The organism is Virgisporangium aliadipatigenens, from assembly GCF_016863615.1.
GTDB lineage: Bacteria > Actinomycetota > Actinomycetes > Mycobacteriales > Micromonosporaceae > Virgisporangium > Virgisporangium aliadipatigenens.
This window is the reverse complement of record NZ_BOPF01000049.1, coordinates 1-57,671: the sequence shown is the minus strand read 5'-3', so window position 1 is coordinate 57,671 and position 57,671 is coordinate 1. Positions and strand designations below refer to the sequence as shown.

Below are 57,671 nucleotides of genomic sequence, written 5' to 3'. Positions count from 1 at the left end.
ATCCGGCGCGAACGGCGACACCGCGTCATCTCCCTCGACCCCAATCCGAGGTCGACGATCTCCCCGGAGCCGGACTCCGTCCGGGCGCGGCTGTCGACGTGGCTGCCGCTCGCGGACATCGTGAAGATCGGCACCGCGGACCTGGAGTGGATCGCGCCCGGCCAGCCCTACGAACTGGTGGCCCGCCAGTGGCACCTGCGCGGCTGCGCGCTCGTGGTGGTCACGCGCGGCGGCAAGGGCGTGTACGCGCTCGGCCCCGACGGCCCGGTCGACCTTCCGGCGAACCCGGTCGAGCTGGTGGACACGGTCGGTGCCGGCGACGCCTTCATGGCCGGCCTGCTGGCGGCGCTGGACCGCGCCGAACTGCTCACCCGGGACCGCCTGTCCCGGCTCGGCACGCCCGACCTGTCGGAGTGCCTACGCTTCGCCCAGCGCGTGGCGGCCCACACCTGCGCCCGCCAGGGCGCCGAACCCCCCTGGCTCGAGGAGCTGCGCCCCTAGCCCTTGGCCCAGACCGCGATGTCGGGGGCGTCGCTGAAGACCGCGGCGATGCCCATCGCGTAGAAGCCGCGGTACATGCGGGCGGCCCGGGCCCAGCCGACCGGGTCGTCCGGGTGGGAGAGCGTCGCGGGCAGGTCCTCGTAGGGGCAGTCGGCGCCGAGCGTCCACAGGTGCACCTGCATCCCGCGGGTGCGCGCGTCGTCCACCAGCGCCGGCCCGCGCAGCCCACCGCTCGGCGCGCCGAGCAGGTCCCGGTGCACGCTCAACACCTTCGCGTACGTGGCGATCTCGTCCATCGCCGGCCCGTCGACCGGGTCCGACGGCAGCAGGTTGCGCGCCAGGCGCAGCCCCGGCAGCAGGTTGTGCAGGATCCGCAGGCTGTCCGCCTCGAACCCGGAGACGAAGACCGGGTCCTCCCGATCGGTCCAGCCCTGGGCGGTGAGCGCGGCGGCGAGGCGGTCCTCCATGGGGAGGCCGAGCTGGCGGTACCTGGCCGCGGACTTGAGTTCCAGGTAGAGGCCGACCGGGCGGGACTGGCGGTGCAGCAGCGCGACGATCTCCTCCAGCGTGGGGATCTGCTCCCCGCCGGTGCGCAGCGTCTTGATCTCGGCGAGCGTGAGCTGGTCGGCACTGGTGCGCCGGCCGAACTCGGGGCGGCTTTTGATGTCGGTGGTGACCGTCAGGTCCGGCTCGTGACGCGCCACGAGATGACCGTCGCGGGTGCTCACGAGGTCCGGTTCGATGTAGTCGGCGCCCTGGTCGATCGCCAGTTGGTAACCCGCCAGGGTGTGCTCGGGCCGGTACAGCGGCGCACCCCGGTGGCCGATCACCAGAACGGGGTACTTCGGCCGGGCCGCCACGGCGAGCGTGCTCGGGACGACCCGGGCGACGCTCTGCGCGGCCGAGGTCAGCCCGCTGACGCCCGACACGGCCACCGGCGCGAGCGCCGCCACGAGCACGAACGCCACCGCGAGCGCACACCATGCCGCGACGCGCCGTCCCCTGGGTCGGCCCACGGTCGGACGCTCACCGTACGATCTGTTCCCGTGCACGTACTCCTCATCGGTTCGGGCGGGCGTGAACACGCACTCGCGACCTCACTCGCCGCGGATCCGGCCGTTTCCGCACTGACCTGCGCGCCGGGGAATCCTGGCATGAGCGGCCTCACGCTCGCGTCGGGCGGCCCGGTCAGGCTCGCCGCCGTTCCCGCAGACGATATCGAGGGGCTGGCGGCGCTTGCCGTCGAGGGCCGGGCGGATCTGGTCATAGTGGGACCGGAGGTGCCGCTCGTCGCCGGGATCACCGACCTCGTGCGGGCCAAGGGCATCCCGGTCTTCGGGCCCACGAAGGCGGCGGCCGCGCTGGAGGGCTCGAAGGCGTTCGCCAAAGTGATCATGACGGCGGCGGGGGTGCCGACCGCGCGGTCGCGGGTGGCGACGGACGCCGAGGCGGTGGCGGCGGCGCTGGACGAGTTCGGCGCGCCGTACGTGGTGAAGGACGACGGGCTCGCCGCCGGCAAGGGCGTGGTGGTGACCGACGACCGCGCGGCGGCACTCGCCCACGCCGCCTCCTGCGAACGGGTCGTCGTCGAGGAGTACCTGTCGGGCCCCGAGGTGTCGCTGTTCGTGGTGACCGACGGGACGGCGGTGCGCCCGCTGGTGCCCGCGCAGGACTTCAAGCGGCTGAGGGACGGCGACGAGGGGCCCAACACCGGTGGGATGGGCGCCTACGCGCCACTGCCGTGGGCGCCGCCCGCGCTCGTCCCCGACGTGCTGCGGGACGTCGTCGAACCGACGCTCGCCGAGATGCGCAAGCGCGGCACCCCGTTCAGCGGCCTGCTCTACGTGGGGCTCGCGATCACGCCGGACGGCCCGCGGGTGATCGAGTTCAACTGCCGGTTCGGGGACCCGGAGACGCAGGTGGTGCTGGCCCTGCTGGAGACGCCGCTCGCCGGCCTGCTGCACGCCGCCGCCACCGGAACGCTCGCCGACCACCCGCCGCTGCTCTGGCGCGACGGGTCGGCGGTGACCGTGGTGGTGGCCTCGGCCGGCTACCCGGACAGTCCCCGCAAGGGCGACCCGATCCTCGGCGCCGACCGTGTGCCCGGGGTGCTGCACGCCGGGACCGCCCGCCGCGACGACGGCGCGCTCGTCTCGTCCGGCGGCCGGGTGCTCTGCTGCACGGCCACGGGCCCGGATCTCGCTTCCGCACGCCACGCCGCGTACGCCCTGGTCGACGGCGTCACGCTGCCCGGCGCCCAGGTCCGCCGCGACATCGCCGCCGCCGCGGCAATCGGGGCCTAGCTCCGGGAGAGGGAGCCGAGCACGCCGCCGGCGTGTTCCAGCGACGGGGCGCCGTGGCGTTCGTGCAGCCACCGCGCCGCCTGGAACGCCAGTTCCACGTACGCGTCGAAGACCAGGTCCACCTCGTCCGGCCCGTTGCTGCCCAGCGGGAGGTCCGGCACGTCCAGGATCAGGTAGGAACCCGGATCCCGGTCCTGTTCGAGCGTGCGGCGCACCAGGTTCTGCGCCGCCTCGACGAGGTCGACGTGCGGGTCCCCGCGCAGCGCGAACTGCTCCGTCACGTACGAGATCAGGCTGTCCGGCGCCCGGAGCAGCACGACGAGCGGCAGTTCCGGCCCCAACTGGCGGAACGCCTGCAGGATCGGCTTCGGCTGGTTGACCGACCACACGGTCTGCCGGGCCCGCCCGGTGGTGTCGTCGAACAGCCGCCGCGCGGCGCTGACCTGGGCGCGTTCGACCACGTCGGGGGCCGTGCCGGAGGCCAGCTCGAACTGCTCCGCCGCCAGGGCCCGCAGGTCCAGGTAACCCCAGTCAAGAAGATCGGCCAGCAGCGCGGCCACCTCCTGGCTACCCGCCCACGGGATGCCCACGACCACGATGCCCGGCGGAACGAGCAGGTTGGGCCGCAGCCCGCGGGGCCGGCTGGCGCACAGGTGCGGCACGGACAGCACCAGGTCGGGCCGCTTCGCCCAGTCCTGGCCGGCCACCCGCTCGGGCGGGAGCCAGGTGGCGGCGGTGCGCAGCATCGTGTCGATGATGAGGCGTTCGATCTCGGTGCGGTCGCGCTGGGTGTCCTCTGTGGACGGCCCCTCGACCCCGGCCGGATGGCAGCCGACCCGAACGGCGTACCGGGTGCGGTAGCGGCTGCCGCGTTCGCTGTTGCGCATCGTCACGCCCCAGCCGGCGGTGGCGTCGAGGAGGGCGCCGGCGACCTGTGCGCCGCCGCGCAGCCCGGCCGCCCGGGTGGCGCCCCGCAGCCAGCGCCGGGCCTCGCCGATCGCCTCGTTGAGCTTCTCCGTCGCCTCCAGGCGCAGCGGCGCGTCGGCCATCTCGGCGGGCAGCCAGTCGAGGAGTTCGAGCAGGTGAACGTGGCTGCGCCCGATGACGCGGGCGAGGTCGCGCATGACCCGCGGGGACGGTTCGACGTCCTGGTGCAGCCACGCCTGGAGCCGGCCGGGGGAGATGCCGACCTCTTTGGCGGCGGCGTTGATGGAGAGGCGACGCTCCGCGAGTGCCTGCAGTACCTCGCGGGCCCAGCGCTGGCGGGCCTCGATGGGTGTGGGGCCGGTCACCGCCCGAAGGCTAACGGAACTTGACGAAAATTTGAACCAACTGCAGAGAAACCTCAAGTCCAACTGAAAATCTTGAGATCTCACTGATTTTCTGTAGACAGCTATGTGGCTGACGGGAATACTTCCACCTGGAGGATCCCCTCCGAGTAGGCGAGAAGGGCGGTGCAGAGCCATGACCCAGACGTTCTACAACCACCGCGGACTTCGGATCACCGACCAGTGGGTGTCGGTCGACGGACGCCGCTACCCGCTCGCCGCGACCAGCGGCTTCCACACCACGACGGACCCGGTCAGCCGGGTCGGCATCGGCACGCTGCTGGCCGGCGGCGCGGTGCTCTTCATGGCGGTGGCCCTGAGCCCCGTCATGGCCCTTCCGACCGCGATCGGCCTGGCCGTCGTGGGTGGCGCGATCACCTTCGTCGGCGCGGTCGTCACGCGCTTCAGCCCGCGTCTGCGTCACCTCTGGCTGGGGAACGCGGTCGTGCTCAGCACCACCGACAGCACGGAGCTGGGCAAAGCGGCCCGGGCCCTGCGTCGGGCGCGGGAGCACCGCTACCTCATGGCCGCCTGACCCGGGAGCGGGGCGCCCCGCTCCCGGCCGTCAGCGGGCGACTCAACGGATGTAGTGCCCCGAGATCGCGCGCGACACGACGAGCCGCTGGATCTCGGACGTTCCCTCGAAAATGGTGTAGATCTTGGCGTCCCGGTACCAGCGCTCCACGGGATGGTCCCGGACGAACCCGGCGCCGCCGAGCAGCTGCACGGCCCGCGACGTCACGTCGACGGCCACCTCACCGGCCTTGAGCTTGCTCATCGAGCCCTGGCCGGCGTCGAACGGCTTGTTGTTGCGCCCCATCCACGCGGCCCGCCACACGAGCAGGCGCGCGGCGTCGATCTCCATGCGCATGTCGGCGAGCGTGAACGCGACGGCCTGGTTCTCGATGATCGGCCGCCCGAACTGCACCCGTTCCTTGGCGTAGTCCAGCGCGTACTCGTAGGCCGCCCGGGCCACGCCGATGGCCTGCGCGGCAACGGTCGGGCGCGTCATCTCGAACGTGCGCATCGCCGCGCTGGAGTTCGACCGCTCCTTGGCGCGGGCGCGGGCGAGCCGCTCGTCCAGCGCATCCTTGCCGCCGAGCACACACCGCCCCGGCACCCGAACCTCGTCCAGGAACACGTCGGCCGTGTGCGAGGCGCGCAGCCCGAGCTTGCGCAGCTTGCGACTGGCCTCCAGTCCCTTGGTGCCGGGCGGCACGATGAACGCCGCCTGCCCCCGGGTGCCGAGCGTTGGATCGACGGAGGCGGTCACCACGTGCACGTTGGCGATGCCGCCGTTGGTGGCGTACGCCTTCTGCCCGCTGAGCACCCACTCGTCGGTGGCCTCGTCGTACCGGGCGCGGGTCCGCATGGCGCCGACGTCGGAGCCGGCCTCCGGTTCGGTCGAACAGAACGCCGCCACGAGCGGCTCGTCGGCGGTGCCGAAGCACTGCGGGATCCACTCGAAGAGCTGATCCGGCGTGCCCGAACCGTAGATGGCGGCCACGGCGAGCGCGGTGCCCTGGATGGCCAGCCCGATGCCGGCGTCCCCCCAGAACAGCTCCTCGGTGGCCACGCACATCGACAGCCCGCTGGGATCGTTGGCCGTGTCCGCGAGGAACTCGAAGCCGTAGAGCCCGATCTTGGCGGCCTCCTGGATCACCGGCCAGGGGGTCTCCTCGCGCTCGTCCCACTCGGCGGCGGCCGGCCGCACGGTGCCCTCGGCGAAGCCGTGCACCCAGTCGCGCAGTTCTTCCTGCTCCTCGGAGAGCCCGAGCCAGAACTCCGACATGGCGGGTCAGGCCTTCGGGACGGCGAAGAGGTTCTGGACGTTCGCCGCGAGCGGCAGGTTCGTCGCTTTGATCTTCCCCGTCATGAACATCATCATCGGGTTGGCGTTGCCCGAGACGACCTTGACGAATTCGACCGGTCCGATGGTGATGGCCAGGTCCGGGTCCTCGACGGTGGGCGCGAGCGACGTCTCGCACTTGCCGTCGGCGACGCGCACCTCGTAGGTGTCGGGACCGTCCGCGCCACCGGCGATGACCCAGTGGATGACCGCTCTGGTGCTGCCGGCGCGATCCGGCCGGAACTGCTCGGGCATCCGGGTGAAGATGTTGTCGAGGATGGTCTTGCGATGCGGCCCGCTCAGGATCTGGGCCAGTTCGCGATCGGAGGTCTGCTTGACCAGCGCGGCGAACTGGGCGGGCGCGATATCGGCGTAGTCGTCGATGTTGCTGAGGTCGGGCATATCGAGCCTCCCGAATGAGTACCTACTAGTCCGTAAACTTACGCGCGAGTAAGTAGAGTAACAAGCATGTCGGTCGACCCCACGGTGAAGCGTCTTCCCCGCGCCGTTCGCGAGCAGCAGATGCTCGACGCGGCGGTGCGCGTCTTCTCCCGGCTGGGTTACCACGCGGCGTCGATGGACGAGATCGCGGAGACGGCCGGCATCTCCAAGCCCATGGTCTACGCGTACCTCGGCACCAAGGAGGAGCTCTTCATCGCCTGCCTGCACCGGGAGGGCGCGCGGCTCACCGAGGCGGTGTTCGCGGTGCTCTCCGACGACATGCCGCCCGAGCAGCAGCTGCGCCGGGCGATCGAGGAGTTCCTGCAGTTCGTCGTGAACCACCGGGACGGGTGGTCGGTGCTGCACCGGCAGGCGCGTGGGCAGGAGCCGTTCGCCGGGGAGATCGCGGAGATCCGGCGCAGCTGGATCGGCCACCTCACGACCGTGCTGGCGCGCATCACGCCCGACGTGCCGGACGTGACCCCGGGCGCCTACGCGCTCGCCGGTGCGGTGGAGTCGCTCGCGGACTGGATCGTGGAGTTCCCGGACAGGCATGTCGGGCGCGACCCGGATCTCACCGCGGCGCGCCTGACGGACCTCATCCTGAACGGCCTGCCGCGGCAGTAGCTCAGTTGAGCAGCACGCGCATCGCGGTCAGCATGGCCAGGACCAGGGCGGTGCCGATGAAGACGGTCACCTGGACGGCCGTGCGGCGATCGCGCGGCGCGTAGGCCAGGCCCGCGCCGACGATCGTGCCGACGAGCAGCCCGCCGATATGGCCGGCGATCGAGATGCCCGGGACCGCGAACGTCAGCACGAGGTTGATCACGATCACCGGCACCACGCTGGACGTGTCCCGCCCGAGCCGCTTCAACGTGATGAACAGCGCCGCGAAGAGCCCGAACACCGCACCCGAGGCTCCCGCCGTCAGGTTGTCCGGCTGGGTCAGCGCCGCCGCGACCGAACCGCCGAGCCCGGACAGCAGGTACAGCATCGCGAACCGCCACGGCCCGAGCTGCTCCTCGAGCACCCGCCCGAGCACCCACAGCGCCCACATGTTCATCAGCAGGTGCAGCGGCCCGTAATGGATGAACATGCTGGTCAGCAGCCGGTACACGGCACCGTTGTCGACGCCGGTGTAGTGCGCGGCCCCGGCGATCGCCTGGATGTACGTGTTGTTGCCCACCACCCAGATGTCCGGCCCGACGACCGAGCCGTAGTAGTGCAGCTCGCTCGCGCCGCTGAAGATCCCGCCGAACAGCGAACCGGCGCCCGACATCGCGGCGCCCACCAGCAGCACGATCACGTTGAGGGCGATGAGCGAGATCGTCACGTAGCCGGCCCGCCCCGCACGGCTCCCGCCGAACGCCGTGCGCGCCTGACGCTGCGTGCGCTGCCCCAGGGCGACACACTCCGGGCACTGGAACCCGACGGACGCCTCACGCATGCAGTCGGGGCAGATGTAACGGCCGCAGCGGGTACAGCTCACATACGTTTCGCGACCGGGGTGGCGGTAGCAAACCGGGACGGCGGGCGCGGTCATACCCAGAAGAGTACGTGGCGCGCCCACCGCCCCGGACGGCGGAAACTGTGAGTCAGCGGTGAATCTCGACCCGCTCGATGCGGATCTCGTCCACCGGCCGGTCGTTGCGGTCCGTCTGGGTGGTGGCGATGGTGTCGACCACCTTCTGCGAGTCGGGGTCGGTCACCTCGCCCCAGATGGTGTGCTTGCGGTTCAGGTGCGGCGTCGGCGTGACGGTGATGAAGAACTGCGAGCCGTTGGAGACGGGACGGCCGGTGTTGGCCATGCCCAGCAGGTACGGCCGGTCGAACTGCAGCTCCGGGTGGAACTCGTCCTCGAAGTCGTAGCCCGGCGTTCCGGTGCCGGTACCGGTCGGGTCGCCGGTCTGGATCATGAAGTTGGCGATGATGCGGTGGAACGGCACGCCGTCGTAGTACGGGCCCGAGCCGGGCGCGCCGGTACGCGGGTCCGTGTACTGCCTCGTGCCCTCGGCCAGCTCGATGAAGTTGCGCACGGTCTTCGGTGCGTGGTTGTCGAACAGTTCGAGCCGGATCGGTCCGACCGTGGTGTGCAGGGTCGCGAAGGTCACCGGGTACTCCCTCCTGTGGATTTTCCGCCGCCCACCGTAACCGACGGTGTACCTGAGCCACGTTCGCGGGCCACTGAAGAGATCCGCTCGTTTGGGCGACGACGAACCGGGCGAAAAGGCAGTATTGCGCGTAGCGGACGGCGCAGGTGTCGCCATCAGCCGGTGGGGTAAAGGCTTACGAGGCGTCCTGAGCTGGGGGGCCGCAACAGGGAGGTGGATTTGATGTTTGGACGGCGTCGCGCACAGGCGCACGGTCAGCTGGCGCGGGCCGAACTCGGCCAGGGCTTCGAGCACTTCCGCATGGCGGCCGCACACGCGGCCAGCGGAACGGCGGACTACGTCAGCCCCAAGGTCGCCACGGCCAAGAAGAAGGGCCGTAACGCCCGGAAGGCCACGGCCTCCACGTTCGGACCGATGGTGACGTCGGCCCGGGACGGCTCCCGGAACGTGGCTCGCACCGCCCGCAAGAGCGCAATCAAGGGCAAGGCGAAGCTGACAGGAAGGGAGCCTCAGGTGAGGCGCTGGCCAACGATTCTGGGTGGACTGCTCGCTGCCGGTGCGGCGATCGGCGCGACGGGAGCGATCATCGCCCGCCGCCGGGCCAACCGCAGCCAGTGGGAGGAGTACGGCACCACGCACACGACCTCCCGGAGCGACTCGATGATCGAGTCCGCCCGTTCCACGATGGAGTCCGGGAAGGACAAGGTGCAGTCGCTGGCCGAGTCCGCCAAGGAGCGGGCCTCCGACATGATGAGCAGCGGCTCGTCGCCGTCGCCCTCCTCGTCGCACTCGTCCTCCGGACACATGCCGTCCGGCCAGTCGAGTAGCACCGGCACGTCGAGCACGGGCAGCGGCTCGATCGGCTCGACCGGCGGCAGCTCGGAGTTCGGGTCGCGGGACGACATCTACGGGCGCGCCGGGAGCAGCTCCAACAACAGCCGCTCCTGAGACCGGCTCGCGGACGGGGACCGGGTTTCCGGTCCCCGTCCTCATCTAGAGCCATCCGGAACGTCTGAAGCCCCGGTACATGGTGATCGAGAAGCCCAGCATCACCGTCATGATCACGGGATAGCTGTAGCGCCACTGCAGTTCCGGCATGAAGGCGAAGTTCATCCCGTACACGCCGGCGAACGCCGTCCACACGGCCGCGATGCCCGCCCACGCCGCGATCTTGCGCATGTCGTTGTTCTGGTCGACGGTGACCTGGGCCAGGCGCGCCTGCAGGATCGAGTTCAGCGCCTCGTCGAAGTAGAGCACCTGCTCCACGGCACGGCCCAGATTGTCGTGCACGTCCCGGAAGTAGCGGCGGATCTCGTCCGGTACCTCCGCCGAGCGGCCCTCGACCAGGCCCGTGACCGGGCGCTGCAACGGTACGACCGCCCGCTTGACCTCCATCAGTTCCCGCTTGAGCTGGTAGATGCGCTGGATGCGGCCCTGGCTGTGGCGGGCGAAGGCGTGCTCCTCCACCTGCTGCACGTCGTCCTCCAGGGAGTTCACCACGTCGAGGAACCCGTCGACCACGAGGTCGTAGACGGCGTAGGCGACCGCCCAGGGCCCGTGCGTGATGAGATCCGAGCGCTGGTCCAACTGTGTGCGGATCTTGCCGAGCCGGCGGGCGTCGCCGTGGCGCACAGTGATCACGAAGTCCGGCCCGAGGAACATCATCAGGTCGCCGGTCTCGATCACCTGGCTGTACTCGGTCAGCTCCTCGTGTTCCACGTACCGGGCGGTGCGCAGCGTCATGAACGTCATCTCGCCGTAGCGCTCGACCTTCGGCCGCTGCAGCGACTTGACCGCGTCCTCGACCGCCAGTTCGTGCAGCCCGAACGTCTGCGCGATGCCGGCGAACTGCGCCGCGGTCGGCTCCTTCAGCCCGAGCCACACGAACCCGTTGTCGTGTTCGCGGGCGGCCGCCAGCGCGTCGGCGTAGTGCAGCCGGTCGGTCTGGCGCTCGCCGTTCAGGTACAGGCCGCAGTCCACGATCGCGTCCGCCTCGGCGGCGTCCGGATGCAGGCGGGGGCGTTCCACCGGGGTGGTGCCGAGCATCCGGCTGACCGCCCGCACCGGCGCCTTCCACGCCCGCGGCAACGTGCGCCCCTCATTACTCTCAGCCATAGCCCCCAACCTCCCTCGCAACACTCCGAGGGAAGGCTAGCCCGGGGCAGCGCAAGACCCCGCGTGGCGCCGCGACCCCCCGACACCCACGAGACGTGCCGCCGTCCTGGGCGGCGCGAAGCCCAATTCGCGAGATGCGAATTGCACAAAAAACGACACCGGGCGAGCCGTCCGCTGACTGGGTGGAGTGCGGACGGCCCACCCGGTGTCCTTGGGGGCGGGAGGTGACGTCTTCGGCGTTCTTGCGCCTGATTCGCAGTTTGATCTACCGCGCGCGCCTAAGGAACACCGGTGACGTCACGGTTTTGCCACGGTTACGGGCGCGTTACCGACGAATACGGTCAATGGCGGCGGCCAGACGGCGGACGCCCTCGTCGATCCGGTCGACAGTGACCGCCGAGAACGCCAGCCGCAGCGAGTGCTTCCCACCCTCCAGCAGGAAGTCGCTGCCCTTGACGACCGCGACGCCCAGCTCCTCGGCGGCCGGCGCGAGCAGGTCGACGTCCACGTCGTCCGGCAGGTCGATCCAGAGGAAGTAGCCGCCGTCCGGCTCGGTGAACCGCACGCCCGGGATGTGCTCCCGCAGCGACGCGGCGAGAACGCCGGCGCGTTCGGCCAGCGCGGCGTTGACCGTCGCGATGGAGCGGTCGATGTCCCCCACCACGCAGAACTGGTGCACGATGGCCTGCGCCGCCATGCTCGGCGAGATGTACAGGTTGGTCGCCCGCTTGGCGATGTCGGCGATCACGCCCTTCGAGCCCACCAGGTAGCCCACCCGGACGCCGGGGCAGACGGTCTTGGTGAACGAGCTGGCGTGCACCACCGTGTCGGCGGTGTCGGCCGAGAGCATCGTCGGGAGCTTGTCCCCGCGGAAGCGCACGTCCGCGTACGGGTCGTCCTCGAAGATCGTGAACCGGTACTCCGCGGCCAGCTCCAGCAGGGCGGCGCGGCGTTCGGCGCTCAGCGTGGCGCCGGCCGGGTTCTGGAAGTTGGGGATGATGTGCGCCAGCTTCGGCCGGACGCCGGACTCCAGCAGCTTGCGCAGCTCGGCGACGTCGATGCCCTCGGAGTCGAGCGTCACCTGGTGCACGTTCGCGCCGAGGTTGCGCAGGTTGAGCAGGGTCCGGTCGTACGTGGGCTTCTCCACCACCACGTCGTCGCCGGGGCGCACGAGGTACTCGAACAGCAGCGCGTCGGCCTGCAGCGAGCCGTTCGTCACCAGCACCTGCTCGACCGCCACGCCGTGCTTCTCCGCGATCCACTTCCGCAACGGCGGGTAGCCGACGGAGGTGCCGTACGCGGTGACCCCGGCCGGGTCGGTCTCGAAGGCGCGCACCGCCGCGGCCTTGAGGCCGTCGACGTCGATGATGTCCAGGCTGGGTGCGCCGCGGGCGAAGGAGATGGGCTGCTGCGGTGTCATGCCGAACAGCGTACGGGTGGCCGCGACGCGTTATACCAGCACCGCGAGGGCGTCCCGGATCCGTGGCGGGATGTCCACCTCCGGCGGGAGCCGCCCACTGACGGCCGCCACGAACTGCTCGTCCGGCAGCCGGCACTCCTCCTCGACGAGGCGGACGACCTGTGCGCCGCGGTCCGCCACGACGGAGACCTGCCCCGGTTGTGCGTTCTCCGTGACGGCCACGCGGGCGAAGCGCAACCGCCAGTCGAGCCGGTGTGACACCCGACTCTCCGGCACCGGCACGTCGGCGTCGTCGGCGTGGATGGCCCGCTCCGATGCCAGGTAGAACGCCTGCCGCCAGACGGGGTACTGCCCGACGGTGGTGTCCATCGTCTCCGTCGCCCGCGAACGCAGCGCGGCGTCGTTGCTCGCGACGAGGTCCCGCCACGCGGCGAGGAGGTCGGCGTGGGGCAGGGTGTCCCGTTGGGCGACGCCCCACGCGTTGAGGTCGTCGAGGCTGCCGCCGCCGGCGGCCCGGATCAGCTGCTGCACCTCGCCGCGCAGGCCGGCGCGCGTGTAGTCCTCGACGGCGGCGAGGTGGGCGAGCAGTGCCCGGCGGTCCCATCCGGCACACCTGGTGGGGGCGCGCCATCCGTCGGGCGGGAGCGCGGCGTAGAAGGCCTCGATCTGTCGGGCCTCCTCGGCCATCAGGTCGAACGGGTCCAGTCCGGCCAGATCGGGCTCGTCCACGGCGCCCCCTCAGTCGATCGCCCGGCGTGAGTCTTTCACGAGCGCGGCGGGCCGAGGAGGAGTTTGCGAAGAGGTCTGGGCTAAACCGTGGCGCCCTGCTGGACGTAGCTCTTGAGGATGTCGCGCACCGAGATGACACCCAGCACGTCGGTGCCGTCGAGCACCACCAGGTGCCGGAAGCCGCCGCGGACCATGGCGGCCGCCGCCTCCTCGAGGGTCCACGCGGGCGTCGCGTAGACCACGTCCCAGGTGATGTGGCCGGCGGTCCGTTCGCTGTCCGGGTCGAGGCCGGTGGCCAGTGCGTTGAGGATGTCCCGCTCGGTGATGATGCCGACGCCCTGACCGTCGGGGTCGTGAACGACCGCCGAACCCACCCGTCGACCGGCCATCAACTCAGCGGCCTGCCGCAGGGTGTGATCGGGGCCTACCTGGACAACGATCTTGCTCATGGCGTCCTGAACGCGCATGTCGCACCGCCCCTCATACCGACCGTGCAGACATCGTTACGTCCCTGCGCCGAAGACTCAAGACCTGTCCCCGGACCCGGCAATACTGGTGACCATGCGCTTTGTGCAGGGTTCGCCGCCGCCGTACGAGTTGACCTTCGATGACGTGTTCATGGTGCCGGCCCGTTCGGCGGTCGAGTCCCGCTACGACGTGGACCTGACCAGCCGGGACGGCACCGGCACCACGATCCCGCTGGTGGTGGCCAACATGACGGCCGTCGCCGGGCGGCGCATGGCCGAGACGGTCGCGCGGCGCGGCGGCATCGCCGTCATCCCGCAGGACATCCCGATCGACGTGGTGGCCGAGGTCGTCTCCTGGGTGAAGCGCCGCCACCTGGTGCACGACACGCCCATCACGTTGGGGCGCGGCGACACCGTGTCGGACGCGCTGGCGCTGCTGCCCAAGCGGGCCCACGGCGCGGTGGTCGTGGTCGACGACGGCCGTCCGGTGGGTGTGGTGACCGAGCGGGACTGCCACGACGTGGACCGGTTCACGCAGCTCGGCCAGGTGATGACGCACGACATGTTCACTCTTGCGGTGGACGTGACGCCGGAGGAGGCGTTCGACCGGCTGTCGGCGGCCCACCGGGTGTTGGCGCCCGTGGTCGACGAGGCCGGGCAGCTCGTGGGGATCCTGACCCGCAAGGCCGCCCTGCGCGCCACGCTCTACACCCCGGCCGTCGACGGCGACGGGCGCCTGCGGATCGCCGCCGCGATCGGGATCAACGGCGACGTGGCCGGCCGGGCGGACAAGCTGCTCGCGGCCGGGGTCGACGTGCTGGTGGTCGACACCGCGCACGGCCACCAGGAACGCATGGTCCGGGCGCTGCGGGCGGTGCGCGCGCTGCGGCCGGCCGTTCCGGTGGCGGCGGGCAACGTCGTGACGGCCGAGGGCGTGCGCGACCTGGTCGAGGCCGGTGCCGACATCGTGAAGGTGGGCGTGGGCCCCGGCGCGATGTGCACGACGCGGATGGCGACCGGGGTGGGCCGGCCGCAGTTCTCGGCGGTGCAGGAGTGCGCCACCCAGGCTCGTGAACTCGGCCGGCACGTCTGGGCCGACGGGGGTGTCCGGCACCCGCGCGACGTGGCGCTGGCGCTGGCCGCCGGTGCCTCGAACGTCATGGTCGGCTCGTGGCTGGCCGGCACGCACGAGTCGCCCGGCGACCCGCTGCGCGACCACGACGGGCGCATCTACAAGGAGAGCTTCGGCATGGCCTCGGCGCGTGCCGTGCACCGGCGCACCGCCGAGGACACCGCCTACGAACGGGCCCGCAAGGCGCTGTTCGAGGAGGGGATCTCCAGCGGGCGGATGTATCTCGACCCGAGACACCCGGGAGTGGAGGACATCATCGACACGATCGTGGCCGGGGTGCGCAGCGCCTGCACCTACGCCGGCGCCGCTGACCTGGACGAGTTCCACCGGCGGGCGGTCATCGGGGTGCAGAGCCGGGCCGGGTTCGACGAAGGGAAGCCACGTCCCGACGGGTGGTGAGTCTGCGGTCCGGCGGTATCCTGCGCAGGGGCCGGACCGTGAACTCGAAGGGACATCTTGGTGTCGTTGAATGTGGTGATCCTTGCCGCGGGCATGGGTACCAGGCTCGGGCGACCGCACCCGAAGCCGCTGACGCCGCTGTCCGACGGCCGGAGCATCCTGCGCCAGCAGCTCGATCACCTGCGTGACGAGTTCGGGTCCGAGGTGCACGTGACCGTCGTGGTCGGGTTCAAGATGGATCTGATCATGGAGGCCGCGGCCGCCGACGCCGCCTTCGTCTACAACGAGCTGTACGACCAGACGAACACCTCGAAGAGCCTGCTCAAGGCGTTGACCCTGGCCCCGCCCGGCGACGTCATGTGGCTCAACGGCGACGTCGTCTTCGTGCCCGGCCTGCTCGCGTCGCTGCGCGCGCACATGGCGGCGGGGCACACGTTCGTGGCGGTCAACACCGAGAGCGTCGCCGACGAGGAGATCAAGTACACGCTCGACGGCGACGGCTTCGTCAAGGACCTCTCCAAGCAGGTCGTCGGCGGGCTCGGCGAGGCCGTCGGGATCAACTTCCTGGCCGCCGCCGACCGCCCGGTCTTCATCCGGCACCTGGCCGCCTGCGAGGACCAGGACTATTTCGAACGGGGTCTGGAGACGGCCATCGCCGAGGACGGCCTGCGGGTGGCCGCGGTCGACATCAGCGAGTACGACTGCGTCGAGGTCGACTTCGAGCCCGACCTGGCCCGCGCCAACGCCCTCCATCACCGAGCCGTTTCATGAGTGCAGTGGACGCCGACCGCCTTCCGAGCGCCGCCGACTTCCTGGCGACCAACCGGGGCGGTGGGCTGTACACGATGGCCGTCAGCCAGCGGCTCGGCGCGTGGAGCGCGGTCTTCGCCCACCGGCGGGGCTACGCGCCGACCACGCTCACGCTTGGCAACCTGGTGCTCGGCCTGGCCGCGGCGGCGGTGGTGATCGCCGGCCAGGGTCGGGTCTCCTCGGTGCTCATCGGGCTGGTGGCCACCCTGTTGTGGCAGTTCGCCTACGCGCTCGACTGCGGGGACGGGCAGCTCGCCCGGGTCACCGGGCGCACCAGCGCCGCCGGTAAGCGGATCGACATCCTGTGCGACGTGGCGCTGCAGATCGCCCTCGTGGCGGCCGTCGCCACGGTGGCCGCGCGGCACACGCCCGAGCCGCCGGTGTGGCTGACGGCGGCGTTCGCGGGGACGTGGCTGGTCAACATCGTGACCTCGCTGCTCCAGCAGGGCGAGACCGCCCAGAGCCTGATCGCGAGCGGTTCACCGGTGATCCAGGTGATCAAACTGATCCGCGACTACGGGGCCGTGGTACTGGGGATCGGACTGGTCATCGCGTTCGTGCCGCAGTGGGCGATCTGGGGCATGGTCGCGTTTTCCCTGATCAACGGGGTCTTCCTGCTCGTGAGCATCGTCGCGACGGCGCAGGCGAGCAGCCGCACCACCTGAGCGTTCGCCCGGCGGTCAGCCGACATTGTTACCATCCCGGCCATGCTGGGGGCGAGGTTCAAGACGGCCCGGTGGGTCGGTGCGGGGCTCGCGGACCAGATCGTCATCGCGGTCGCCAACGCCGGCACCACCCTGCTCGGGGTGCTGCTGGTGCATCCGCGCGCGCGTGCCGACGACCTGCTGCTCGCGATCGCGATCGGGTACGCGGTGATCGGGCTCGGGCGGGCGTTCGTGGGTGAGGTGCTGCTGGCGGTCGCCGCCCGCGAGGGCGAGGAGCGGCGCCGGGAGCTGGTGCGCCACGGGCTCACCGCCGCCCTGACGATCGGCGCGGGCGCCGGGCTCCTGCTCGTGGGCGTCTGGGCGGTCTGGCCCCGCGGCTGGCGGATCGATCTCAGTGACCTCGTGTACCTGGCGGTGTTCCTGCCGGTGCTGCTGATGCACGACGCGGCCCGCTACACGTACCTGGCCGAACGCAAGCCGTCCTCGGCGCTGGTGATCAACGTGGCGTACGCGAGCACGCAGTTCGCCGCCATCGGGGTGTTGGCGGCGACCGGGCTGGTCGGCGGGCCGACGCTGATCATGGCGTGGGGGCTCGGCGCGTGTGCCGGCGTGGCGCTGTTCTGCGTGCGCACGCGGCACGTGCCGTGGGCCGGGCGGCCGCGGGTGTGGTTCCGGCAGACTCGGTTCCTGTCGGGCTGGTTCACGGCGACGGCCGTGATCGCCCAGGCGCACGGGCTCGCCACCAACTTCCTCATGGCGGGCCGGCTCACCCCGGGCGCGCTGGCCGGCTTCAAGCTGGCGCAGACGACGATGCTGCAGCCCGTTCAGAACGTGAACCAGGCGTTGATCAGCCTGCTCGTGCCGCGCATGTCACGGCTCTCCGGCGCAGCCGTGGTGCCGGCGCAGCGCACCTCCACGGAGAACGCCGCCGCGTCGGAGGACCCGTCGGCCGCCGTCGCCGTGGCGGATCCGAGCGCGACGCTGCGGCGGCAGGTGTTCCGGATGTCCGTGGCGTTCAGCGGGCTGGCGGTGCTCATGGTCGCCGTCGGTGCGCCGCTGGGGTCGTTCGTGCTGAGTCACGTGCACCGGTTCGCCGATGTGGCGCCGCTGGCCCTGCCGGTGCTGCTGCAGGGGGCGATCTACCTGGTGCAGGCGCCGTTCACGGCCGCGCTGCGCGGGATGCACCGGGCCAAGGCACATCTCGTCCAGTACGCGATCTACGCGAGCGCCAGCGTCGTGGGGCTGATCGTAGGGGCGGAGGCCGACGGGCTGACCGGCGCCGCGTGGGGCCTGGCGGTCGGCGCGGCGATCGGGTTGGTGGCGAGCGTCGCGCTCTACGCCAACGCGCTGCGCCACCTCGGAGACGCCGACGCCGAGACGTGGGTCACGGAGCCGGAGCCGGCGACGGAGCTGGTGTAGCGCCCGCCCGGAGCGCGCGTTCCGCCAGCAGGTACTGCGCGATCATCACCCCCAGGCCGAACGCCGACCCGAACGCCAGCCCCCACACCGCCGCCCGCAGGCCGCCCAGCCAGGCCCCGAGGACCAGGCCGGTCAGGCTCACCGCCGAGAAGATCAGGTACTGCACCAGCAGCGACTTCGGCCGGTGCATCCCGCGCAGCGCCGCCGTGAACGGCACCTGCAGCAGGTAGATCGTCGCCTGGATCGCGATCGGGACGGCCAGCGTCGCGGCGTCGACGTACTTCGGCAGCGCCAGTTCGAGGAACGGCCGCGCCGACAGGGCGGCGATCACGGCGATCACCACGCCGAGCGCGCCCAACCCGCCCGCCATCCGGAACGTCTGGCGGCGCAGTCCCTGGGCGTCACCGGCGGCCGCGAGTCGGGAGGCGCGCGGCACCAGCATGGAGTTCATGGCCGTCACGAGGTTCTGCACGGGCTGCAGCACACCGGTCTGGGCCAGGCGCAGGATGGCGAGCGCGACCGGGTCGAGGAAGTTCACGACGCTGGTGGCGATGACCAGCGTGTGCGTCTGCCCGACCAGCGCGGTGGCGGTGAACCACCCCGCGAGGTGCCGGGTCCGGGTGATCCAGCCGCGCGGGGTGCCGCGGAGCGGGTTGACGCGATCGCGCAGCAGCCACAGGCCCGCCGCCACCGACGCGCCGGTCCCCCACGCCAGCAGCAGGGTCGCGCCGCGTACCGCGTCCGCGACGACGAGGACCGCGATCAGCGCCGCCTGCGTGCCCACCCAGGTCGCGTCGATCACGAGGGCCCGTGCCGGCTTGCCGTCCGCGAGCGCCGTGTGCCGCCCGGTGTCCTGCAGCAGTATCAGTGGAACGGCCGGAGCGGCCCACACCAGGTCACGCAGGCTGTCGATGCCGGTGGCCCAGAGGCCCACCAGCACCAGGGACGCGAGAACGCCGTAGCAGAGCGCGGTGGCGGCGCCGTCGCGCACGAGGGTCCGGCGTTCCTCGCCGTCGAGCCGGGGCGCCAGCGTCAGCAGCACCTCGCAGACGAACGCCCGGCCCAGGCCGTTCGCGAAATAGGCGAAAACGACGGCGAACAGCATGATGCCCGCGGCCCGGCGGTCCAACAACGCCGCGGCCAGGATCGGGTTGGCCGCGTTGGCGAGGGCGATGACCGCCTGGTCGACCAGGCCGACGGAGAGCCGACGTTTCACGGGAAACTGGGTGCGGGCTCTGCGGGGGTGTCGTCCGGGGCCGCGGTCGCGGCGAGGAGCACGGCCGCCTCGGCGGCCAGGAGCAGGATCCACAGCGTGCCGCCGGTGCCGCCGAGCAGCCAGTCCGAGGTCATGATCGTCGGCAGCATCGAGATCGCCAGGATCGCGAGCCAGGCGGGTGCCGTCGGCGTGCTGACCTCCCGCCGGCGCAGCACCGCGGGTGCCTCGCGCAGCATCCGCCACACGCCGGCGTGGCGCAGCAGCAGGTAGAGCCCCACGAGGAACGCCGCCACGCCCAGCACGCCGCCCCGCCGCAGCGCGCCGACGGCCGCATTGTCGGTGGTGAGCTTGACGTCCTCGCCGCTGCTCTCGCGGTACACGGTCGCCCGGGAGTCGCGCGTGCTGCCGAACGCCTTCTCCACCACCGGGCCGTCCCGCCAGTCGGTGAAGACCTGCTTCCAGGTGTCGAGCCGGCCGCTGGTGACCCCGCCGCCGTCGTGGCGTTCCTGCATGAGGAAGCCGCCGGTGCCGCCGGAGACGGCGAAGATCAGCAGCAGCGCGATGAACGGCGTCGCCGCCGCGAGCCACGGACGCCGTTCGACCGCGAGATCGACGACCGGGCGGCGGGTCCGCCACCAGAGCAGCACGGCGTACACGACCGCGGCCGCGGCGGCGAAGATGAACGCGGTGCGCGAGTTGGTCAGGTAGATGAACCAGGCGCCGATCGCGACCGCCCCGACGCGCTGGACCTTTGAGAACGCGCCCGACGGGCCGATCCGGACGACGACGACGAGGGCGAGCATGCCGAGGGAGTTCGGGTGGTAGAGCAGCCACTCGCCGCCCCAGAAGCGGTGCTCCATGTTCTCGCCCCAGCCGGTCGACGGCACGGCGTGCAGGTCGTCGAACATCTCGCCGGAGCCGGCCATCGTCAGCGCCGCGATCGCGTACAGGAACGCGGCGACGATCCCGACCGTCAGGTCCCGGTCGCGGCGGGTGGAGGCCAGGACGGCGAGCACGGCCAGGGCGAAGACGCCCAGGTAGGCGACCCGCTGGGCGGCGATGCCGACCTTGAGCATGAGCAGCGCGCCGGCCACGCCGATGATCCAGTAGCCGATGCCGAGCCACACGCCGCCGATGCGGGGCAGCGTGCGCAGATCCCGCAGCCACGGCCAGGCGAGCACCATGAACACGATGCCCTCGGCCGCGAGGAAGCCCCACACGATCAGCTTGGTCTCGCTGAACGTCCAGCTCAGCACGCCCGCCCCGACGAAGAACCCGCCGGTGACCAGCCCCCGCCAGGTGATGCCCCGCAGCGAGAACGCCAGGGCCGCGATGCCGGCCGCGACGATCCCCGCGACCAGCGCCTCGAGGGACTCGAGCACATTGCCGGTCCGGTAGAACTCGACGGCCGACACCGCCACCGCGGCGATGATCGCGCCGGCTGCCAGGTTGGTCTTCATCGGGCCACACTTTCGTAGAGCGCCAGCAGTCGGGTGACGTTGACCTCGGGCGTGAACTCCGACTCGTACCGGCGCCGTGCGGCTTCCGCGCGGGACGGTGCCTCCTTCGCGGCGCGGGGCAACGCGTCGGCCAGTTCCGCCGGCGGCACGGCCCAGCCCGTATCGCCGATCACGAAAGGGATCCCGCCCAGGTCGGTGCCGAGCGTGGGCCGCCCGTGCGCGAGCCCCTCGATGATGCTGGTCGGCAGCACATCGGGCCAGATCGACGGAACGATCAGCGCGGCCGTGCGCCGCAGCGCCGCTTCCATCCCGGCCCGGTCGAGCTGTCCCAGGTAGACGACGTCGCCGCGGGCCGGTATCTCGCCGCGCAGCGGCCCGTCCCCGGCGATCCGCAGCGTGCCCAGGCTTCCCTCGGGATGGCTCAGCCACGCGTCGAGCAGCAGCCTGAGCCCCTTCTCCACGGTGAGGCGCCCCGCGAAGAGAAAACCGTCGCCCGGTGGGGTCGGCGGCCCGGGGTCGGGGACGCCGTTCGGCTTGACGGTGATGCGCTCCTGCGGCACCCCGAACTCCCGCAGGTGCGCCGCGATCGTCCCGGTCAGCGCGACATAGTGCGGAACGTCCAGCCAGGTGCGCCGGTGCACGCTCAGCGTCGTGGCCATGACCACGCTCTGCGCCTTCGAGCCGCGGTAGCACGAGTGCCGGACGGCCGGCGTCGGAAAGGCGCGGCCCTTGCAGTCCGTGCAGACGTGGCCGTCGCGGAAGTAGGTGCCGGCGACGCAGACCTGCCGGAAGTTGTGCACCGTGTGGACGACCGGGAGGCCGTGCCTGCGCGCCTCGGTGATCACCGCCGGGGAGATCAACGGGTACGGGTTGTGCAGGTGCAGGACGTCGGGCTTCTCCTGACGGATCAACCGGCGCAGCTCGCTCACGGCGCCCGGGTTCCGCATGGGGGAGAAGGGCAGCAGGGCCTTCTGCGCCTTCGGCAGCGAGCCGATGTCGTCCGACGAACGGATCAACGGCAGCACGGTGACGCCGGCCGCGGTGAGCTGGGCGATCTCCGCGTCGACGATGGTGTTCTCGCCGGACGGCTGCGCCGAGACGTACCGGTTGTGAGCGACCACGACCTTCATGACGCGCATGAGCCTAGCGGGGGCGCCTGTTGTTCCGGCTCCCGGCGACTCGATCCGGTTTTCGGCGACGTGATCCACAGCTGTGGATGGGCGCGGCCGGCCGTTGTCCACAGGGCCGCCCGCGCGGCGGAGGGGTCGTTCGTCCACAGGCTGTGGATAAGTCTGGGGGTTATCCACAATCGCTTGCACAAGCGTCTCCACAGGGGTAGACGGGGAGAGTGCCGGAGCTACCCGAGGTCGAAGCGCTCGCCGCGTTCCTGCGCGAACGCGCCGTCGGCCACACCATCGAGCGCATCGAGGTCTCGGCGATCAGTGCGCTGAAGACCTACGACCCGCCGGTGACGGCCGCGGCCGGGCTGGTCCTGACGGGCGCGTCGCGGCACGGGAAGTTCCTCGACATGCACCTCGGGGACGACCTGCATCTCGTCGTGCACCTCGCCCGCGCCGGTTGGCTGCACTACCGGGACGAGCTGAGCCGCACCCCGCTCAAGCCGGGGAAGGGGCCGATCGCGGTGCGGGTCCGGCTGGACGACGGGTCGGGCTTCGACCTCACCGAGGCCGGCACGCAGAAGAAGCTCGCGGCGTATCTGGTGCGGGACCCGCAGACCGTCCCGGGCGTGGCGAAGCTGGGGCCGGACGCGCTGGCGGCCGATCCGGAGACGTTCGCAGTACGGGTGCGCTCCCGGAAGGGCCAGATCAAGGGCGTGCTCACCGACCAGTCGATCCTGAGCGGGATCGGCAACGCGTACTCCGACGAGATCCTGCACGCCGCGAAGCTGTCGCCGTTCGCCATCAGCGACCGGCTCTCCGACGAGGTGATGGCCAGGCTGCACGCGGCCGTCCGGGAGACGTTGAGCAAGGCCGTGGCGAAGTCGGTCGGGCAGAAGGCGGCGACGCTCAAGTCCGAGAAGCGTTCGGGGCTGGCCGTGCACGCCCGCACCGGGCTGCCCTGTCCCGTCTGTGGTGACACCGTGCGGGAGGTGTCGTTCCACGACTCGAGCCTGCAGTACTGCCCGACGTGCCAGACGGGTGGCAAGCCGCTCGCGGATCGAAGGCTCTCCAGGCTGGTCCGCTAACCTGACCCGCGTGAATCCCCGCCGGGCCTTTCTCCTGGCGCTCGTCGGGTTCGTCCTGCTGGGGGCGGCGTGGGCGCTCGCCCTGCCGGTCAACGGCACGTACGACGAGAGCCGCCACATCATCCGTGGGTACGCCGTCGTGGACGGCCAGTGGCTGCCCGGGGGGCCGCACCGGCTGTCGTTCGACGTGCCCGGGTCGCTCCTGCCGGCCGATCCGGACTGCACGTGGAAGCCGAAGCCGCCGAAGCCGGCCAGCTGCCAGGGTCCTCAGGGCGATCCGGCGAAGGTCGCCACCGAGACGTACACCGCGCGGTACAGCCCGGTCTACTACCTGCCGGTCGGCATCCCGCTGAAGCTGTGGCCGGACCGCACCGGTGTGCTCGTCGCGCGGCTGGTGTCCGTTCTGCTGAACGCGCTGCTGCTGGCGGCGGCGGTGATGTTCGCGCTGCGGATCTCGACGCTCACGGCCGCCGGCGTGATGCTCGTGGCGACCCCGACCGTGGTGAACCTCGCCGGGTCGATCAATCCGAACGGGCTGGAGATCTCCGCGGGTGTGCTGCTGTTCGCCGCGGGGTTGTCGTATCTGCGGCACCGCACCGGGCTCCTGGCGGCCGGCGTGGCCGGTTTTCTCCTGATCACACTCCGGCACCTGGGGCCGTTGCTGTTCGCGATCGACCTGCTCGCACTCGCTGTCCTGGCGGGCCGGACGACGATCGCCGGTGAGCTGCGACGCAGGGACACCTGGGTGCGGTTCGGCCTGCCGGTGGGTATCGGGGCGGCCGTGGCGGGAGCGTGGGCGTTGGCGGCGCGGTCACCCGTGGGCGCGGGACCGGGTGCGCCCAGTGACGAGTCGGTGTTCGCCGGGTTGATCGACCATCGGTTGGCGTTCTACGTGAACCAGATCGTCGGCCAGTTCGGTTACGGGGAGACAACGATTTCGCCGGCGGCAATCCTGCTCTGGTATCTGCTGATCGGTGTGGTTCTGTGGCGGGTGATTGTGCGCGGCCCGGGGCCGGAACGCCTGGTCACAGTGGGTCTGGTGGGTGTCGGATTCGCCCTGCTGATCGCCCTGGAGTTCATTTTCGTGCCGGGCCACGGGTGGTTCTCACACGGTCGCTATGCGCTTCCTGTGCTGGTCGGGGCGGTGCTCGTGGGAGCCTCCGCGGGGTCCCGGATCCCTTGGCTGCCAACGGTTCTGGTGGCGGCGACCCTGCCCGTTCACCTGTACGCTCTCGCCCGGGTGATGACCAGGTTCCAGGTGGGCATCGCGCAAAGCTTTGCACCGTTCGGTGGGAGTTGGCTGCCGCCCGTGCCGCCGTTCCTACCGTTGGTGATCGTGCCGGTTGGAGTGTTGTTACTGACGGCGATTGTTTGGTCGCAGGGAATGCGCTCTACGTCGGACAAAAAGGGTATAAGCGTTCGACTCTCGACACGGAAAGTATTTACACACTAGGGTCGGCCAGTCGTCACCGTGATAGGTGGCGGGTCGTGTCACACTGGGGGCGCCGTGAACGGTCTGGTCGCCGTGGAGGCTCCCTGCCGCACGGGGGAGGATTCGTAGCAGTGACCACAAGCCTCCACCGGCCTGACACCTCATCCCGTCGGAGCAACAGAGTGCAACCGACTCTAGACAGCTTCGAGATCCTGCCCGACCGTCCGTTGCAGACCAACGGGGTGCCGCGCTCGGCCTGGAAGCGAACCCGCCGGACGCCCATGTGGCACCGGGTGTACGTCGTCGCGCTCGTGCTGCTCGACTTCCTCGGCGCGCTGTTCGCCGACCTCACGTCGATCACGCTCTTCGACAACAAGGCCGAGTCGGGCCTCAGTACCACCGAGCTGTTCCCGGTCATCGCGTACGTGCTGCTGCCGCTCGGCTGGGTGATAGTGCTGTGGGCGCACGGCTGCTACGACCGCCGCTACCTGGGCGTCGGCACCGACGAGTTCAAGCGGGCGCTCCGCGCGTCGTGGACGGTCGTCGCCGTGGTGGCGTTCATGGCGTTCGCGCAGAAGCGGGATCTGTCCCGTATGACCGTCGGTGTGGCGCTGCTCGGCGCGCTGACCTACATCCTGCTGCTGCGCTATCTCGCCCGTTCGATCCTGCACCTCACGCGGAACAAGACCGGGCTCGCCGTGCATCGCATGGTGCTGGTGGGCACCCTTCCCGAGACGCTCGAGGTGCACGCCGCGATCACCCGCAACCCCTCCTCCGGGCTCGTGCCCGTCGCGATCTCGCTGACCGAGGGCTATACCCGGCAGAACGGGCGGGGCGCACCCGTTCCCGTCTACGCCGGCCGGGAGATCGCGTCGCTGGTGAGCGAGCACAACGCCGACACGATCGCGGTCTGCGGCAACGCCGGTTCGCAGCCGGGCGAGCTGCGCCGGCTCGCGTGGCAGTTGGAGGGCACCGGCGTCGACCTCGTCGTGGCGCCGCAGCTGACCGACATCGCCGGCCCCCGGGTGCACATCCGCCCGGTCGAGGGCCTCCCCCTGCTCTACGTCGAAGAGCCCACGCTCTCGGGCGTCGGCTGGCTCGTGAAGAACGTTCTCGACCGGCTCGTCGCCTTCGTGGGGCTGATCGTCCTGCTGCCGGTCTTCCTGCTCATCGCGATCGCGATCCGGCTCAGCGACAAGGGGCCGGTCTTCTTCCGGCAGTCCCGCACCGGGCGCGAGGGTCAGATGTTCCGGGTCTGGAAGTTCCGGACCATGTACACCGATGCCGAGGACCGGCTCGCCGCGCTCGACGAGAGCAACGAGAGCGACGGCATGCTCTTCAAGATCCGCAACGACCCGCGGGTCTTCCCCTTCGGCAAGTTCCTCCGGGCCAGTTCCATGGATGAGCTGCCGCAGCTGATCAACGTGCTGATCGGCGAGATGTCCCTCGTGGGGCCGCGCCCGCTGCCGGCCGACGACGGCGACTTCCTCGGGGACGTTCGGCGGCGGCTGCTGGTGCGCCCCGGCATGACCGGCCTCTGGCAGGTCTCGGGTCGGTCGGACCTCTCCTGGGACGACGCCGTGCGGCTGGACCTGTACTACGTGGACAACTGGTCGCTGGTGCTGGACCTGCACATCCTCTGGCGGACCATCGGCGTGGTGCTGCGGAGCAAGGGCGCTTACTAGCCCGCGTTGCTAACTAGATGAAAGCGGGCACAACCACGCTGTGTATTGCGTGAGTGTTGCCGGCACGTGAGGATCAGGCGCGTGCGGGCCAACCTTTCTGCGGTGCTGGCGGTGGCGGCGTTACTCGCCGCACTCGTCGGCGCGGTGTACGTGGTGGTGGCGCGCCGTTCCCGCAGAGGCATCGCGACGGCCGCGCAACGGGCCACCTATGCCGTGCTGCACACCGCCGGGCTCGCCGCCGAGCCGCTGCGGGCGGGGCTCACCGAGGCTGCTGCCGCGAAGAGCGTTCGACACCTGCGGTCACTCAGCGGAGCCCCCGGCTTCGCCGTGGCGACCGGGCGGAAGCTGTTGGCGTTCGACGGAGAGGGACTGCACCACCGCGAACAGATCGTGACCGCGGCGGCCAAGGTGACCGCGACCGGAAGATCCACTGTCCTGGTCGACCGCGACCTGGCCTGCGACCGGATCGACTGCGAGATCCGCGGCGCCGTCGTCGTGCCGCTGCAGCCACCCGACGCGCCCTGCGTCGGCGCGGTGGCGGCGCTCTCCTCCGGGCCGGTCGCGCCCGGGCTCGTCCAGGCGACCATGGAGACCGCCGGATGGGTCTCCGCCCAGCTCGCCGTCGCCGAACTGGACACCTCCCGCGCCCGGCTCGCCCGGGCCGAGGTGCGGGCGCTGCGGGCCCAGATCAGCCCGCACTTCATCTACAACGCCCTCACGGCCATCGCGTCGTTCGTGCGGACCGATCCCGAACTCGCCCGCGAACTGATCGAGGAATTCGCCGAGTTCACCCGGTACTCGTTCCGGGCGCATGGTGAATTCACCACTCTTGCCGAGGAATTACGTTCCATCGACCGATATCTGACCATCGAACGGGCCCGTTTCGGGGAACGTCTCCAGGTGCGCCTCCAGATCGCTCCGGAGGTGCTGCCGGTCGGCCTGCCGTTCCTGTGCCTGCAGCCGCTGGTGGAGAACGCCGTCCGGCACGGCCTGTCCCGCAAGCCCGGCACGGGAATGGTGAGCATCAAGGCGAGCGACGCGGGGGCCGAGTGCCACCTGACCGTCGAGGACAACGGAGTGGGGATGGATCCGGCCGTGTTACTGCGCGGCGAGGCCGAAGAGGGGCACGACGCGGGACAGCACGTGGGGCTGTCCAATGTGGACGATCGTTTGCGGTCGGTGTTCGGAGAGACGTTCGGGCTGGTCGTCGAGACGGCGCCCGGTGCGGGGACGAAGGTCAGCATGCGCATTCCCAAGTTCCATCCCGCCGTACGGGTACACACATGAGCGCGCAGCGGGGCGGCGCGGCGACGAAGGAAGGCGGCGCCTTCAGCGCTGCCCCGATGCTGTGCGGGGACAGATGACGAGTGCTCCTCAGTTACGGGTGCTGGCGGTCGACGACGAGCCGCCGGCGCTGGACGAACTCGCCTACCTGCTGCGCGCCGACCCGCGCGTAGCGGTCGTGCACACCGCCAACGACCCCACCGAGGCGCTGCGGGTGCTCCGCGACACCGACATCGACGTGGTGTTCCTCGACATCCGCATGCCCGGCCTCGACGGCATGGAACTCGCCCGCCTGCTCGGGCGCTTCGCGCGGCCGCCGGCCGTGGTGTTCGTGACGGCGTACGACGACCGGGCCGCCGAGGCCTTCGACCTCGGCGTCGCCGACTACGTGCGCAAGCCGGTGCAGCGCGACCGGATCGCCGAGTCGCTGCGCCGCGTGCTGGCCGCGCGCCTCGTACCCCGGCAGGCCGACGCGTCCCGCCGCGACGACGAGCCGGCCATCCCGGTCGAACTCGCCGGAACGACGCGGCTGCTGCCCCGTTCGGCCGTGCACTGGGTGGAGGCACAGGGCGACTACGCGCGACTGCACACCGCCGACGGTTCGCATCTGGTGCGGGTGTCGCTGGCGACGCTCGCCGAACGGTGGGCCGACGCGGGATTCGTGCGCATCCACCGGTCGTTCCTGGTGCGGCTGAATCTCATCTCCGAGCTGCGGCTGACCGGTGGGGGATATGTGGTCAGCATCGACTCGCGGGAACTGCCCGTGTCGCGCCGGCACACCCGGGAGCTGAAGGACCGGCTCGTTCGGGCGGCGAAGCAGGACTGGCGGTAGCGGAAGAGACCTCTTTCGGTCACGCGCACGGAATCTTCACAGCGCACACCGAGGCTTTACACCGGTGCTCACTACGGTGCTTGGCATGAGCGGACGCTTGCGGGAGCGAATCGGCTGGCACTGCGCAGTCGTGCCTCATGGCGCCGCGGAGCGAAGCGGAGCGGTGACATGAGCGTGGGTGAGATCGGTGGGCAGCGGCGCAAGGTGCTCGTCGTCGAGGACGAGCGGGCGATCGCCGACGCGGTAGCCGCGCGGCTGCGCGCCGAGGGGTTCATCGTCGACACGGCCTACGACGGGTTGGCGGCGGTTACGACGTTCCGGGCGGCCCGGCCGGACCTGGTCGTGCTCGACATCATGCTGCCCGGGATCGACGGGCTGGAGGTGTGCCGCCGCATCCAGGCCGAACGCCCGGTGCCGGTGATCATGCTGACCGCCCGGGACGACGAGACCGACCTGCTCGTCGGGTTGGCCGTCGGCGCCGACGACTACCTCACCAAGCCGTTCTCCATGCGGGAACTGGCCGCCCGGGTGCACGCCGTCCTGCGCCGCATGGAGAAGCTCGCGCAGAGTGTGCCGGACGGGCCACCCCCGATCACCATCGGCGACCTGGAGATCAACCGGGCGGAACGCCGCATCCGCCGGGCCGGCGTCGAGGTGCACCTGACGCCGACCGAGTTCGACCTGCTCGTGCAGCTCGCCGCCCGGCCGCGCACCGTCCTGCCCCGCGAACGCCTCCTCGCCGACGTGTGGGGCTGGGCCGACGCGTCCGGCACGCGCACCGTCGACAGCCACATCAAGGCGCTGCGGCGCAAGCTCGGCCCCGACCTCATCCGGACGGTGCACGGGATCGGCTACGCACTGGAGGCACCGACATCATGAGTTTCTGGGACTCGCTGCCGCGGCCGCTGGATCCGGTGCGTTCGATCAAGCTGAAGCTGAGCATCCTGCTCGGGGTCTCCTGGGTGGCCGGGCTCGCCGTGTTCCGGTACTGGATCGGCTGGGTGCCGCCGTTCACGTCGATCACCGCCGTCGCGGTGGCGATCGCCATCGGGCAGGTGCTGGCGCACGGGATGACGTCACCGCTGCGCGAGATGACCGCCGCCGCACGGGCGATGGCGCGCGGGGACTACAGCCGGCGGGTGCGCGCCACGTCCCGCGACGAGGTGGGGCAGCTCGCGGTGGCGTTCAACAGCATGGCGGCCGAACTGGCGACGGCCGACCAGCAGCGCCGCGAGCTCATCGCCAACGTGTCCCACGAACTCCGGACGCCGATCACGGCGATCCAGGCCGTTCTCGAGAACGTGATGGACGGGGTCGCGGACCCGGACACCCTCAAGACGGCCCTGGCCAACACCGAACGCCTCGGTCGGCTCGTCACCGAACTGCTCGACCTGTCCCGCATCGACGCCGGCGTGCAGCCGCTGCACCGCGCCGAACTGCCGCTGCCCGACCTGCTCGACAGCGCCGTCGAGGAGTCGCGGGTCTCCGCCGCGGCCGCCGGGCGGGACGTACGCCTGCACGTCACCGCGCCCGACGAGACCGTCTACGCCGACCGCGAACGCCTCACCCAGGTGCTGGTCAACCTGCTGGACAACGCCGTGCGGCACAGCCCGGCCGGCGGGCGGGTCGACGTGCGGGCCTACACGAAGGCGCGGGACAGCGTCATCGAGGTGGCCGACGAGGGGCCCGGGATCCCGGTCGAGGAACGCCTGCGCGTGTTCGAACGCTTCACCCGTGGCCAGCGCGCCACCGGCGGTGGAACGGGGCTCGGCCTCGCCATCGCGTACTGGGTCGTCGAGCTGCACGGTGGCTCGATCGGCGTCGTCGACAGCGCCCGGGGCTGCGTGATCCGGGTGACGCTGCCGCCTGCTCCCCCTGCCCTTTGAGTACTCAATCCCTGAGAGGGGTTCTTCGTGGAACCGATCCAGGATCGTGTGTTTCTGCACAAGCGGGTGCCGCTCACGCGGGCCGCCCCTGAGTCGCCCGACTGGGTGCCGGCGCCGCCCGACTCGTGGGCGATGCTGTCGGCGCCGGTCAGCGGGGCGCCGGTGAGTGCGATGCCGGCGGCCGGGTCGGTCTCGGCGCCGCCGTACGCCGCGGGTGTGCCGACGTCTGCGGTGCCCGCGTCGGCGCCTCCCCTGCCGGGCGGGCCGGGGTGGGTGCGGGCGGTCGCGCCGTCCGGGGGTGTGGGGTCGGGCTCCGGATCGGATGGGGACCCGGCGCCGGACGGCGCGTCGCCCGCGGCTTCGACGACGGGCGTGGGGCCGTCGGCGGGCGGGGCCTCGTCGCTCGGGTTCGTGGCGCCGGACTCCGCGCCGGTGGAGTCTTCGGCGCCGGGCGCGGCATCGACCGGGGGTGCCGGTTCGTCCGCGCCCGCCGGGCAGCCCGCGGGCACTGCGGCCGGAGGCACGCCGTCTGGTCCCGGCCCGTCCGGCCCGTCCGGGACGGTGCGTCCCGCGTCCGCACCGGCCGGGCAGATCACCGCCGGCCCGACGCCGGTCGGTGCCGCGACAACCGCCGGGCCGGGCGGGGCAACGCCGCCCGCACCACCGGGCCCGCTCCCGCCGAAGTCCGGACCGGCTCGCCCCGGCTATCCGGCCCAGCCCGTCTCGGGCGGCATGCCGGCCTACCCCGGCCAGCCCGTCTCGGCCGGCACGCCCGCCTATCCCGGTCGCCCCGTGACGGCACCTCCCGCGCCGCCGAGGCTGATGATGCCGGCGGGGATCCGACCCGGTTTCCTGACGCGGCACTGGCCCGAACCGGCCGATCCGACCCCGACGGCGGTCGCCGGCGTGGGTCTGATCGGCGCGACCGCGGCGCTGTTCCTGCGGTTCCAGGCGGGGCCGAGTGTGGGCTGGCTGATCGTCGGGCTGGTGGCGGCCGCCTGTGTGCTGGCCAGCCGGCGGGCGGCCGTTCGGGCATCCGGCGAGAGTGGGTGGTCGCCGTCGCCGCGTGCGCTGTGGGCCGTCGCCGCCGTCGCTCTTCTTTCCGTGGGAACGGTGCGCGCGGCCGGCTGGCTGTTCGCGTTGTGCGTTCCGTTGGCGGTGGTGTGCGCGTCGGTGGCGGTGGCCGGTGGGCGCACCGCCCGCACGCTGCTCCTGACGGCGTTCAGCACGCCGTTCGCGGGATTCCGCGGCGCGCCGTGGTTCGTGCGGGGCGCCTCGCGGGAGATGGGGCGTTCGACCGGCTCGCACTCGCTGCGGATGGCCGCCGCCATCGGGGTCACGCTGGCGCTCGTGGTGGTCTTCGGCGGCCTGTTCGCGGCGGCCGACCCGGCGTTCGAGGCGCTCGTGGACAAGCTCGTGCCGGAGGTGGACCCGAGCGGGTTCTTCGGGGCGGGCTGGCGCTTCGTGATCTTCGCGTGGGGCGGACTGGGCGCGGTGTACCTGGCCAGCCGGCCACCGACGCTCGACGCCGTCGAACCCGGCGAACGCAAGCCGGTGCGCCGCGTCGAGTGGCTGCTGCCGGCCGTGGTGCTCGACGGGGTGTTCGTGACGTTCGTGGCGGTGCAGTTCGGTGCGTGGTTCGGGCGGGACGACTATGTGCGGCGCACCGCCGGGTTGACGTACGCCGAGTACGCGCGGCACGGGTTCTGGCAGCTGTCGGCCATCTCCGTGCTGACGCTCGTGGTACTGGCCGTCGCCGTGCGCAAGGCACCCCGGGAGAACCGCGGCGACCGCATCGCCATCCGCGCGGCGCTCGGCACGCTCACGGCGCTGTCGCTCGTCGTGGTCGGTTCGGCGCTGCTGCGCATGCACGTCTACGAGCAGGCGTACGGCCTGACCCGGCTGCGGCTGCTGGTCGCGGTCTGCGAGGTGGCCATCGGGATCGTGTTCGTGATGGTGCTCGTGGCCGGCATCCGGCTGAACGGTGCCTGGCTCCCGCGCGCCGTCCTGGGCACGGCGGTCGTCGCCCTGCTCTCGCTGGCGGCGCTCAACCCGGACCGCCTGATCGCCGACCGGAACATCGGCCGCTATCAGGCCCATCCGGAACGCCGGCTGGACATCTACTACCTGGGATCGCTGTCGGCCGACGCGGCGCCGGCGTTCGACCGGCTGCCGAAGGCGTACCGCGACTGCGTCCTGTCCGGCATCGAGCTGAGCCTGAGCCTCGAGCCCGACGCCTGGTACGAGTTCAACTTCGGGCGGGCCGAGGCGCGGCGGCTGGACCCGGCCGGCAACGCCGCGAACTGCTACAGCCTCAGGTGATTCAGGCGGCGCTACCGAGACTGCGCCCCAACCGTCCGAGCGCCTGGGTGGCGGCGTGCAGTGCCCTGTGCGCCGCCTCGAGGTCTACCGTGACTGCCGCGGTGAGGGCGGCGTTGCGAATGTAGGTGGACAGCGGTTGGTCGGCCGCGCGCGCGGCCGCGGCGATGTCGTCGAGTTCGCGTCGGCTGAACCGTACCGATACCACCGAACGGATCTCGGGGGCGTGCTCCACCGGCACCTCCGGGCCGTCGGGTTCCTGCCGGTGCTCGTAGAGGTCTTCGGCGATCGCCTCCATCTCGGCGACGCTGAGACCGGTCACTTCATCGATCTCCTGTGGCTTGTTCATGACCGCTCCCATGCTGTGATCGGATATGCCGATAGCTGATCGACGAAGTAGACGAAGCCACTGTCAGCTTTCGCCCCTCGTCCGTTACGCCGTGTGCGATGTGGGTGGCCGCACGCCCGCGCAGGTTCTTCCGGATCGTGGGGCCGTTGACGAAGACCTCCTCGATAGCGCTCGCCGTGTGCCCTGCGGAGGGGCATGCAACAGATCGGCCCCCTCGTGCGTCGGGAGATGGCGAGGGGGTGGCTGTGGAGGCGGACGGTTTCGAGACTTTCGTGCGGTCCCGTTCCGCCGCGCTGCTGCGCTACGGCTACGTCCTGAGCGGCAACGCCCATGACGCCGCCGACCTGACCCAGGAGGCGCTGGCCCGGCTGGGCGCCTCCTGGTCACGCGTGCGCCACAAGGCGGACCCCGAGAGTTACGTGCGAACGACCATGGCCCGCCTGCACATCAGCTGGTGGCGCCGGGCACGGCGGGAACGCATCGTGGACGACGTTCCCGAAAAGGGATATACGGATGCGGCGCTGGAGCGCGCCGACGGCGACGCGGGGCTGTGGCGCGCGCTCGGTCATCTGCCGCCGCGTCAGCGGGCGGTGCTCGTCCTGCGCTACTACGAGCAGCTCACGGACGAGGAGATCGGTGCGCTGCTCGGCGTCTCGCGGGTGACGGTGCGCAGCCAGGCGGCGCGCGGGCTGGACAAGTTGCGGCAGAACTGGATCCCGGTCGCGCGGGCGGCCCGGTCATGAACGCGGAGGACCCGGTGACGCGGGCGACGATGGACGACGAACTGGCGCGCACCCTCGGTGCGGCGGCCGAACTGGCTCCGGCTCCGGAGCCGGACTTCTACGCGGCGGTGCGCGACCGGCAGCGGCGCATCGTGCGGCGGCGCACGACGGCGACCGGGGTGTCGGCCGTGGCGGCGGTGCTGGTGCTGTCGGCGGCGGCGCTCGTCCTGCGGCCGTCCGGCGACGCGGCGTTCGACGCGCCGCCGGTCGCGAACGGCCCGGCGGCGAGCACTCCGGCCGACCGGCCGCCGCTGCCGGCCGAGCGGGCGAAGGAGGGGACCGTCGGGAACAAGCCCCTGAAGCTGCCGCCGAGTCTCGCCGGCGGGCAGCATTATCTGCCGGCCGGGACGATCAACGGCGTGGTGGTCGTTCAGCCGCTGGTCGGCAACGACCGCGGTGTGCCGATGCTGATCGACGCCGGCACGGCGGAGAAGCGGGCGACGCTCGGCGACGCCGACTCGGTGGAGAAGTTCGCCTACCAGCCGGTGGTGTGGGGCGGCGCCGGGATCGGCTGGTACGCGCACAACCGCTCCTTCGACGCGGAGCCGTACGCCCGGCTGTGGTACGCCCCGTACACCGACTTCGCCGCGGTGCAGGTGGCGGAGGTGCGGGGGGCGAAGGCGCTGATCACCGGGTTCGCGGTCGGCTCGCGTTACCTGTGGTGGAGCACCGAGTCGGGGGCGGTGTACCGGATGCCGTTGACCGCGGGTTCGGAGCCCGTCGAGGTGCCGGCGGCGCGCGGGGCCACGGTCGTCGGGCACGACTACGCGGTGCGCACCGCCGACGTGCAGAACGGCATCGCCGGCGGCACGCAGATCGTGGACCTCACCGGCACCGATCCGGACCGGCGGCTGCCGAGCGCGTTCGACAACGGGGCCGGGCCGCTGCGGTGCGGGCTGTGGCTGTGCGTGGCCAACGACGGTGCGAACGGTGCGCTCGCGAGCGACTACGAGGGCAAGCTGTATTCGCTGGGAGTTCCCCTGGAACAGGTGACGATCGTGTCGGGCGGCGTGATCGGCCGGGGGCCGGACGGCTGGCTGCTGTGGGACATCGGGGCCAACGCGTGGTTCCGCCTGTCGACCGGCGAGATCAAGGGCATGTGGAACCACCCGGAGCCGGGGAACCTGACCCGCCCGTACGTCTGGTGGACGGAGCCCGACGGTTCGCGCCGGCTCTGGGATCTGACAAAGGGCTGAACCGGGGATCTGACAAAGGGGTGGCCTCCTGCGAGGATGCCCGGCATGGCGGTCGAGCCCTCGCAGGATCCTCCCCAGCGGGTGCGGGTGGTGCTCGCCGACGCCGCGCGCGACCGGCGGGCCGGTCAGGTGCGTGCCGAGCTCCAGGAGCAGAGCGGCGTCGGTGAGGCGGTGCTGCGCGGCCTGATGCGCACCCAGTTGAGCCTGGCGCTGGGCATGGCGGCCGTGGTGGCGATCGGGCTGGGCGGGCTGCCGCTGCTGTTCGCGGTGGCGCCGTCGCTGGCGGCGGTGCGGCCGTTCGGGATCGCGCTGCCGTGGCTGCTGCTGGGCGTGCTGGCGTATCCGTTTCTCTTCGGGGTGGGCGCCACGTATGTGTGGCTGTCCGAGCGGACCGAGCACGAGTTCACGGAACTGGTGGACCGCAAACCATGACCCTGGCGGCGGTCGTGCTGGTGACGTTGGTGACCGTCGCCATCGGGGCATACGGGCTGCGCCTGGCGCGCACCACCTCCGACTTCCTGGTCGCGTCGAGGAGCGTGAGCCCGCGCTGGAACGCGGCGGCGATCTCCGGCGAGTACCTGTCGGCGGCGAGCTTCCTCGGCGTGGCCGGCCTGGTGCTGAAGAACGGCGTCGACGTGCTCTGGTACCCGGTCGGCTTCGCGGCCGGGTATCTGGCGCTGCTGCTGTTCGTGGCGGCGCCGCTGCGCCGGTCGGGGGCGTTCACGCTGCCGGATTTCTGCGAACTGCGGCTGGCCTCCCGGAAGCTGCGCAAGCTGGCGACGCTGTTCGTGATGTTCATCGGATGGCTGTACCTGGTGCCGCAGTTGCAGGGGGCGGGGCTGACCCTGGAGACGGTGACCGGTGCGCCCTACTGGCTGGGTGCCGTCGTCGTGGGCGGGGTGGTGACCGCGAACGTGGCGCTCGGCGGCATGCGGGCGATCACCTTCGTGCAGGCGTTCCAGTACTGGTTGAAGCTGACGGCGTTGGCGCTGCCGGTGATGTTCCTGCTGATGGCGTGGCAGTCGGACGGGCGGCCGGCGATCGCCGGGCACGACGCCCTGGACTGGCTGGTGCCGGGCAGCGAGAGCCTGTTCAGCACGTACTCGCTGATCCTGGCGACGTTCCTCGGGACGATGGGGCTGCCGCACGTGTTGGTGCGCTTCTACACCAACCCGGACGGGCAGGCGGCGCGCCGCACGACGCTCGTGGTGCTGGGCCTGGTGGGGCTCTTCTACCTGATGCCGACGCTGTACGGGGCGTTGGGCCGGGTGTACACGCCGGAACTGGCCGAGGGTGGGCGCACGGACACGGTGGTTTTGGTGCTGCCGGAGGCGATGCTCGGTGACGGGTTCGGCGCGCGGCTGTTGAGCGCGCTCGTGGCGGCCGGTGCGTTCGCGGCGTTCCTGTCGAGTTCCAGCGGGCTGTTGACGAGCGTGGCGGGCGTGCTGTCGACGGATGTGCTGGGTCGCGGTTCGGTGCGCGACTTCCGGCTGTCGAGCGTCGTGGCGGGGCTGGTGCCGATGGCGTTGGCGCTGCCGGTGTCGGCGCTGGACGTGTCGACGGTGGTGGGGTTGGCGTTCGCGGTGGCGGCGTCGAGTTTCTGTCCGCTGCTGGTGCTGGGGATCTGGTGGCGCGGGTTGACGGCGCCGGGCGCGGCGGCCGGGATCGTGACCGGTGGGGGCGCGGCGGTCTGCGCGGTGCTGTGGACGGTGTTGGCGGGCCCGCCGTCGGGGTGGGCGCAGCCGCTGGTGGCGCAGCCGGCGGCGTGGACGGTGCCGTTGTCGTTCCTGGTGATGGTGTTGGTGTCGCTGGCGACGCGGGACCGGGTGCCGGCGGGCGTCAACGGGATCATGCTCCGCCTGCACTCCCCAGATGCTCTCAGATTGTGACCGATAGATAACGATGAGTAGCTAATCCCATCGGATGACGCACGCTCTTGAGCATTCGCATACTTTCGGAACGTGACCGAATCCCCCGCGCTCGTGCTAAGAGGTCTGGTCAAGCGGTTCGACGGGGTGCTCGCGGTGGCCGGGGTCGATCTGGCCGTGCCGGCCGGTTCGTTCTACGGGCTGCTCGGGCCCAACGGTGCCGGTAAGACCACCACGCTCAGCATGGCCGTCGGGCTGCTGCGCCCCGACCAGGGCAGTGCGGAGGTGCTCGGTCGCGACGTGTGGCACGACCCGCTGGCCGCCAAGCGCGCGCTCGGCACGCTGCCCGACGGGGTACGGATGTTCGACCGGCTCACCGGGCCCGAGCTGCTGGAGTACACCGGCCTGCTGCGCGGGATGCCCCGCGACGTGGTCGCCGAACGCAGCCGCGACCTGCTCGACGTCCTCGACCTGGCCCGCGCCGGTCGCACGCTCGTCGTCGACTACTCGGCCGGCATGAAGAAGAAGATCGGCCTGGCCTGCGCGCTGCTGCACGCCCCGCGGATGCTGGTGCTGGACGAGCCGTTCGAGGCGGTCGATCCGGTGTCGGCGGCGCTGATCCGCGACATCCTGCACCGCTACGTCGGCGGCGGCGGCACGGTGATCTTCTCGAGCCACGTGATGGCCGTCGTCGAGAAGCTCTGCAGCCACGTCGCGATCATGGCCGAGGGCCGGATCCGCCGCGTCGGCACCGTCGAGGAGGTCTGCGCCGGCCGGCCGCTGGAGGACGTGTTCGTCGAGGTGGTCGGCGGCCGCACCGCCACGGGTGCGGAGCTGGCGTGGCTGTAGACGGATACGCCCTGCCCGGCACGGGGATGTTCGTCCGGCTGAAGCTGCGGCTGCTGCGCAACTCGTTCCGGGGCGGCGGGTGGAAGATCGCCGTCGCCGTACTCGGCATCCTGGGCGGCCTCTGGTTCTCGATCCTCGGGTTCGGATACTTCGCCGCCACGGCCGTCACCCGGGAACGCGAGGCGTTCGTGATGGCGGTGCTCGGCGGCAGTTTCCTGGTGCTCGGCTGGGTGCTCATGCCGTTGCTGGTCTTCGGGGTGGACGAGACGCTCGACCCGGCCCGGTTCGCGCTGCTGCCGCTGCCGCGCCGCGTGCTGGTGCCGGGCCTGACGGCCGCCGCGCTGGTCGGCGTTCCACCCCTGATGACCCTGTTCGCGACCCAGGGCCTGGTCCTCGCCGCCGCCGTCCGCGGCGGTCCGGGTGCGGCCCTCACCGCCTTTGTGGGAACGCTGTTGGCGCTCGCCCTGTGCGTAGCGGCCAGCCGTGCGGTCACCACCGCGCTGGCCACCGCCCTGCGCTCCCGCCGCACCAGGGACCGGGCGGTGCTCATCCTCGCCGTGCTGGCCGCCGGCCTGGGTCCCCTGCAACTGGCCGGTGCCTCGCTCGCGCAGTCACTCGGCTTCGCCCGCCTCGAACAGGTCGCCCAGGCGCTGGCCTGGACGCCGTTCGGGGCGCCGTACGCGATCGGTGCCGACGTGGCCGCCGGCGACTGGCCGGCCGCCGTGGCCCGGACCGGGATCACCGTGCTGGCCATCGGGCTGCTGCTGTTCTGGTGGGCGGTGCGGCTGCCGGGCGCCATGCTCGGCGGGGCGGGGGAGTCCGCCCGCAAGCCGCCGCCGGCCAAGGCGGCCGGTGGGCTGGTGCCACTGCCGCTGCGGTGGCTGCCGCGCGGCACGTTCGCCGGGCTGGTGGCCCGCGAGTGGCGGTACTGGGTGCGCGAGCCGCGCCGGCGTTCGAGCCTGACGGTGCTGGTGATGGTGGCCGTCGTGCTGCCGCTGGTACTGCGCATCAGCGGCGGCGGGCCGAGCCTGGCGATGGCGGTGGTCTTCTCCGGTTCGTACCTGGGTGCGGTGCTGGCCAACCAGTTCGGCTTCGACGGCTCCTCGTACGCCGCGAACGTCCTCGCGGGCGTCCCCGGCCGCACCGAGGTCGCCGCCCGGTTGACCGCCGTGGGGCTGCTCGTGCTGCCGCCGCTGCTGGTGTCGATCACGGTCATCGGCCTGCTGACGGGCGCGGCTGGGCAGGTCCTGTCCGCGCTCGGCGTGGCCGTGCTCGCCTACGGCGCCGCGAGCGCGATCGCGGTCATGCTCTCGGTCTTCCTGCCGTACGCGCTGCCGGAGAGCTCCAACCCGTTCGCCATGAGCGCCGGCACCGGCGGGATGCGCGGGCTCGCCTCGCTGGGCACAGTGGTGATCGGCGGTGCGTTGTCCGTTCCACTGCTGATGCTGAAACTGGCGGGTGCCCTGACGCTGCTCCTCGGCCTGGGGCTCGGCGGCGGCCTGCTCGTGGTGGGAACGGTGGTCGCCGGAGTCACCCTCGACGGACGCGCACCGGAGATCCTGCAGGCGGTCATCCCGCGGCGGTGACAATCAGGTCATGACGATCCACTCGACGGACCCCTTCGCCACGCCGGAGGGCGAACGCTCACCGGTGCGCCGCCTGCGCGGCCGGCTGCCGGCGGGGGTCACGCTGTGGACCGCGCCCGGTCCGGCCGGCCTGACCGTCTCCTCCACGCTCGTCGTCGACGGCGATCCGGCGCACCTGCTCGGACACCTCGACGACGAGAGCGACCTGTGGACGGCGATCGAGACGGCCGGCGTCTTCGCGGTCACCGTGCTCGAACGCGGCGACACCCAACTCGCCGACCGCTTCGCGGGCCTCATGCCGGCGCCGGGCGGCCTGTTCAAACAGGAGAACTGGCGGGAGACGCCCTACGGGCCGGTGCCGGCACGACCGGTGACCTGGGCGGGCTGCCGCCTCGCGGAGGCCCGCGCACTCGGCTGGGGCCTGCTGGTCGACGGCACCGTCGAGACGGTCGAGCCCGCCGCCCCCGGGGAGCCGCTGATCCACCACCGGGGCCGCTACCACGGCCTGCGCTGAACGGTGTGACCTGTCCCACTGGGCGCACACCTGCGTCCGCTCGGCGCACCGCCTGACCGGGACGGCTGAGGGGGTACGCACGGCTTTCCTACCGTGCGCAGGAAGTCAACCCCGCACCCCCTCACACCCGACAGGTGGTATCCATGGCTACCGACTCCGCCAATACGGTGGATCAACCGCAGGTGACCGGCCCACCCACCGCCGCCGACTACGTGGCGGTGGAGGCCAGCCCCGAGTTCGCCAAGCTGCGCAAGGCGCTGCGCGGCTTCGTCTTCCCGATGACCGCCGCCTTCTTCCTCTGGTACGCGCTCTACGTGATCCTCTCCGCGTACGCGCGCGGGTTCATGGACACCAAGATCGTGGGCCACATCAACGTCGCGCTGATCTTCGGGCTGCTGCAGTTCGTGTCGACGTTCGTCATCGCGTGGTTGTACTCCCGCTACGCCGACAAGAACCTCGACCCGACCGCTGACGCGATCCGCGCGAAGCTGGAGAACAAGGCATGAGCGCAAGAGACATCACGATCGTTCTCTTCCTGGTCTTCGTGGCGTTCACGCTCGGCATCACGATCTGGGCCAGCCGGCAGACCAAGGACGCCACGGACTTCTACGCCGGCGGCCGTTCGTTCTCCGGGTTCCAGAACGGCATGGCCATCGGCGGCGACTACATGTCGGCGGCGTCGTTCCTCGGTATCGCCGGCATCATCGCCCTGTACGGGTACGACGGCTTCCTGTACTCGATCGGGTTCCTCGTGGCGTGGCTGGTGGCGCTGCTGCTCGTCGCCGAACTCCTGCGCAACTCCGGCAAGTACACGATGGCCGACGTGCTGGCGTTCCGGATGAAGCAGAAGCCGGTCCGGACGGCCGCCGCGGTCTCCACGATCACCGTGTCGATCTTCTACCTGCTGGCCCAGATGGTGGGCGCCGGCGCGCTCGTGGCGCTGCTGCTGGGCATCAAGCCCGGGCAGACGTTCCTCGGGATGGACGCCGACACCGCCAAGATCGCCACCATCATCATGGTCGGCGCGCTGATGATCATCTACGTGACGATCGGCGGCATGAAGGGCACCACGTACGTCCAGATCGTCAAGGCGTTCCTGCTCATGACCGGCGCCGCGGTCATGACGATCATGGTCTTCGCGGCGTTCAAGTTCAACCTGTCGGACCTGCTCGGCGACGCCGCCGCGAAGTCCGGCAAGGGCGACGCCTTCCTCGAACCGGGCCAGCGCTACGGCGTCGAGAACCCGAAGGACGCGCTGGCGACCTTCTACAGCAAGATGGACCTGCTCTCGCTCGGCATCGCGCTGGTGCTCGGCACCGCCGGCCTGCCGCACATCCTGATCCGCTTCTACACCGTTCCCACCGCCAAGGCCGCCCGCAAGAGCGTGCTCTGGGCGATCGGCATCATCGGCACGTTCTACCTGATGACGCTGGCCCTCGGGTTCGGCGCCGCGGCGCTGGTGGGCGGCAAGAACATCACCGCCCTCGACAAGGCCGGCAACATCGCGGCCCCCGAGCTGGCGCGCGTCCTCGGCGAGCGCTACCTCGGTGGCGAGACCGGCGGCGCCATCATGCTCGCCGTGATCGCGGCCGTCGCGTTCGCCACCATCCTCGCGGTGGTCGCGGGCCTCACCCTCGCGTCGTCCTCGTCGCTCGCGCACGACTTCTACGCGAACGTCATCAAGGGCGGCCAGGCCTCCGAGCGTCAGGAGGTGCGGGTGGCCCGCATCTCGGCCCTGGTGATCGGCGCGGTCTCGATCGTGCTCGCCATCCGGGCGCAGACGCTGAACGTGGCGTTCCTCGTGGCGCTGGCCTTCGCGGTCGCCGCCTCGGGCAACCTGCCGGCGATCCTGTACTCGCTGTTCTGGAAGCGGTTCAACACGACGGGTGCCGTGTCGGCCATCTACGGCGGTCTGATCATGGCGGTCGTGCTGGTGTTCTTCAGCCCGGTCGTGTCGGGCAGCGCGACGGCGATGTTCCCGAAGTCGGACTGGCACTGGTTCCCGCTGTCGAACCCGGGCCTGATCTCCATCCCGTTCGGTTTCTTCTGCGGCTGGCTCGGAACGATCCTGTCGAAGACCCCGCCGGACGGCCCGGAGAAGTACGCCGAGCTGGAGGTCCGCTCCCTGACGGGCGCGGGCGCCCACTGACGTTCCACGCTGTATCGCAGGGCGCCCCTACCCGTCTCGTCGCAGGCGGGATGGGTAGGGTGCCCTCATGGCGATCGCAGAGCGCTACGGCGCGGGACACCGGATCCTCGTCACCGGCGGGGCCGGATTCGTCGGCTCGCACCTCGTCGATGCGCTGATCGCCCGCGGAGCGACCGTCGTGGCGGTCGACAACTTCGTCACCGGCAGCAAGGAAAACGTGGCGCACCTGGCCGGTGAGCCCCGGTTCACGCTCGTCGAGGCCGACGTCTCCGAGCCGCTGCCGGCACACCCCGCGCTCGCCGAACGCTTCGACGCGATCATGCACTTCGCGTCGCCGGCCAGCCCCACCGACTTCGTGCCGCTGGCGATCGACATCCTGCGGGTCGGCTCGCTCGGCACGCTCAACCTTCTCGAACGCGCCGCCGCCGACGGTGCGCGCTTCCTCATGGCCTCCACGTCGGAGGCGTACGGCGACCCGCTGGTGCACCCGCAGCCGGAGACCTACTTCGGCAACGTCAACCCGATCGGCGTGCGCAGCGTCTACGACGAGGCGAAGCGGTTCAGCGAGGCGGCCGTGATGGGCTACCGGCGCACCCGCGGCGTGGACACCGCCATCGTCCGTATTTTCAACTCGATCCTGGCCGACGAGAAGGTCCTCTACGACGACGGGCTCGAACTGCGCCACGAGACGGTGCAGGAGCTGGCCGACCGCATCGGCACCTCCGTGGAGTTGTTCGGGTACACGGTGCCGGCGTTCAACACGCACGGCGCGATGGCCCCGAGCGAGGCGTCGTTCCTGGTCGGGCACCCCACCGAGGCGCAGTGCTTCCGAGTCACCACCGGGTACGGCCGCAAGCTGGCGGTGACCGGCGACCACAGCGTGTTCCGGCGCGGTGCCGACGGCGAGCCCGAGGCGAAGCCGGTACGTGAACTCGCCGTCGGAGATCGGATCGCGATCGCCGGCCGACTCGACGTGATCGAACGCGAACGGAAGCTGGTCTCGCTCGTCGATCTGTACTCGGCTCCCGGCCATGACCGGTGGGCGGTCGCTGTCACCTGGCCCGGCCTCGGCGGCGAACTGCACGAGCGGCGCGACGAAGCGGTCGGTCTCATCACGGCCCGCTCCGGCCGCACACGTCAGTCGTCGTGGGGCACCCTGCACCGGTGGCGCGAGGACGAGTGCGTACCGCTGGCGGTCGTGCAGGAGTTGGGCATCAACGTTCCGGCCGAAGCACGGATGCGCCGTTACTCCTCGGGCGCCGGGGCCGCCCTGCCGGTCAACGTCGAGATCTCCGATCAGCTCCTGTGGCTGTTCGGCCTGTTCGTGGCCGAGGGTTGCCTGTTCGACGACCGTCCGAAGAGCAGCTTCATCAACATCAGCTGCGACGACGCGACGCTTGACATCGCCGAGCACATCATTCGGCGCGACCTCGGCCTGCACGTCGTTCGGGCGCCGGGGTCGGCCGATCGTGGTCCGGCGCTCTTCGTGCACAGCCACGTACTGGTGGACCTGTGGCGAGACCTCGGCCTCGGCGGGCCGGAGAAGGCGATCCCGGGCTGGATTTTGGGCCTGCCGCTGAGCCGGCTCAAGTGGTTCATCGAGGGATACCGGGTCGGCGACGGTGTGCACAGCGGCAAGAAGCTGGACGAGAAGGCTCGGCACGAGTTCTCGACGACATCCGAGCGGCTCAAGGACGATCTCGTGGTCGCACTTGCCCGGTTCGGTCTGGTGCCGTCGGTCGGGCGGTACACGTCGACGTTCCAGCAGCGGACCGGCGACCGCCGGTACCCGTTCTGGCGGTTGACGCTCTGTCACGTCTCGCCGTGGAGCCCGCTGGAGTGGGACGACGGGGTGGAACAGGAACTTCAGGCCCAGCGCTTCGGTGACCTGGTGTGGGCACCGATCACCGCAATCGAGCCGGTGGACGCGACACCGCTCGTCTACGACTTCGTCGTGCCCGGCAAGGAGAACTTCTGGGCCGGCACCGGTGTCATGGCACACAACACCTACGGCGAGCGCATGCGGCCCGACGACGGTAGGGCGATCCCCACCTTCGTCGACCAGGCGCTGCACGGGAAGCCGATCACCGTGCACGGCACCGGCAAGCAGACGCGTTCGATCACGTACGTCGGTGACCTGGTGCGCGGCATCCTGCTGCTGCTGGACTCCGGCCACCCGGGCCCGGTCAACTGCGGCACCGAGCACGAGATGACCATGCGTGAGCTGGCCGAACGCATCGTCAGGCTGACCGGCAGCTCCTCCGAGATCATCTACACGGAGCGTGGCGCCGACGACCCGGAGAAGCGCCGGCCGGACCTTACGCTCGCCCGTGAGCTGCTCGGATACGAGCCGCAGGTGGGTCCGGACGAGGGGCTCGGGCGGGCCATCGACTACTTCCGGGGTCGTCTCCCCGGTTAGTGCCGTCCGGATTCGCCGGACAGGCGCCGAACGGTTCTCGTTCGTACTCTTGTGACCATGTCCACGAGATCTGCTGAGGGCCGGGCCGCCGGCCGCGCCTCCGTCTCCGCCCAGCGCGGGAATTCGCAGCCGGCGTTCGGGGGCGGCCAGGTGCCGCCCGGGCGTTCCGGCCCCACCTACCGGGGTGGTCGTCCGCGGCCGCGCTGGGGTCGGATCTTCCTCGTCTCCGGCGTCGTGTTGCTGGTTCTGGCCCTGATCGGGGCCGGTGGGGCGTACACGTACTACCAGAACCTCAACAACGACGTGCGGCGCACCGACGCCTTCGCCGGGATCACGGGTGGCCGTCCGGCCAAGACCGTCGACGGTGCGCTCAACATCCTGATGCTGGGCAGCGACTCGCGTGACCCGGAGAACGCCGACAAGCCGGGCAACGCCCGCACGGACACGCTGATCGTGGCGCACATCCCGGCGAGCCACGACAAGGCGTACCTCATCTCCATGCCGCGTGACCTGTACGTGCCGATCCCGAAGGACCCGAAGTCCGGTCAGGGCGGTGGCAAGGCGAAGATCAACGCGGCGTTCGCGTGGGGCGGCATCCCGCTGGTGGTGCGCACCGTCGAGGGCTACACCGGCCTGCGGCTGGACCACGTGGTGCTGATCGACTTCGGCGGGTTCACGTCGGTCGTCGACGCGCTGGGCGGCGTGGACCTCAACATCGAGCAGGACGTGAAGTCGATCCACCAGCCGTTCCGGCAGTTCAAGAAGGGCGTCATGCACCTCGACGGCGCGGCCGCCCTGGACTACGCCCGGCAGCGCAAGCAGTTCCCCGAGGGCGACTTCGCGCGGATGCGCCACCAGCAGGAGTTGATGAAGGCGATCATGGACAAGGCAGTGAGCGGTGGCACACTGTCGAACCCGATGAAGCTCAACTCGTTCCTCAAGGCGGCCACCAAGGCCGTGACGGTGGACCAGGACCTGTCGCCGGTGGACCTCGCCCTGCAGTTCCGGAACATCCGCAGCCAGGACCTGACGTTCTCGGTCAGCCCGCACCAGGGGTCGAAGATCATTAATGGCGAGGACGTCGTGGTGCCGGACGAGACCAAGGCCAAGGGGCTCTACGAAGCGATCAAGAACGACAAGGCGGGCGAGTGGTTCGCCGCCAATCCGCCACCGGCGAAGTAGGTCAAAGTTACCGAATCGGGCAGTCGGCTGTTGAGTAAGGGGAACGGGGACTGCCCAGTTCGACGGTAGTTAGGTAACCTCGCGTTCAGGTCCGCGGTCGCGCGTCTCGTGCGCCGCGGACTTGATCCGTAAATTTCGGTGTCGGCGCATCGACTGTCCGCGGCTGAGTAGGAGATGGCATGTCGTATCCCCAGGCCCGGCGCGGTAACCCCGCCCCGGGCTCGGTAGCGACAGACCGCTCCGGTGGGGTCTACGGCACACAGCGTGACAGTTACGGAGAGCCGGCGGTGTCCTCCGGCCGGGGCGACATGGGTGACGACTGGCTGAGCGAGACGACCCGCCGGCGACAGGCCTCCCGCGCCCCCGGCGCCTCGACTCCCGGCCGCCCGGGTGCGCCCTACGCGGACGACGACTTCGAGGTGCTCAACTTCGACGAGCCGCGGCAGTCCGCCCGGGCCCGTTCCGGCGGGTCGGGCGAGCGTCCGCGTTCCGGCGGGCGTCCCCCGCGTGGCGGCGGCGACGGCCCCCGCAACGGCGGTCGCGGCGGACGGGGTCCCGGCTCCGGCGGTGCGCCCAAGAAGAAGCCGAAGCGGCGCGACCCGCTCTGGGCCCGGCTGCTGGTCATCGGCGGCGCGATGCTGATGGTGCTGAGCGGCGGCGTGATCGTCGGCGGCAAGGCGCTCATCGCGCAGCTGACCGGCGACGTCGAGGAGGCCCCGCTGCTCGGCGAGGCCGGTGTCTCCAACGCCAAGGCGCTGACCGGCCCGCTCAACATCCTCATGGTCGGCGTCGACGAACGCCCGACCAACACGACCGACCTGGTGCGGGCGGACTCGATCCTGATCCTGCACATCCCGGCGACGCACGACCGGGCCTACATCGCCTCCATCCCGCGCGACTCGTACGTCAACATCCCGGCGTACTCGAAGACGAAGTGGAAGGGCGGCAATGACAAGATCAACAGCGCCTTCGCCTACGGCTGGCAGAACGGCGGCGGCCGCCAGGGCGGCTTCGAGCTGCTCTCGCTGACCATCAGCCGCCTCTCCGGCCTGAAGTTCAACGCCGGCGCCATCGTCGACTTCAAGGGCTTCGAGAAGGTCGTGGACGCGCTCGGCGGCGTGGACATGTGCGTCGACTCGACCAAGCCGGTCAAGAGCGAGCACTGGGGCTTCGACAAGAACGGCAAGTACCTGTCGCCGCACCAGGGCGGCAAGCCGATGACGTACTACCCGGGCGAGTGTCGCCAGTTCGGCGGCTGGGAGGCGCTGGACTACGTCCGCCAGCGCAAGAGCCTGGAGGACGGTGACTACGGCCGCCAGCGCCACCAGCAGCAGTTCGTCAAGGCGCTCGCCAAGCGCGCCAAGGACCGGGAGCTCCAGAAGAACCCGCTGAAAGTGCTGGAGTTGGTGAAATCGATCGGCAGCGCGCTGACGGTCGACCTCAACGGCGCGAGCTTCGAGAGCTGGCTCTTCACGGTCAAGGGCGTCAGCGAGAACGACGTCGTCATGCTCAAGTCCAACGCCGGGAAGTTCAATCCGATCCGTTGCGGCAGCGAGGAGTGTGAGGGGCTCAGCGAGGACACCCAGGCCATGCTGAAGTCGCTCAAGTCGGACGAGATCGACGATTTCATCGCCACGCACCCGGACTTCGTCAGCAAGTAGGGCAGGGGTCCTCGCCCGGGCTGTCTATGGTGTAGCCCAGGGAGGCCGCCGGTGTCTGGACAGTCCGTCGGGGTAACGCCGCCACTCCCGCAGCCGACACCGCCGCCCCCGCGTCGCCGTGATCCGCTGTGGGCGTGGCTCGTCGTCGTGTTCGGTGTGCTGCTGGTCCTCTTCAGCGGTGCCGCGCTGGCCGGCGGTGCCGTGCTCAACAGCCGCTACGACGGCGCGGTCAACAAGGACGACCTGCTCGCCCCCGACGAGGAGCGGCAGAGCGAGATCGATCCCAACCGCCCGCTCAACATGCTGCTGGTCGGCGTCGACGAACGCCCCGGCAGCGACGAGCCGGCCCGTGGCGACTCCATCATCATGGTGCACATCCCGGCCGGCCATAAGCAGGCGTTCCTGGTGTCACTCCCACGGGACCTGATCGTCGAGATCCCCGCGTCGCCGCCCGGTCGCAAGCGGGCCACGCACGAGAAGCTCAACGGCGCGTTTCCCTACGGCGTGGAGAACTTCGGCGGGCTCGCCGGCGGGTTCCAGCTGCTGTCGCAGACCATCGAAAACCTGGTCGACATCAGGTTCGACGTCGCCGCGGTGATCAATTTTGAGGGGTTCCGGGCGGTGGTGCGGGAGTTGGGCGGCGTGCGCATGTGTCTCGACCACGACGTGCGCAGCGAACATCTCGGCACCGGGCCGGACGGGAAGTTCCTCGCGCCGGACGACGGCGGGAAGCCGTTCTTCTATCCGGCGGGGTGCCACGATCTCGGTGATCTCCAGGCGCTCGACGTCGTCCGGCAGCGCAAGAGCCTGCCCAACGGGGATTACGACCGGCAGCGCAATCAGCAGAAGTTCCTGAAAGCCGTCATGCAGAAGGCGACGAGCCAGGGAATTGTGTCGGACCCGAAGAAGCTCGACGCGATCATCCGCAAGGTGGGTGCCGCGTTGACGTTCGACAGCCAGGGAATCAGCCCCGCGGAGCTGGCATTTTCCCTACGAAACGTGCGGGACGACGATCTCGTCATGGTCCGGACGCCGGGCCACGGCGTCGGCGTCGGCGACAACTACCAGGGCGAGGAGCTGGACCCCATCGGCGCCGAATTGTTGTCGGCGCTCGGCAACGGCCAACTCGACACCTTCGTCGTTGCTCATCCTGAGCTGGTCAGTCCGGCTTGAGGCAACGTTATCCGGTGTGACCCGCGTCTAGATCTGCAGGACACCGGGGCGCAATGTCTGCCTCGTATAGTTGAGCGTCAGCCGCGGTTCGGCGTCGTCCGGACGGGTATTCCAAGGGCGTTCCGCAATGGGGAGGCGCTACGTCCAGGCTCGGGTACGACACGACAGGCATGCCGCAGACGGCTGCCGGTTCGCGGCTGCGCCGGATCCCGCGCCAGTTACGGCGCCGGCCCAAGCGGACCTACCCGGAGCTGCCGCGGAGCGGCGACGGTGCCGAGGGGGTGCGCCCCGGTGGCTCCACTCGACCGGTGTGGCGGCGCGCCGATGGGCGTTCCGTGCGCGTTCCTCTCCCGGGTCGGGACCCGATCTGGGCCCGGCTGCTGATCGTCCTCGGCGTGCTGCTGATGTTCGCCTCGGGCGGGGCGCTAGGTGCGGGCAAGGTGCTGGCCAACCGCTACGACGACAGCGTCAAGAAGGACACGCTGCTCGCCGACGACGCCCGTTCCGGGGCCGGCGTGGGGCTCAAGACCGATGAGGACATCCCCCGTACGAAGCTCACCGGCCCGCTCAACTTCCTGCTGATCGGCTCCGACGCCCGGGTCGACGACCCCGAGGGCGGGCAGCGGTCCGACTCGATCATCGTGGCGCACGTTCCGGTCACGATGGATCGCGTGTACCTGCTGTCGGTCCCGCGCGACCTGCGGGTGGAGATCCCGCCGTTCGAGAAGACCGGGTTCCGGGGCGGGCGCGACAAGATCAATGCGGCGTTCGACTACGGCGGGGGCGGCTCCGGCGGCGTGCAGCTGCTCTCGGCCACGCTGACCAACCTGATGGGAATCCGCTTCGACGGCGCGGCGATCGTCGACTTCGAGGGGTTCAAGGACGTCGTGCGGGTGCTCGGCGGCGTCGACATGTGCATCGACCACCGGGTGGTCTCCGAGCACATGGGCTTCGACGACGAGGGCAAGTTCCTGTCGCCGCACCGGGGCGGGCGCGCCGTGGTCTACGAGGCGGGGTGCCACCACTTCGACGACTGGGAGGCGCTGGACCTCGTCCGCCAGCGCTACAGCCTGCCGGACGGCGACTACGGCCGCCAGAAGAACCAGCAGCGCTTCCTGCGGGCGCTGCTCACGCAGGCGCAGAAGAAGGGCGTGCTGCAGAACCCGTTGAAGATGGACAGCATGATCCGCGCGGTGGCCGGCACGCTGACCGTCGACACCAACGGCTACTCGATCGCCGACCTGGTGTTCTCGCTGCGCGACATCCGGCCCGACTCGATCGTGGGGCTGCAGGTCCCGTCCGAGCCGGCGTGGATCGGCGGCACGTCGTACATCCTGCCGTTCCAGGAGGCGGAGGGGCTGTACAAGGCGCTGGTCGACGACACGCTCGAGGATTGGGCGGTCGCCAACCCGACCTGGTCCAACCGTCCGTAAGCTGGGCGTCGTGACCGTCCCCGCGGTGGGCCCCGCCCAGGTGCCCCAAGACGCTTTCCTGCTCGATGTCCGCGAGCCCGACGAGTGGGCCGCCGGCCGTGCGCCGGGCGCCGTCCACGTTCCCATGATGCAGATCCCGCAGCGCACCGCGGAGATCCCGACGGACCGCGAGGTGGTCGTGGTCTGCCGGGTCGGCGGGCGCTCCGGCCAGGTGGTGCACTACCTGCGTCAACAGGGCTTCGACAACGTCGTCAACCTCGACGGCGGCATGTACGCCTGGGCGGCCGCCGGCCGTCCGGTGGTCGACGGGGACGGCGGTGCCGGGACCGTCATCTGACCCGGAGCTGCCGGGATCCGGTGCGGCCCCGCTGGTGATCGCGCACCGCGGGGCTTCGGACGAGCTGCCCGAGCACACGCTCGAGGCCTATCTGCGCGCCATCGAGGACGGCGCCGACGGGGTCGAGTGCGACGTTCGGCTGTCCCGGGACGGGCACCTCGTGTGCGTGCACGACCGGCGGCTCAACCGCACCAGCAACGGCCGCGGCCTGGTCCGCCGGCGCACGCTCGCCGAACTGGAGCAGCTCGACTTCGGTTCGTGGCACGCGGCCGAACAGCCGGCCCCGGTGCTGACGCTGGAGACGCTGCTCGGTGCCGTTCGGGATGCGGGGCGGCCGCTGCGGCTGCTGGTGGAGACGAAGCATCCCACGCTCGGCGGGCGGCTGATCGAGCCCACGCTTGCCGAACTGCTGCGCAAGTTCGCGCTGGACCGTCCGGAGCCGGGCGACGCGGTGTCGGTGACGATGATGTCGTTCTCGCCGCTGGCACTGCAGCGCATGCGCGAACTGGCACCCGACGTCCCGCGGGTCTTCCTGATGGACCACCTGCCGCCCGGGGTGTATCCGCCGGCGGTCCTCCCGTACGGCGCCGCGGCCGGTGGGCCGGGGGTCTCGTTGCTGCGCGCCCGGCCGGCGATCGCGGAGCGGCTGCGGCGCAACGGCAACGAGGTGTACGTGTGGACCGTCAACGATCCGGCCGACGTCGATCTGTGTGTCCGGCTGGGAGTTCGGGCGATTATCACCGATAGGCCGGGATTTGTGCGCCGGCACCTCGCCGGTGGGCGGCGCACCGGGGATGACGGGAACGGGCCCGGCGCGGCAGACTCGGGTCCATGACCCCCGGAGATCCTCCGGCGTCCGGACTGCCGGCGCCGGATGTGCCACCCTTCGGCGAGGTGCCGCTGCTGCGCGGCCTCACCGATCTGATCTCCGGCACCACCAACGAGGGCGGGCTGGTCGGCCTGCAGCTTCTCGTCGAACTGGCCGCCGCCGCCACGGACGCCATCGGGGCGAGCTTCGTCGAGTACGGCCCGGACAGCGGGCGGGTGCTCGCCGCGTGCGGCTCGGCGCAGTTCATGCTCGGGCGGCCGATCGATCCGCAGTCGCCGGCCATCTCCGACGCCGTCGCCGCGTCCACCCCGGGGCGGGTCACGCTCGTCCAGCTCACGCCGGTGCTGCGGATGCTGCGCACCTCGGCCGTCGTCGGCGAGGTGGTGGTCGGTTCGATCCAGGTGTACCTGGGCGGCGGCGAGGGGGACCCGGTGCCCTCGGCCGCCGAGGCGTGGCTGACGCTCTTCGCCACCTGCGCGGCACAGCTGTACGTCAGCGAGAACGGCCTGCCCGCCGGGGAGAGCGGCGATCCGGTGCTCGACCCGGTGTCGCTGGCCATCGTGGTCGTCACGCCCGACGGCACCGTGCGCGCCTGGAACGGGCACGCCGAGCGGCTCACCGCCATGGCCGCCGGCGAGGTGGTCGGTCGGACGTTCCCGTTCCCGCTGCCGCGTTCGGGGCAGAGCACCGTGCACCGCCTCGCCAACGGCACCCTGGTGCGGATCCGGGCGACGCGGCTCGCCGGTACCCGTTCCCGCGTGCTCTATCTGCGGCCCGAGCCGGAGACGGACCCCCGCGACCCGTCCCGCGACGAGTCGCGGGATCTTTTCCTCGCCGTCGCCAGTCACGAGCTGCGGACACCCGTCACGGTCATCCGTGGTTACGCCGATACCCTGGTCGAACATTGGGACGCGCTCACGGAGCCCGACCGACGCGAAGCGGTGACGGTCCTGGGCCAGCGGGCCCGGGAGTTGGCGCGGCTGGTCGACCGGCTCCTCAGCGCGGCCAGCGACGCCGCCGGTGCGGTGAATGGCGCGGCACCCGTACCCTTCGATGTCATAGATGCGTTGCGAGAGGTGGAGCGCGACCTCGCACCGGAGATCCGGGCGGCGGTCGCACTCGACCTGCCGAGCGCCCTGCCGAAGGCGCTCGGCGACCGCGCCGGCATCCTCACCGTGGTGACCGAACTGGTGACCAATGCGTGTAAGTACTCGCCGGCTCGGGTAAGTGTCGACGTGACCGCCGGTGCGGACACGCAGACGGTGTGGTTCCGGGTGTCCGATCGGGGGGTCGGCATACCACCGGAGCACGTCGAGCGGGCGTTCGAGCGGTTCTGGCAATTGGAGAGCGGCGATCAGCGGAGCTTCGGCGGTGTCGGCCTCGGGCTGTACCTCGTTCGGCGCATCGTGGAACGCCAGAACGGGTGGGTGTCGTTGCGCCCACGCGATGGGGGAGGAACGGTGGCTGAGGTACGGCTGCCGCGAGCCGACGCGAGCCCCGGGGAGGTCTGACCCGTGTCGACAGCAGTCGTCGCATCCAAGGCGTGGTGCGTTGTGGTGCCGCACCAGCCGCGCGGTGCACGGGTGGCCCGGCGCCGACTGTCCACCGCGCTCGCGGGTTCGGTGAGCAGAGACCGCCTCGCCGACGCGATGGCGATCGCCGCCGAACTGGTCGGCAACGCGGTGCGGCACGCGGCGCCGCTGCCCGGTGGCGTGATCCGGGTGGCGTGGCGCCTGCTGACCGGCGGCGGCGTGCTGATCCGGGTCACCGACGGCGGTTCGGCGAAGTCCCCGCAGGTGCGCCCGCCGAGCATCGACGCCGTCGACGGGCGCGGGCTCGCCATCGTGTCCGCGCTGGCCACCAGCTGGGGCGTCGACCGCGACGGCCTCGGTCAGTGCGTCTGGGCCGAACTCAGTAGTTAGGCACGTTGTTAGAAATGTGCCGGTTGGTGCCTGTGAGCACCTAGGCTGGCCGGCATGGCAAAAAAGCCCCCCGCCAAGAGGTCGCCCCGCGAGAAGCGGGAAAAGGTCAAGGACATCTTCGTCGCGCGCCCGTTCGAGGGCCTGATCGACGAAACCGAGTGGGTGGCGCTGCGCGAGCTGGTGCCGGCCGCCTCGGCACCGCTGAAGCTGAGCCCGGAGCTGGCCGCGGAGGCCGGCGACCGTGCGGTCACGCTCGCCACGGTGCTGCCGATGGCCTGGCCCGCCATGCACCGCGCCGACGGGCACGTGTTCATCGGGCTGCAGCGGCACATCCAGTCCGGCGACGTCTCCCGGGACCTGGCCGCCGCGCTGATCGCCGCGCTGCAGACGAAGCCGGGCCAGCCGGTGGCCGTTCCGGCGCTGCCGGGGCCGGGTCCGCGGCTGCAGGACGTGCTCGCCGACGAGGGCCTCAAGGTCACGCTGCACGAGGGGTTCGACTTCTGGCTGGCGCCGGACGCCGCCGACGACCCCAACGTGAAGGCGTCGCTGGAACGGGCCAACGAGTCGATCTACCCGACCGTGCGCCTGTCCGCCGCGCCGTCGGCGTACTGGTGTCAGGTGCCGGACAAGGCACACGTGCGCTGGGTGCTGCCGGACAACGAGGACGCCGCCCTGGACGCGCTGGCCCGGCTCGCCGCGTCGGACGCGATCCGGCTCGGCGAGGGCACGAAGTTCGCCGGCATGTTCCGGGCGCACGGGCTGCTGGTGCCGGTGTGGGACCTGCCGCTCGGCCCGCCCGCGGCGGACTGGGACCAGCCGCTGGCGGAGTTCGCCAAGCGGTACAGCGAGGTGCTCGGCGCCGGTGAGTCGCTCACCGCCGCCGAACGCCGTGCGCGTCAGGGCCTGCTGGGCCGTCAGCTGACCCTGCGCTAAGCCGGCCTGCGCTAGGCCGGCCGCGACCGGGCGCCCGCCTACGCGATCGGCGCCCGGTCAACGGGGCAGGACATGCATCGGGGGCCGCCGCGGCCGGAGCCCAGTTCGGAACCGGGGATGCGGATCACCTCGATGCCGGCGCGCTCCAGTTGGGCGTTGGTCTCGACGTTGCGTTCGTAGGCGACGGCGAGCCGGGGCGCGATGGCGAGCGTGTTGTTGCCGTCGTCCCACTGCTCGCGTTCCGCGGTCACCGGGTCCAGGCCGGTGTCGATGATCCGCAGCGTGTCGATGCCCATGGCCTTGGCGGCCGCCGTGAGGAACGGCTCGGGGCCGCTGATCCGGGGCTCCCCGTCGGGGTCCTCGTCGGCCGACACCGTGTACGCCATCAGCGTGTCGGCGATGTTCGGGTACATGACCACGGCGTCGACGTCGACCATGGTGCAGACGGTGTCGAGATGCATGGTGGCCCGTTCCTGCGCGATCGGCACCGCCAGAACGGTGTGCGCCAGCCCTCTGGCGAAGCACCGGCGGGCCAGGCGTTCGGCGCCGGCGGCGCGGGTGCGTTCGCCCACGCCGACCGCGAGCACACCGGGCGCGAGGGCCAGGATGTCGCCGCCCTCCAGGTACTCCAGGTCGGGCCCGTAGAGGATCTCGATGCCGGCGAACCGGGGATGGTGCCGGTAGATGGCCCGCGTCAGCGTGGTCTCCCGGCGCCGCGCCGGCATGAACAGGCTGGTGACGGCCACCCGGTTGCCGATGCGCACCGCCGAGTCGCGGGTGAACAGCAGGTTGGGCAGCGGGTCGATGACGAAGTCGTGCCGGTCCATGAGCGCGTACACGAGGCCGGCGCCGGTGCGCAGTTCCTCGTGGGCGAGGCCGGCCATGAGAACGCCCGCGAGGCCGGTGGGCTCCAGGCCGGCGAGATGATCGCCGACCGCGGAGCGGAGCGAGTCGCCCAGACGCACATCCGACAGGACGGCGTCGGTCAGTTCGGCCCGGGCCTGTGGAATGGTGAGGACGTCGGTGAGCAACTCCGCCAGGTACAGGACCTCCACCCCGCGCCCACGCAGCGCGTCGGCGAAGGTGTCGTGCTCCTCCTGCGCACGTTGGACCCACGGAATGCCGTCAAAAAGGAGCGAATCGTTGTTCCGTGGCGTCAGCCGGGCCAGCTCCGCCCCGGGTCGATGCAGCACCACCGCCCCGAGCCGGCCAACCTCGGTGTCGACGCGAGAACCCAGACCCCCAGTCATAGGGGTCAGCGTAGTGCTGTCCGGATGCTCGCCATTTGCGAAAGCGTGCACTGGCTGAATGTGCAAATCGCCCGGATTGCTGGGTATCTGCCTTCGTGTATATGAGTGAGTTTCCACACGGAGCGCGCACGTCCGAATACGGTTACCCTTTCGGGGTTGGCGTCATCGGGCCTGCTCCGCGCCGATCTCGGGGGCGGTCCACCTGCCGCATGAACGACTCGTACTAACGGACAGCAACCAATGACCGACGGTCAGTTGTTTGGTACGATTTTGCGGTATCTGCGAAACCGGGCAGGAAGTGAATGAGGCATTCATCCCCTTCACAGGTCCTTATTCGCTTTGCAACACTGCCACTGTAGGCGCGTCGACACGTACGGTATTCAGACACACAACTGCACGTCGAGGCCGGAGGTGCGAAGTGACCGGACTTTTGCATTCCAGCGACAGCCCAGCGATCTTCCCCACGCCGCGCGCACAGAGCGGTCAGGACGACTACCTCGACCCGGCGCGACAGTCGCCGCGGGAGTGGATGCGGGCGCGTCGGGAGGCGCGGGAGCGTCGGCGTGATGCCGCGCGCCATCAGCGTGCTGCCCAGAGCCTCAACTCCCTCGGCCCGTCGTGGGAGGTCGTCGACCTGCAGCGGTTCGCCGGCACCGGACCCATGACGTTCCTCGCGATCGGCCCCGGTGGCGTCTTCGCCGTCACGGTGAAGGACCACGGCCGGACCAAGGTCGCGTTCGCCGGTGATGTCGTGCAGATCGACGGCCGCCGTCCCAAGTACGTGACCGAGGCGCGGGAAAACGCCCGCCTCGCGTCGACCGCGCTCTCCCGCGTCGCCGGGATCTCCGTGCCCGTGATGCCCGTGCTGGCGTTCGCCGGCAGCGGTGTGATCACGTTCTACGGCATGCCCAAGGGCTGCATCGTCAGCGCGTACCAGGAGCTCGGGCGCGTGCTCAACTCGCGGGGCAACCGGCTCGCCCAGCGCACCGTCAAGAAGCTCTTCGCTCTGGCCGATCACCCCGCCACGTGGTCCAACGCGGCGTTCGACCGGTACGACTGGAGCAAGGGCGAGTGAACGTCCTGTTTCCGGGACGTGGACGCTGTCATCGCAGGGCTGACCGAATCGGTGCCCTGACAAACAAGCACCGCCGCCGGTAACGTCGTGGCCGTGGTGGTAAAGGGCTCGCGTTACGGCGTGGCGGACAGCTCCGGGAGGCGTTGTGCCTCACGTTGAGTTGTCCCTCAGCGGACTGTCGGTCGATCGCGAGCGTCAACAGCCCGGCGGGGGTTCGCTCGACCCGTCCGTGCGCCGGTGGGCGGAGGCCGTCGCGACCGCCGTCGAGCCGAGCCTGGTGATCGACTCCCGGGCCCTCGTGGTCGCCATGTCGCCCTCCTGCGTGCGGCTGCTCGGCTTCAAGAAGGCACCCCTGGGCAAGAAGGCCACCGGCGGTGCCCTGCGCCTCATCGACTTCAGCACCGCCGCGGCCCCGCTCACCGACACCGAGGTCGCGAAGGTTCCGCCGCTGCTGTCGCTCTCCTCCGGGCGGCTGGCGCGGGGACTCATCCGGGTGGAGTGCCCCGACGGCGCCTGCACCCTCGACGCGGTGGCCACGCCCATCGGCGAGCAGTCCGATGTCGTCGGCTCCCTGACCTTCTTCAGTCCCGTGTAACCTCTCCCGCTGGGGAGTGGAGGTGTCATGGGGCGCCGTTCATCGATGATCATCGTCATGGTGCTGCTGCTTGCCGCCTCCGCGTGCGCCAGAGGCGAGGACAGCGCGGCGGCGCCGGTCGATCCCCCGTCGGAGACGGCCACCCCAGCGCCGGAGCTCGAGCTGCCGTCGGCCCCGGCGACGAGCGCGGTGCCGACGCGGCGGTCGACCGCCAGCGCGGTGCCCTCCGGGTTCAGCGAGATGACCGCCACGAGCTGCAACGGGCAGCCGACCGTCCAGCAGGTCGGTGCGCTGGTCAAGAACATCCTCAAGAACGTCACCCCGTCGGCGTCCAAGGGGCCGCTGTGCTCCGGCACGTGGCAGTTCACGGTGCTCACCGTTCCCGACGCCGAGCCGTTGCAGGTGGTGACCAGGGGACAGCCGACCTCGCTGGTGCTGGTGACCGCGGGGACCAACGTGTGCACGCCGGCCGTTCGGGGCGCGGCACCCCCGGGCATCCTGACCGCTACGGGCTGCTAATACCCTGGGGAAATGTCCGCCAGTTCGCCCACCCGATACGCCTACCTCGGCCCCGAGGGGACGTTCGCCGAGCAGGCGCTGATCACCATCCCGGCCGCCGAGCAGGGCGTTCGGATACCGGCGCGCAGTGTGCCCGAGGCCCTCGACGCCGTCCGGGACGGCTCCGTCGACGCCGCGCTCGTCCCCCTGGAGAACTCCATCGGCGGCCAGGTCGGCGTGACCCTGGACGAACTGGCGAGCGGCCACGAACTGGTGATCGTCCGGGAGGTCGTCATCCCGGTGCAGTTCGTGCTGGCGGCCGGCCCGGGGCTCACTCTCGGGGAGATCGACTCCGTGGTGGCGCACCCGCAGGCGTCGGCCCAGTGCCGCCGGTGGCTACGGGCACACCTGCCCGGGGCTGCCGTGATCGACGTGCTCTCCAACGGCGCGGCCGCTGCGGCGGTGGCCGCCGGCGAGAGCCCCGCCGCGATCTGCGCACCGATCGGCGCGGCCCGACACGGCCTGCCCGTGCTGGCGAAGGAGATCGCCGACCACCCCGACGCGGTGACCCGATTCGCCCTGGTGACCCGGCCGGGTCCACCGCCCGAGCCGACCGGCGACGACCTGACCACCCTCGCCGTCTACATCTCGCACGACGAGGTCGGGGCCCTGCTCGCCGTGCTGACCGAGCTGGCGGTGCGCGGCGTCAACCTGACCCGCATCGAGTCCCGCCCCACCGGCGAACGCCTCGGCCGCTACGCGTTCTTCCTCGACTGCACCGGCCACGTCGCCGAGGCAAGGGTCGGCGAGGCGCTCATGGGCCTGCGCCGCATCTGCGCCGACGTCCGCTTCCTGGGCTCCTACCCACGGGCGGCCCAGCCGGGCGAATCGCCGGTACCGCAGCCCGCCCGCACGACCGACGCCGACTTCGCCGCCGCCACCGCATGGCTGGAGAAGCTCCGCACGGGCAGGTAGAACTCCGCCCCCGGACCCGGCAAGCGGAGCCGGAGCGGCGGGGCGCGAAGCGGCCCCGCCGTGGAGCGCAGCGGGCTCGGCGGGAGC

General features: G+C 71.0%; 55 protein-coding genes and 1 pseudogene (1 of these 56 running past the window's edge). 41 read left to right on the top strand and 15 right to left on the bottom strand.

From position 1 onward, the window contains the following. Positions 1-501, top strand: the 3' portion of a protein-coding gene (locus Val02_RS41910) for a carbohydrate kinase family protein (RefSeq protein ID WP_203904918.1). Its footprint begins 423 nt before the window's first position; only the last 501 of its 924 coding nucleotides appear in the window; the start codon falls outside the window, past its left edge; its stop codon occupies positions 499-501. Here the strand turns inward: Val02_RS41910 and Val02_RS41905 are convergent. Then, positions 498-1,517: a glycerophosphodiester phosphodiesterase family protein gene (locus Val02_RS41905; protein WP_203904917.1), complete on the bottom strand. Its 1,020-nt coding sequence runs from the start codon at positions 1,515-1,517 to the stop codon at positions 498-500. The two genes, Val02_RS41910 and Val02_RS41905, sit on opposite strands and share 4 nt — an antisense overlap. Positions 1,518-1,547: 30 nt before the next feature. Between Val02_RS41905 and purD the strand changes: the two genes are divergently transcribed. Next, a complete protein-coding gene (purD, locus tag Val02_RS41900) occupies positions 1,548-2,804 on the top strand; it encodes a phosphoribosylamine--glycine ligase (RefSeq protein WP_203904916.1) in 1,257 nt (418 codons plus the stop codon). Here purD and Val02_RS41895 read toward each other — a convergent pair. Then, positions 2,801-4,096 (bottom strand): helix-turn-helix domain-containing protein, encoded by a 1,296-nt coding sequence (locus tag Val02_RS41895; RefSeq protein WP_203904915.1) that lies wholly within the window; start codon positions 4,094-4,096, stop codon positions 2,801-2,803. The two genes, purD and Val02_RS41895, sit on opposite strands and share 4 nt — an antisense overlap. 172 nt (positions 4,097-4,268) lie before the next feature. Here Val02_RS41895 and Val02_RS41890 point away from each other — a divergent pair, with 172 nt between their 5' ends. Continuing rightward, positions 4,269-4,667 (top strand): DUF6232 family protein, encoded by a 399-nt coding sequence (locus Val02_RS41890; protein ID WP_203904914.1) that lies wholly within the window; start codon positions 4,269-4,271, stop codon positions 4,665-4,667. Positions 4,668-4,709: 42 nt separating this feature from the next. On the opposite strand, the gene Val02_RS41885 is transcribed toward Val02_RS41890, so the two are convergent. Continuing rightward, positions 4,710-5,924: an acyl-CoA dehydrogenase family protein gene (locus tag Val02_RS41885; RefSeq protein ID WP_203904913.1), complete on the bottom strand. Its 1,215-nt coding sequence runs from the start codon at positions 5,922-5,924 to the stop codon at positions 4,710-4,712. 6 nt (positions 5,925-5,930) lie between these two features. After that, a complete protein-coding gene (locus tag Val02_RS41880) occupies positions 5,931-6,383 on the bottom strand; it encodes an SCP2 sterol-binding domain-containing protein (protein WP_203904912.1) in 453 nt (150 codons plus the stop codon). Between the two features lie 66 nt (positions 6,384-6,449). Here Val02_RS41880 and Val02_RS41875 point away from each other — a divergent pair, with 66 nt between their 5' ends. Next, complete coding sequence (locus Val02_RS41875) at positions 6,450-7,049, top strand: TetR/AcrR family transcriptional regulator (RefSeq protein ID WP_203904911.1); 600 nt, start codon at positions 6,450-6,452, stop codon at positions 7,047-7,049. Between the two features lies 1 nt (position 7,050). Here Val02_RS41875 and Val02_RS41870 read toward each other — a convergent pair whose 3' ends face one another. Next, a complete protein-coding gene (locus tag Val02_RS41870; RefSeq protein WP_203904910.1) occupies positions 7,051-7,965 on the bottom strand; it encodes a rhomboid family intramembrane serine protease in 915 nt (304 codons plus the stop codon). Positions 7,966-8,017: 52 nt separating this feature from the next. After that, on the bottom strand, positions 8,018-8,533 hold the full coding sequence (locus tag Val02_RS41865; RefSeq protein ID WP_239153744.1) for a peptidylprolyl isomerase: 516 nt from the start codon (positions 8,531-8,533) through the stop codon (positions 8,018-8,020). A 222-nt stretch (positions 8,534-8,755) separates the two neighbouring features. On the opposite strand from Val02_RS41865, the gene Val02_RS41860 reads away from it, so the two are divergent. Next, the gene (locus Val02_RS41860; protein WP_203904908.1) at positions 8,756-9,481 is read left to right on the top strand and encodes a hypothetical protein; all 726 of its coding nucleotides are present in this window, start codon (positions 8,756-8,758) and stop codon (positions 9,479-9,481) included. Positions 9,482-9,526: 45 nt separating this feature from the next. Here Val02_RS41860 and Val02_RS41855 read toward each other — a convergent pair whose 3' ends face one another. From Val02_RS41855 to Val02_RS41840, 4 genes are all read right to left on the bottom strand, one after another. Continuing rightward, a complete protein-coding gene (locus Val02_RS41855) occupies positions 9,527-10,648 on the bottom strand; it encodes a magnesium and cobalt transport protein CorA (RefSeq protein ID WP_203904907.1) in 1,122 nt (373 codons plus the stop codon). Between the two features lie 325 nt (positions 10,649-10,973). Then, complete coding sequence (locus Val02_RS41850; RefSeq protein WP_203904906.1) at positions 10,974-12,068, bottom strand: aminotransferase-like domain-containing protein; 1,095 nt, start codon at positions 12,066-12,068, stop codon at positions 10,974-10,976. A 30-nt stretch (positions 12,069-12,098) separates the two neighbouring features. Beyond that, positions 12,099-12,797: a maleylpyruvate isomerase family mycothiol-dependent enzyme gene (locus tag Val02_RS41845; RefSeq protein WP_203904905.1), complete on the bottom strand. Its 699-nt coding sequence runs from the start codon at positions 12,795-12,797 to the stop codon at positions 12,099-12,101. Between the two features lie 80 nt (positions 12,798-12,877). Beyond that, positions 12,878-13,264: a CBS domain-containing protein gene (locus Val02_RS41840; RefSeq protein WP_203904904.1), complete on the bottom strand. Its 387-nt coding sequence runs from the start codon at positions 13,262-13,264 to the stop codon at positions 12,878-12,880. A 94-nt stretch (positions 13,265-13,358) separates the two neighbouring features. Between Val02_RS41840 and Val02_RS41835 the strand changes: the two genes are divergently transcribed. The 4 genes from Val02_RS41835 to Val02_RS41820 are packed head-to-tail and all read left to right on the top strand — an operon-like array spanning position 13,359 to position 17,689. Next, positions 13,359-14,795, top strand: a complete 1,437-nt coding sequence (locus tag Val02_RS41835) for a GuaB1 family IMP dehydrogenase-related protein (RefSeq protein ID WP_203904903.1) — start codon at positions 13,359-13,361, stop codon at positions 14,793-14,795. A 60-nt stretch (positions 14,796-14,855) separates the two neighbouring features. After that, positions 14,856-15,566, top strand: coding sequence for a phosphocholine cytidylyltransferase family protein (locus Val02_RS41830; RefSeq protein WP_239153743.1), 711 nt, complete (start codon positions 14,856-14,858; stop codon positions 15,564-15,566). Beyond that, entirely contained in the window at positions 15,563-16,270 is a 708-nt protein-coding gene (locus Val02_RS41825) for a CDP-alcohol phosphatidyltransferase family protein (protein ID WP_203904902.1), read from the top strand. Before Val02_RS41830 ends, Val02_RS41825 begins: the two co-directional genes overlap by 4 nt. A gap of 42 nt (positions 16,271-16,312) precedes the next feature. Further along, entirely contained in the window at positions 16,313-17,689 is a 1,377-nt protein-coding gene (locus Val02_RS41820; protein WP_203904901.1) for an MATE family efflux transporter, read from the top strand. Here the strand turns inward: Val02_RS41820 and Val02_RS41815 are convergent. The 3 genes from Val02_RS41815 to Val02_RS41805 are packed head-to-tail and all read right to left on the bottom strand — an operon-like array spanning position 17,655 to position 21,495. Beyond that, complete coding sequence (locus Val02_RS41815; protein WP_203904900.1) at positions 17,655-18,905, bottom strand: MATE family efflux transporter; 1,251 nt, start codon at positions 18,903-18,905, stop codon at positions 17,655-17,657. The genes Val02_RS41820 and Val02_RS41815 overlap by 35 nt on opposite strands. Next, positions 18,902-20,365, bottom strand: a complete 1,464-nt coding sequence (locus Val02_RS41810; protein WP_203904899.1) for an O-antigen ligase family protein — start codon at positions 20,363-20,365, stop codon at positions 18,902-18,904. Before Val02_RS41810 ends, Val02_RS41815 begins: the two co-directional genes overlap by 4 nt. Further along, positions 20,362-21,495, bottom strand: coding sequence for a glycosyltransferase family 4 protein (locus Val02_RS41805; RefSeq protein ID WP_203904898.1), 1,134 nt, complete (start codon positions 21,493-21,495; stop codon positions 20,362-20,364). The genes Val02_RS41810 and Val02_RS41805 overlap by 4 nt, the downstream gene beginning before the upstream one ends. Positions 21,496-21,713: 218 nt before the next feature. On the opposite strand from Val02_RS41805, the gene Val02_RS41800 reads away from it, so the two are divergent. The 8 genes from Val02_RS41800 (at position 21,714) to Val02_RS48475 (ending at position 32,012) form a co-directional block, all read left to right on the top strand. After that, entirely contained in the window at positions 21,714-22,571 is an 858-nt protein-coding gene (locus Val02_RS41800) for an Fpg/Nei family DNA glycosylase (protein ID WP_203904897.1), read from the top strand. A 10-nt stretch (positions 22,572-22,581) separates the two neighbouring features. Then, positions 22,582-24,024, top strand: a complete 1,443-nt coding sequence (locus Val02_RS41795) for a DUF2142 domain-containing protein (RefSeq protein ID WP_203904896.1) — start codon at positions 22,582-22,584, stop codon at positions 24,022-24,024. A gap of 161 nt (positions 24,025-24,185) precedes the next feature. After that, a complete protein-coding gene (locus Val02_RS41790; RefSeq protein WP_239153742.1) occupies positions 24,186-25,688 on the top strand; it encodes a sugar transferase in 1,503 nt (500 codons plus the stop codon). Between the two features lie 81 nt (positions 25,689-25,769). Further along, positions 25,770-26,975, top strand: a complete 1,206-nt coding sequence (locus tag Val02_RS41785; RefSeq protein WP_203904894.1) for a sensor histidine kinase — start codon at positions 25,770-25,772, stop codon at positions 26,973-26,975. A 73-nt stretch (positions 26,976-27,048) separates the two neighbouring features. Then, complete coding sequence (locus tag Val02_RS41780) at positions 27,049-27,804, top strand: LytR/AlgR family response regulator transcription factor (RefSeq protein ID WP_203904893.1); 756 nt, start codon at positions 27,049-27,051, stop codon at positions 27,802-27,804. A gap of 168 nt (positions 27,805-27,972) precedes the next feature. After that, entirely contained in the window at positions 27,973-28,683 is a 711-nt protein-coding gene (locus tag Val02_RS41775) for a response regulator (protein WP_203904892.1), read from the top strand. Further along, on the top strand, positions 28,680-29,690 hold the full coding sequence (locus Val02_RS41770) for a HAMP domain-containing sensor histidine kinase (RefSeq protein WP_203904891.1): 1,011 nt from the start codon (positions 28,680-28,682) through the stop codon (positions 29,688-29,690). The genes Val02_RS41775 and Val02_RS41770 overlap by 4 nt, the downstream gene beginning before the upstream one ends. Positions 29,691-29,717: 27 nt before the next feature. After that, positions 29,718-32,012: a DUF4153 domain-containing protein gene (locus tag Val02_RS48475; RefSeq protein ID WP_203904890.1), complete on the top strand. Its 2,295-nt coding sequence runs from the start codon at positions 29,718-29,720 to the stop codon at positions 32,010-32,012. Between the two features lies 1 nt (position 32,013). Here the strand turns inward: Val02_RS48475 and Val02_RS41760 are convergent, their stop codons facing one another. Further along, complete coding sequence (locus tag Val02_RS41760) at positions 32,014-32,358, bottom strand: plasmid mobilization protein (RefSeq protein WP_203904889.1); 345 nt, start codon at positions 32,356-32,358, stop codon at positions 32,014-32,016. Positions 32,359-32,597: 239 nt separating this feature from the next. Here Val02_RS41760 and Val02_RS41755 point away from each other — a divergent pair, with 239 nt between their 5' ends. The 20 genes and pseudogenes from Val02_RS41755 (at position 32,598) to Val02_RS41665 (ending at position 53,191) form a co-directional block, all read left to right on the top strand. Then, complete coding sequence (locus Val02_RS41755; RefSeq protein WP_308440053.1) at positions 32,598-33,101, top strand: SigE family RNA polymerase sigma factor; 504 nt, start codon at positions 32,598-32,600, stop codon at positions 33,099-33,101. Next, positions 33,098-34,336 carry a hypothetical protein gene (locus Val02_RS41750; protein ID WP_203904887.1) on the top strand — a complete coding sequence of 413 codons (1,239 nt, stop codon included), beginning with the start codon at positions 33,098-33,100 and terminating at the stop codon, positions 34,334-34,336. The genes Val02_RS41755 and Val02_RS41750 overlap by 4 nt, the downstream gene beginning before the upstream one ends. Before the next feature lie 45 nt (positions 34,337-34,381). After that, positions 34,382-34,768, top strand: a complete 387-nt coding sequence (locus tag Val02_RS41745) for a DUF485 domain-containing protein (protein ID WP_203904886.1) — start codon at positions 34,382-34,384, stop codon at positions 34,766-34,768. Then, a complete protein-coding gene (locus Val02_RS41740; protein WP_203904885.1) occupies positions 34,765-36,225 on the top strand; it encodes a sodium/solute symporter in 1,461 nt (486 codons plus the stop codon). Before Val02_RS41745 ends, Val02_RS41740 begins: the two co-directional genes overlap by 4 nt. A 72-nt stretch (positions 36,226-36,297) precedes the next feature. Next, on the top strand, positions 36,298-37,053 hold the full coding sequence (locus Val02_RS41735; RefSeq protein WP_203904884.1) for an ABC transporter ATP-binding protein: 756 nt from the start codon (positions 36,298-36,300) through the stop codon (positions 37,051-37,053). Next, positions 37,044-38,639, top strand: a complete 1,596-nt coding sequence (locus tag Val02_RS41730) for an ABC transporter permease (protein WP_203904883.1) — start codon at positions 37,044-37,046, stop codon at positions 38,637-38,639. The genes Val02_RS41735 and Val02_RS41730 overlap by 10 nt, the downstream gene beginning before the upstream one ends. Positions 38,640-38,649: 10 nt before the next feature. Next, the gene (locus Val02_RS41725) at positions 38,650-39,153 is read left to right on the top strand and encodes a flavin reductase family protein (protein WP_203904882.1); all 504 of its coding nucleotides are present in this window, start codon (positions 38,650-38,652) and stop codon (positions 39,151-39,153) included. Positions 39,154-39,296: 143 nt separating this feature from the next. Next, complete coding sequence (locus Val02_RS41720) at positions 39,297-39,659, top strand: DUF485 domain-containing protein (protein WP_203904881.1); 363 nt, start codon at positions 39,297-39,299, stop codon at positions 39,657-39,659. Continuing rightward, a complete protein-coding gene (locus Val02_RS41715) occupies positions 39,656-41,302 on the top strand; it encodes a monocarboxylic acid transporter (protein WP_203904880.1) in 1,647 nt (548 codons plus the stop codon). The genes Val02_RS41720 and Val02_RS41715 overlap by 4 nt, the downstream gene beginning before the upstream one ends. A gap of 67 nt (positions 41,303-41,369) precedes the next feature. Then, positions 41,370-41,924 (top strand): annotated as a pseudogene (locus tag Val02_RS47950) (NAD-dependent epimerase/dehydratase family protein); the annotation flags it as partial. After that, entirely contained in the window at positions 41,904-43,721 is a 1,818-nt protein-coding gene (locus Val02_RS47945) for an NAD-dependent epimerase/dehydratase family protein (protein WP_373318034.1), read from the top strand. The pseudogene Val02_RS47950 and the gene Val02_RS47945, both read left to right, overlap by 21 nt. 57 nt (positions 43,722-43,778) lie before the next feature. Next, positions 43,779-44,903, top strand: a complete 1,125-nt coding sequence (locus Val02_RS41705) for an LCP family protein (protein WP_203904878.1) — start codon at positions 43,779-43,781, stop codon at positions 44,901-44,903. 287 nt (positions 44,904-45,190) lie between these two features. Next, positions 45,191-46,564, top strand: a complete 1,374-nt coding sequence (locus Val02_RS41700) for an LCP family protein (protein WP_203904877.1) — start codon at positions 45,191-45,193, stop codon at positions 46,562-46,564. A gap of 51 nt (positions 46,565-46,615) precedes the next feature. Then, positions 46,616-47,737, top strand: coding sequence for an LCP family protein (locus Val02_RS41695; RefSeq protein ID WP_203904876.1), 1,122 nt, complete (start codon positions 46,616-46,618; stop codon positions 47,735-47,737). 170 nt (positions 47,738-47,907) lie between these two features. Then, entirely contained in the window at positions 47,908-49,170 is a 1,263-nt protein-coding gene (locus Val02_RS41690) for an LCP family protein (RefSeq protein ID WP_239153740.1), read from the top strand. Positions 49,171-49,180: 10 nt separating this feature from the next. Then, entirely contained in the window at positions 49,181-49,507 is a 327-nt protein-coding gene (locus Val02_RS41685) for a rhodanese-like domain-containing protein (RefSeq protein WP_373318032.1), read from the top strand. Beyond that, positions 49,488-50,342, top strand: a complete 855-nt coding sequence (locus Val02_RS41680) for a glycerophosphodiester phosphodiesterase (protein ID WP_239153739.1) — start codon at positions 49,488-49,490, stop codon at positions 50,340-50,342. Before Val02_RS41685 ends, Val02_RS41680 begins: the two co-directional genes overlap by 20 nt. Further along, the gene (locus Val02_RS41675; RefSeq protein WP_239153738.1) at positions 50,339-51,847 is read left to right on the top strand and encodes a sensor histidine kinase; all 1,509 of its coding nucleotides are present in this window, start codon (positions 50,339-50,341) and stop codon (positions 51,845-51,847) included. The genes Val02_RS41680 and Val02_RS41675 overlap by 4 nt, the downstream gene beginning before the upstream one ends. Positions 51,848-51,850: 3 nt before the next feature. Continuing rightward, a complete protein-coding gene (locus Val02_RS41670; protein ID WP_203904875.1) occupies positions 51,851-52,258 on the top strand; it encodes an ATP-binding protein in 408 nt (135 codons plus the stop codon). 54 nt (positions 52,259-52,312) lie between these two features. Further along, the gene (locus Val02_RS41665) at positions 52,313-53,191 is read left to right on the top strand and encodes a DUF5926 family protein (RefSeq protein ID WP_203904874.1); all 879 of its coding nucleotides are present in this window, start codon (positions 52,313-52,315) and stop codon (positions 53,189-53,191) included. 38 nt (positions 53,192-53,229) lie between these two features. Here Val02_RS41665 and Val02_RS41660 read toward each other — a convergent pair whose 3' ends face one another. After that, a complete protein-coding gene (locus tag Val02_RS41660; protein WP_203904873.1) occupies positions 53,230-54,441 on the bottom strand; it encodes an arginine deiminase in 1,212 nt (403 codons plus the stop codon). Between the two features lie 418 nt (positions 54,442-54,859). Here Val02_RS41660 and Val02_RS41655 point away from each other — a divergent pair, with 418 nt between their 5' ends. The 4 genes from Val02_RS41655 (at position 54,860) to pheA (ending at position 57,584) form a co-directional block, all read left to right on the top strand. Then, complete coding sequence (locus Val02_RS41655; RefSeq protein ID WP_239153737.1) at positions 54,860-55,516, top strand: hypothetical protein; 657 nt, start codon at positions 54,860-54,862, stop codon at positions 55,514-55,516. Between the two features lie 145 nt (positions 55,517-55,661). Beyond that, complete coding sequence (locus tag Val02_RS41650) at positions 55,662-56,111, top strand: hypothetical protein (RefSeq protein WP_239153736.1); 450 nt, start codon at positions 55,662-55,664, stop codon at positions 56,109-56,111. Between the two features lie 27 nt (positions 56,112-56,138). Further along, the gene (locus Val02_RS41645) at positions 56,139-56,630 is read left to right on the top strand and encodes a hypothetical protein (protein ID WP_203904872.1); all 492 of its coding nucleotides are present in this window, start codon (positions 56,139-56,141) and stop codon (positions 56,628-56,630) included. A 12-nt stretch (positions 56,631-56,642) separates the two neighbouring features. Then, entirely contained in the window at positions 56,643-57,584 is a 942-nt protein-coding gene (gene pheA, locus Val02_RS41640) for a prephenate dehydratase (protein ID WP_203904871.1), read from the top strand. Positions 57,585-57,671 lie beyond the last annotated feature (87 nt).

Coding starts and splice junctions, on each gene's coding strand:
- Val02_RS41825 (WP_203904902.1), top strand. CDS start 15,563: ATGAGTGCAGTGGACGCCGACCGCCTTCCGAGCGCCGCCGACTTCCTG.
- Val02_RS41835 (WP_203904903.1), top strand. CDS start 13,359: ATGCGCTTTGTGCAGGGTTCGCCGCCGCCGTACGAGTTGACCTTCGAT.
- Val02_RS41870 (WP_203904910.1), bottom strand. CDS start 7,965: ATGACCGCGCCCGCCGTCCCGGTTTGCTACCGCCACCCCGGTCGCGAA.
- Val02_RS41705 (WP_203904878.1), top strand. CDS start 43,779: ATGTCCACGAGATCTGCTGAGGGCCGGGCCGCCGGCCGCGCCTCCGTC.
- Val02_RS41720 (WP_203904881.1), top strand. CDS start 39,297: ATGGCTACCGACTCCGCCAATACGGTGGATCAACCGCAGGTGACCGGC.
- Val02_RS41885 (WP_203904913.1), bottom strand. CDS start 5,924: ATGTCGGAGTTCTGGCTCGGGCTCTCCGAGGAGCAGGAAGAACTGCGC.
- Val02_RS41690 (WP_239153740.1), top strand. CDS start 47,908: ATGCCGCAGACGGCTGCCGGTTCGCGGCTGCGCCGGATCCCGCGCCAG.
- Val02_RS41760 (WP_203904889.1), bottom strand. CDS start 32,358: ATGAACAAGCCACAGGAGATCGATGAAGTGACCGGTCTCAGCGTCGCC.
- Val02_RS41645 (WP_203904872.1), top strand. CDS start 56,139: ATGGGGCGCCGTTCATCGATGATCATCGTCATGGTGCTGCTGCTTGCC.
- Val02_RS41750 (WP_203904887.1), top strand. CDS start 33,098: ATGAACGCGGAGGACCCGGTGACGCGGGCGACGATGGACGACGAACTG.
- Val02_RS41675 (WP_239153738.1), top strand. CDS start 50,339: ATGACCCCCGGAGATCCTCCGGCGTCCGGACTGCCGGCGCCGGATGTG.
- Val02_RS41665 (WP_203904874.1), top strand. CDS start 52,313: ATGGCAAAAAAGCCCCCCGCCAAGAGGTCGCCCCGCGAGAAGCGGGAA.
- Val02_RS41805 (WP_203904898.1), bottom strand. CDS start 21,495: ATGAAGGTCGTGGTCGCTCACAACCGGTACGTCTCGGCGCAGCCGTCC.
- Val02_RS41715 (WP_203904880.1), top strand. CDS start 39,656: ATGAGCGCAAGAGACATCACGATCGTTCTCTTCCTGGTCTTCGTGGCG.
- Val02_RS41780 (WP_203904893.1), top strand. CDS start 27,049: ATGACGAGTGCTCCTCAGTTACGGGTGCTGGCGGTCGACGACGAGCCG.
- Val02_RS41660 (WP_203904873.1), bottom strand. CDS start 54,441: ATGACTGGGGGTCTGGGTTCTCGCGTCGACACCGAGGTTGGCCGGCTC.
- Val02_RS41840 (WP_203904904.1), bottom strand. CDS start 13,264: ATGCGCGTTCAGGACGCCATGAGCAAGATCGTTGTCCAGGTAGGCCCC.
- Val02_RS41880 (WP_203904912.1), bottom strand. CDS start 6,383: ATGCCCGACCTCAGCAACATCGACGACTACGCCGATATCGCGCCCGCC.
- Val02_RS41725 (WP_203904882.1), top strand. CDS start 38,650: ATGACGATCCACTCGACGGACCCCTTCGCCACGCCGGAGGGCGAACGC.
- Val02_RS41745 (WP_203904886.1), top strand. CDS start 34,382: ATGGCGGTCGAGCCCTCGCAGGATCCTCCCCAGCGGGTGCGGGTGGTG.
- Val02_RS41770 (WP_203904891.1), top strand. CDS start 28,680: ATGAGTTTCTGGGACTCGCTGCCGCGGCCGCTGGATCCGGTGCGTTCG.
- Val02_RS41855 (WP_203904907.1), bottom strand. CDS start 10,648: ATGGCTGAGAGTAATGAGGGGCGCACGTTGCCGCGGGCGTGGAAGGCG.
- pheA (WP_203904871.1), top strand. CDS start 56,643: ATGTCCGCCAGTTCGCCCACCCGATACGCCTACCTCGGCCCCGAGGGG.
- Val02_RS41810 (WP_203904899.1), bottom strand. CDS start 20,365: ATGAAGACCAACCTGGCAGCCGGCGCGATCATCGCCGCGGTGGCGGTG.
- Val02_RS41890 (WP_203904914.1), top strand. CDS start 4,269: ATGACCCAGACGTTCTACAACCACCGCGGACTTCGGATCACCGACCAG.
- Val02_RS41850 (WP_203904906.1), bottom strand. CDS start 12,068: ATGACACCGCAGCAGCCCATCTCCTTCGCCCGCGGCGCACCCAGCCTG.
- Val02_RS41740 (WP_203904885.1), top strand. CDS start 34,765: ATGACCCTGGCGGCGGTCGTGCTGGTGACGTTGGTGACCGTCGCCATC.
- Val02_RS41775 (WP_203904892.1), top strand. CDS start 27,973: ATGAGCGTGGGTGAGATCGGTGGGCAGCGGCGCAAGGTGCTCGTCGTC.
- Val02_RS41875 (WP_203904911.1), top strand. CDS start 6,450: ATGTCGGTCGACCCCACGGTGAAGCGTCTTCCCCGCGCCGTTCGCGAG.
- Val02_RS41860 (WP_203904908.1), top strand. CDS start 8,756: ATGTTTGGACGGCGTCGCGCACAGGCGCACGGTCAGCTGGCGCGGGCC.
- Val02_RS41820 (WP_203904901.1), top strand. CDS start 16,313: ATGCTGGGGGCGAGGTTCAAGACGGCCCGGTGGGTCGGTGCGGGGCTC.